Consider the following 57671-nt stretch of genomic DNA (forward strand, 5'->3'; position numbering starts at 1 on the left):
GTTAGAATAATGTATACATCTTGATTTTATATGAATTTTACGTAAAATTTACGATAATTTTATTATATATCAATAGATTAAAATCTAACATACATCACTCTACTGACTATTTATTCAGGATGTTATGAAAAACCTGCACAATCTATTTATTTGCCTCACGACACTATCTTCAAGTTACGCTTTAGCTTCAGATAATGGTAAACCTGCTGATTTAAGCTTTTCTGGGAACGTTTCACTTGCGAGCGAATATCGCTGGCGTGGTCAGACTCAAACAAAGAATGACCCTGCATTACAAGGCAACTTTCTTTTAAACCATGCTTCAGGAGTTTATTTTTCTATATTTGCATCGAATGTAGATTTTGGGGACGAAGCACATTTAGAATTGGATCCTCAAATTGGCTATACAGCACCAGTAACATTAGGATCAATACATCCCACAGCAGATATTGGCATGCTGCGCTACAATTATGTCGGCAACAGTGATTTAAATTATAATGAATATTATTTCAAAATGATTTTTAATGCCTTACTGCATCAAAGCGACAGCCTTATACCAAGCATAAGCTATACCAATAACTATGGTGGCAAAGTAACCAGTGAGAGCATGGGTAAAGATATCTCAAACTGGTATTTTAATGTATTGTATGCAACCCCTATCTCTCAATCTGATTTTGGTGCAAATGCAAGCCTAGGCTATTCAAAAGCAAGCGAGGAAATTTATGGTTCTGAAGCAGAGGACCATTTTTTTGATTGGAAAATAGGTGTAACTTATGCCTATAAACCAATGGGACTGCTTGCTGAATTAGCAGCGATGGGTAGCAATTTAACAACGGGTGGTTTAAGCGATACAAATAAAAAGGGCGTTAAAACAGCAGCAGTTTTCACACTCACTAAATCTTTTTAAAAATGAATGCCAATAGTATCAACAGTACTATTGGCATATTTATTTTACTTTAATCGTATAAATAAAACTTCTATCTCATTTTGATTAAAACCTCTTTCTTTAAAAATATTTCGGATTAGTTTTTTCATATTTTTGGAGGCTTGAGGATATTTCTGTATCAAAACTTCTGCATTCATTTCCTGCAAATTATATTTTAAATATAAATCTTCATTGAGCTGCTGATTTTCAGAATCATCAATAGAACTGAGTTTTGGATTCATATTACGTCTGCTAAACATCCCAATGCTGTTCTATTGAGGTAATCTGATGATAAATATGTTGATACTCCGCACGTTTTACCGTATACCACAACTCAATAAAATCTTTCCCGATGTATTTTTCTAAAATGGCATTGCCTTGAAAAAGTGCTAAAGCATCCAGCTGATTCGTGCTCAAAAAAACAGGCTCACCTTTGGATTGGCTAACATCCTTAGGTATTTCTAAAGGTTGCGTTAACCCATGCAATGCCCCTATACAGATCATGGCAACGGTTAAATACGGATTACAATCAGCACCTGCAACACGGTATTCTAAGCGCTGATTTTCATTGTCAGAACAAGGTATACGGATGGCCACGTTACGGTTATTGATACCCCAATTCGCTTCTAATGGGACATGGTTGCCCACTTTAAAGCGTCTAAATGAATTTACATTGGGTGCAAGAACTGCCATTGACGAGGGGAGCAATACAATCAAGCCACTAATCGCTTTCAATAACTGATGTGACAGCAAATTATTATTGTTTCTGCTAAAAATATTTTGATGATCTTGATTTAAAACACTCATATGAAAGTGCATGCCGCTGCCAGCTTTATGCATATCTGGCTTTGCTAAAAAACTGGCTTTCAGTCCATTTTTTACAGCAATTTGTTTGATTGTGCGTTTCAACATCATGATCTGGTCGCATAGCTTAAGGATGTTCTTACTATGCTGAATATTGATTTCATATTGCCCTGAAGAGGATTCGGATACTAAGCCTGTAATATGAATGTTCTGTAAAATGGCAATACGTTCAATTTCATCTAAAACTTCTTGATATCTATCTTGCACATTCACATCAAAACATTGATTTAGATATGTGGTATTCGAACTACAAGCACCATCACCATCCACCAAATAAAATTCTAATTCAGCGGCCATACAGGGATAAAAGTTTTGTTGGTGTAAGCTGTTTAAAACTTTTTTTAAAATATTGCGGGGTTCAACTGGGCAATCATTATTTTGATCATCTTTCATGCTCAGAAATAACTGTGCATTTGATTCTGGTTTTAAAGCACAGGGTTGTAGGCTGCCGAGTACTGGCTTACATAAACAATCAGGCTCCCCTATTGATCGACCTAAACCCGTTTCTTCAATTATTTCACCATTAAGACTCATCGCATAAATGGAGAGCGGGAAATAACTTTCTTGTACAACTTTTTTTAAACATGCGATATCTATACGTTTACCACGGACATGCCCATTAAGATCATGTAAATAAACATCAACATGATTGGTATTGGGATAGCGATCCAGATAACTTTTTACTTCTTCTAGAAATAGTAAATCTTCAGTATTGTCACACTTTAGATTAAGGGGTGTCGAATCTTGGATTAATTCAGCAGCGTCTACAATATTGTGTTTCTTCATGAGTAAAGCACTCATAATTTGATCCTATCAAACTTTGATAGCTATCAAAATAAAACAAGTTCCCCCTAAAGTAACGTAAACAAAACGTAAAATAAAACTGTTTAAAAAAGCACTCCTTAAATCTTTTTATCACGTATAAAAACAACAATATCAGCCCACAAAAAGAATGATAAATTCCTTTTAAATCAATAAGTATTTAAAAACCTCAATCCAACACCAGGTTCAGTAATAATATATTTTGGCTGAATGGCATTATCATTTAATTTCCCTCTTAATTTAGCGACTAAGATCCGCAAATAATGGGTATCTTCTTGATGCGTTGGGCCCCATAGATCTTTCAGAATTTGAGGCTGAGTAATCAATTGGCCTTTATTCTTCGCTAACAAACTCAGCAGCTGATATTCTTTGCGTGTTAAGGAAAGCAATTGCTGATTGAGAAAAACCTGACGTTTAGAAAAATCAATTTTTAATACACCATCATCAAAACTTGCAGCATCAGCAGTGCTATGCTGATATTGTCTGAGCAGTACACGTAGGCGTGCCATCAGCTCCTGAATACTAAATGGCTTGGTGACATAATCATTTGCGCCAGCATCTAAAAGCTTAACTTTTTCTTCTTCATTTGCACGCACTGACAACACGATGACCGGAACATTCGACCATGTCCGAAGCTCTAACAAAACCTCAAAACCGTCTAAATCAGGCAGTCCTAAGTCTAAAATGACCAAGTCTGCACCTTGTAAAGCCAAAAGTTCTAAGCCTTTTTGGCCATTTTCAGCCAAAAGCGTTTTATAGCCCTGTGCTCTGAGTGCAATGTCTAAGAATTTTCGAATCTGGTTTTCATCATCAATAATCAATATATTGGTCATAGAACTGGCTGATTCATTTTGTTCTGGCATTTCTCCCCCCTAGAAACCGCTGTCTATATTAAGCAATTTGCTGAATAGGAAGCTGTATGCGGATACATGTTCCTTGATTATTCTTGCCTGATGATGCCATGATTTCCCCCATATGCGCACCTACAATCGCTTTAACAATGGTGAGGCCTAAACCTGTGCCATATTGCCCGCGGTCACCGCGCTGCATTGTATAAAACATATCAAAAATACGTTCTCTCTCATCTTCCGGTATGCCCTGGCCTTGGTCGGTAATGGCAATTTCAATCACATTTTCATTTATTTGTGCCACATCAATGATTACTGCTTTATTTTCTGGCGAAAATTTCGCTGCATTTTCTAAAACATTAAAAATTGCCTGTTCAATCAATGCAGCATGTACAAATAAGCTCAAAGATTCTTGAGGCGCATGTAGCTCGACTAAAGCCTGCGGCATATAACGCTTTAGTCGGCGTATAGCTGAACCAATTAATTCATCTACGCCAATCCAGTCCCGCTTCAAGCTTAAACCTTCATGCCCTAAACGGGTCATATCCAATAAGTTTTGAATATAGCGGTCTAAACGTTCGCCCTCTAAATGAATAGCTTCCAGCAAACTGTCCTGATCTTTTTCATCCATCGAATGACGGTAACTACTCAAAGTGTCCGCTGCGCCAATCATAGAGGCTAAAGGTGATCGCAAATCATGCGACACTGAAGATAAAAGCGCTGAGCGCAATTTTTCTGTTTCAGAATTCACATTGGCTATTTCTAAGGCCTTGGTAAGTTGCGTACGGGAAATAGCTTGTGCAATATACTCCACCATAATTTCAGCCAATTGTTTTTGTTCAGTATTTAAAATAGTTTGAACATCCGGGAATTTTAATCCAATCACACCTAAACATTGCTTAGAAGCCAACAACGGTAGAAACCACCACTCATTTTCCGTCAGGGTTTGTGTAAAGCGGCCGGATGGCTGATGGTTTTTTAAAGTCCAATCAGCCGAAATCTTTTCTTTATCACTGATATTTTCTAATGCTGTTTTCGCTTGTGATGTTTCAGGGAAATAAATCCAAACTTCAGCATTTAAGTTTTTGCTCAGGCTATTTTCAGCAATATCTTGAACATGTTGTAAATCTACCGCTGTAGACAGTTTTTGTCCTAAATCTTGCATGATGCTGTTATAGCTGTTTGCCGTTTTGAGGGCGGTCACCTGTTCTTTCAAACGTGAAGCCAAACGGCTCGAAATTAAGGCGGCTCCCAAAAATGCAACTACCGTGACTACACCCTGATGTGCAGAGATCTGAAATGTAAATTGTGGTGAAATAAAGAAAAAGTTATAGGCCAAAAAGAATAATAGGGCAGAAAAAACCGCTACTAACATTCGTGTTTTTGATGCAACAAAAACTACTGCGGTAATAAAAATAACGGATAGATCATTTATACCAAGATACTTTTCACCCAAGTTTGCTATTCCAATGCTGATGACAGTGGTCGCAAGCACATACAGCATTTCCCTAATCGAAAAAAATGCCCTTTGATTGAAAACTGAATGATATTTTTTATCCGCAATAATCGGCACAATACTGAGTTCAAAATTTGGCTGATATTTCAGTAATTGATCGATCAAATTGGGCCTTAGACTTAACGAAAAATTTTTCTGAATAGATTGCGCTAGAACCAGGGTCGAAATACCGCGATCCATGACATAATCAAATAAAGTTTTTGCATGCTGCTGGCCATAAAGGATTTCGGTCATGCCGCCCAATTGACGCGTTAAATTCAAGGCTCGTTCTATTTCACGGCTTTGTGAGTTTTCTTGTTTATCGATGACTTGAGTATCTTGAGAAAAGGCTACGACAGTCCAATTTGCTAAACGATGTTCTGCAATTCGGCATCCTGTCCGCACTAAAGCTTCAGAATTTCCACAGCCATCTACCATAACTAGAATATGGTTTTTTAAGGGAATTGGTACAAGCCCGTGAATAGCAAAGTTTTCCCGTACATTGCTATCGACATGGCTAGCAACCGTTTGCATGGCTAATTCACGTAAAGCGGTTAAATTGGAACTGTTAAAAAACCGCTGCAATGCCTGTTCTGCTTGTTCAGGCACATAAACTTTGCCTTGATTTAAGCGTTCCAATAATTCATTGACTGGCAAATCAATTAGGCGAATATCACGGATACGTTCGAATAACCGATCTGGCACCGTTTCGGTGACGCGAACCCCTGTAATTTGATATACCACATCATTCAAACTTTCTAAATGCTGAATGTTCATGGTAGTAAAAACATCAATACCTGCATCTAATAATTCATTGATGTCCTGCCAACGCTTTTCATGGCGACTGCCTGGCATGTTGGTATGGGCGAATTCATCAACAAGAACGATACTTGGTTTTTTATCCAGTACAGCGTCCAAGTCCATTTCTTCAAGTTGATGCCCTTGGTATTCAATGATTTTACGCGGGATAATCGTGAGCCCTGCAACCAAATTTTCGGTTTCTGCACGACCATGCGTTTCTACATAGCCAATGACAATATTGTTGCCCTGCAAGGCCAAATCATGCGCACGAACCAGCATAGCAAAGGTCTTCCCCACACCGGGGGCTGCCCCTAAAAATATGGTTAAGCGCCCAGATTGATAGCGCTGCGTATGTTGTAGCAAAACATCTGCTTTATTGGTTCGTTGAGCTGTCATAAAAATAATCTTTATAGATTGTTTTAAAATATGTTTTTAAAAATTTATTTTCAATGAACTTCAAATCATTTTTCGCTATCGTGAAGCCACATAAATGTCGCTGTTGGATCGGGCTCAAGGAAGAGCCCACAATCCTATTTAGAATTTTTGTGACTCTTCATCCCTGAAAAGTAAGGAATTACGAGCTTAACGATTATACATACTCGCTTTTTCTAGACTATTTTGTTTCAAAATAATCCTTAAAAAAAACAAGCCATTCATCTTGGTCTAATTTCTCAAATATTCATTTGATTTATTTAGCCATCCGATCCAAAGCCAAATTCAGTTCAAGCACATTCACACGTTCAGCCCCCAAAATGCCTAAAGTGGGTTGAACCGTATGTTGCTGTACTAATTTCAACACATCTTGCTCAGAAATCTGTCGTGCTTGTGCAACACGTTTGACCTGAATCAACGCTGACTGCACACTTATTTCAGGGTCTATTCCACTGCCTGAAGCAGTCACCAAATCTGCTGGAATTTTTGATTTTTCAATCTGTTCCTGTGCTGCAATTTGATTTAAACGTTCATCGACTGCTTGGTGCAAAGCTGGATTGGTTCTCGCCATATTACTCCCTGCCATTGCCATCGGATCATAATTTGAAGCCGATGGGCGTGACTGAAAATACTGTGCCTGAACAAAAGGCTGTGCAACCAGACTTGATCCCACAACCCGATCCTTCTCCACAATCAAACTGCCATTGGCTTGATGCGGAAAGATCACTTGACCCAGTCCTGTTGCAACTGAACTATACATAAAACCGCATAGCCCCAAAGCAACAATACTTAAGCCAACAGAAGCACGTGTTAAACCCGTCAACGATGAATCAATTAATTGATTATTTTCAATATTCATTTTTTTTCATCCTCACAAATTTTTAAAGTGACAACAATGGACTGATCATCAGATCAATCACTTTGATTGCAACGAATGGCAACAACACCCCACCCACACCATAAATCAACATATTACGGCGTAACAATTGTGTAGATGTAGACGGTTTAAACTTCACACCACGTAAAGCAATTGGAATCAGTAATGGAATGATCATGGCATTAAAAATAAGTGCTGAAAGAATGGCGCTTTCAGAACTGCCCAATTGCATCACATTCAACACGCTCATTTGCGGAATAGCAGCAACGAACAATGCAGGTAAAATTGCAAAGTATTTCGACACATCGTTTGCCAAGGAGAAAGTGGTTAATGCACCTCGGGTAATGAGCTGTTGTTTCCCAATTTCAACAACCGCCAGTAATTTGGTGGGGTCTGAATCCAAATCCACCATATTGCCAGCTTCTTTGGCCGCTTGTGTACCTGAATTCATGGCGAGTCCAATATCAGCCTGTGCCAAAGCAGGTGCATCGTTGGTTCCATCCCCGACCATCGCCACCAAATGCCCTTTATTCTGCTCTTCACGAATACAATTCAGTTTATCTTCAGGTCTTGCTTCAGCAATATAGTCATCGACACCTGCTTCCGCTGCAATGGCTGCTGCAGTTAACGGGTTATCCCCTGTGACCATGACGGTTTTGATGCCCATTTCACGTAAGCGCGCAAATTTTTCTTTAATCCCTTGCTTAATCACATCAGAAAGCTCGATCACCCCTAAAAGGTTTTGATCTTTCGCGACCACCAACGGGGTTGCACCTTTAGATGCGACTTGCTCTACACGGGCTTTGAGTTCGCTATGGTTTTCAAGGGTCTGTGATGCAAATTTAAGAATCGCATCCAAAGCCCCTTTACGTATTTGATGACCATCTGACAAATTAATACCTGAAATACGACTTGATGCATTAAAGGCAATAAATTCCGCCTGCTCTGGGTCAACCACACGTTCCCCCAATTCTTTTGCCAAAGCCACCACAGACTTCCCTTCTGGTGTTGGGTCTGCAAGTGAGGTCAATACCGCTGCTTGACGAAGCTCTGATTCGGTCACACCTGCGAGCGGATAAAATGCAGTTGCCTGACGGTCACCATAAGTAATGGTTCCTGTTTTGTCGAGCAATAACACATCCACATCACCCGCCACTTCAACTGCTTTACCTGATTTGGCAATCACATTGGCTTTTAAGGCTCTGTTCATTCCCGCAATACCAATTGCAGGCAACAACCCGCCAATAGTCGTTGGAATTAAACACACCAACAACGCTACCAACAAAATTGGATTAATTTCTATATTCAGAAGATGTCCAATAAAGGGCAGACTCACCACCACGACAATAAAAGTCACGGTCATGACCGTGAGTAAAATACCCAATGCAATTTCGTTGGGGGTTTTTTGACGGTTCGAACCTTCAACCAAAGCAATCATGCGGTCAAGGAAACTATTTCCTACTTCGGCCATCACTTGTACAACAATACGGTCGGTTAAAACTTTGGTTCCGCCAATCACGCCCGACTTGTCTGTACCCGCTTCACGCAATACAGGTGCAGATTCACCCGTAACAGCCGCTTCGTTAATGGTGGCAAAACCATAAATAATTTCGCCATCGGCAGGAATGAGTTCACCCGCTCGAACTTCGATCAGGTCATGCATTTTTAATAAACTTGCTGCAATTTGCACACCGTCAGCATCATCTTTATTTTGAATACGGCGTGCAGTCAAATTCTGACGTGCTTGTCTTAAAGATGATGCTTGACCACGACCTTTGGCTTCTGCCACCGCTTCTGCATAATTGGCAAACAGTACAGTGACAAATAAAATAAAAGTGACCAATAAGCCAAACACCAAGCTGGCTTTACCTAACACGGTACTAACGAAAGTAATAATAGTGCCTAGCCAGACAATCGCCATCACAGGATTTTTAATCACATGTTGTGGAAGCAATTTAATAAATGCATTTTTCCATGCTTCAGCTTGAAACAAAGTTGCAGATGACTGTTTTTGAGATCTCTCATTTTGAGATGGTTTGCTTTGAATAGCTTGAACAGATTGGTTTGAATGATTCATTGTACTGCCCCTTAACCTTGTACCAATAACAAATGATCAGCAATCGGCCCTAAGACGAGCACTGGCATAAATTGTAATAAAGTCAACATCACCACAATGGCAATGAGCGTGAACGCAAAGGTTGGCGTTTCGACTTTTAAACTGCCGCTGCTTTCAGGCGCCTGACGTTTAGCCGCTAAACGTGCTGCAATCCACAATGGAATAATCAGTGTTGGGAAACGACCCAACAATAAAGCAAGGCTACAGGTCACATTCCACCATACGGTGTTATCTGCCAAACCTTCAAAGCCTGAACCGTTATTGGCAAATGCAGAAACATACTCATACAGCACTTGTGAGACAGCGTGGTATTGCGGATTACTATTTCCTGTCAGTTCAGGGAAAAATAAAGTCACAGCCGTTAAACTTAAAATCACAATCGGTTGGATTAATATCACCACCGCCAACAATTTAATTTCTCCCGCTTCAATTTTTCGACCAAACAATTCTGGGGTACGCCCTGTCATTAAACCGGCAATAAATACTGCCAAAAACAGATAGATAATAAATTGCTGTAAACCGCAACCAATACCGCCCCAAATGGCATTAATCAGCATATTGGCTAAAGCCACAAAACCTGTTAACGGTGCAGATGAATCATGCATCATGTTGACAGAGCCATTATTCACTTGTGTGGTAACGGCTGCCCAAAGTGAAGAAGATGCTTCACCAAAACGAACTTCTTTACCTTCCATTGCATAAAGCTGTGTTGCTGTAGATGAAAGACTTTCAGACCAAATTGCACTGCTTGCCGAAATGACCGACATCAGCAACATTGAACCAAAAACAAAGCCTGCAAATTTTGCGCGTTTGGTGAAAAAACCCAACATGAAAATGACAGAAACTGGAATCAGTAGAATCGCCAGCATCTCTAAAAAGTTGGATAATGGCGTTGGATTTTCGAGGGGCACACTACTGTTTGGTCCATACCAACCACCACCATTACTGCCGAGCTGTTTAATTGCCACCATGGGTGCAACTGGGCCTAATGGAGTTTTTTGAGTTTTTAATTCAGCCGTTTGGTCAATGACTTGAACTTCAGGACCACCCTGAAATGTAGACGGCACCCCTTGACTATTCAGCAATAGCGACCACACCATACACAGCGGAATTAGAAAACGAAACGTTGGACGAATCACATCTGCCCAATAGTTCCCGACATTAATTTTCTGAACTTTGCTACCGAAACTTGCATTCTGATCTACTTCTGACAATGTATTCGATTGCTTATAGAACAACGCACGGACTGTTGCGACAACCATCGCCAAGCCCATCATGGGGGTAATGATTTGCATACCAACAATACCCACCATCTGCGACAAATAAGACAGTTGAACCTGCCCTGAATAATGTTGCTGGTTGGTATTGGTCAGAAAGGAAATCATGGTGTGCAGCGCCAAATCCCATGACATATTCGGTGCATTATTCGGGTTCAATGGCAAGCTGGCTTGTGTCATAAATAAAACCCAAGTCACCAATCCAAGGACCAAACAACTCAGTACGAAACTCAATGAATAGGTCTTCACGTTCATACCAAGTTTAGGATTGGTTCCCAGCACTGCATAGATTGGTTTTTCAATCCAATTGAACACAGGGTCAATTTTCATCTCACGATTTTGCATAATAGCCGCGAGGTATTTCCCCAAGGGATAAGCCAAAATAGTGACTATTGCGAGCAGTAAAATAAACGCTAACATGGCATTTCACTCCCCTTTGAACAGTGGGAAATGGAACTGTTTTTCATATTAATATATCTATGATTTTTTAATTTTTGTACGAAGCATATTTTTGGATGCTGTACTGTAAGCGTCCGCTGAACTTGTCACTGAGGCAGGTTGGACATTTGATTTCTAGAGTTATTTGCATTTCTCTATTTTATCAAAATTCAACCTGCTTTTTTTTAGCATACTTTTTGATACACCACCCGTGCATAATCTGCGGATGAAATACATCGATTCAAACAAGCTTTCTGATCCTCAGTTCAAGCGATACACAGGCATCTCATGGTCAACTTTCTATTTGATGGTTGAGCAATTGCAGAAGCATGTCTCTGCCAAAGACAGACCGCCCAAGTTAAGCCTGGAGGATCAGGTTCTGCTCTGTCTGAGCTATTGGCGGGAATACCGAACCTTATTTCACGTTGCGACGAGTTACGGGGTTTCAGAGCCCACAGCCTCAAGAATTGTCCGTCATGTTGAAGACTGCCTGCTTCGGTCCAATCTGTTTAATTTACCCAAAGATTTACCCGAGGGCGAAGGCATCGACTGGAATGTTGTGATCGTGGATGCCACGGAAATTCCAATCCAAAGGCCTAAAAAAACAGAAGAAAAGCTATAGCGGCAAAAAAAAGACCCATACCTTTAAAGTACAAGCCATGATTCACTACAAAACTCAGCAAATTCTGAGTTTATGTGCCAGTCGCGGGGCAGTGCATGATTTCGAGTTGTTCAAACGCAATTTAAACCAGATTCCTTTTGGGGCTTTTATCCTGGCAGATAAAGGCTATCAGCGGATTTATGTGTTGTATCCGAATAGCCTGTTGCCATTAAAAGCCAAAAGACACTGTAAATTGGATCCTGAATTGAAAATCTATAATCAAGAAATCAATAAAAGATGAATCGGAATTGAGCATGTATTTGGCAACCTGAAAACCTTCAAAATCCTTGCTGAGCGTTATCGAAATAGATGTAAAAGGCTTAGTTTGAGATTCAATTTAATCGCTGGAATCTACAACTTGGAACTGAGCAAAAAATGATTTATGAAAGAGGTCTAATTACTCATGTAAAATAAATGGCATATTTAATATTAATAAATCTTCAAAAATCGCAAACCCACTCCCGGTTCAGTAATAATATATTTAGGCTGCACAGCATTATCATTTAACTTCACTCTTAATTTAGCCACCAGAATCCGTAAATAATGCGTATCTTCTTGGTGCGTTGGCCCCCACAGCTCTTTCAATATTTGCGGCTGAGTAATCAATTGGCCTTTATTTTTCGCCAATAAATTCAGCAGCTGATATTCTTTGCGTGTTAAGGAGAGCAATTGTTGATTTAAAAAAACCTGCCGTTTGGAAAAATCGATTTTTAATACGCCATCATCAAAAATTACAGTATCAACAGTACTATGCTGGTGCTGCCTAAGCAGTACACGAATGCGCGCCACCAGCTCCTGAACACTAAACGGCTTGGTGACATAATCATTTGCGCCAGCATCCAGAAGCTTCACTTTTTCTTCTTCATTTGCCCGCACAGACAGCACTATCACTGGAACGTGCGACCATGTGCGAAGCTCAGACAAAACCTCATAACCATCCAAATCTGGCAAACCCAAATCGAGGATCACTAAATCCGCGCCTTGCAAAGCTAGGAGTTCCAAACCCTTTTGGCCATTTTCAGCCAAAAGCGTTTTATAGCCTTGCGCTCTGAGTGCTATATCCAAGAATTTTCGAATCTGATTTTCATCATCAATAATCAAGACATTGGTCATGGAGCTGGCTGATTCATTCTGTTCTGGCATTTTCCCACCTAAAAGCTGCTAGATGCTTTAAGTAATTTGCTGAATAGGAAGCTGTATGCGGATACATGTTCCTTGATTGTTCTTGCCTGATGATGCCATGATTTTCCCCATATGCGCACCCACAATCGCTTTCACAATCGTCAAGCCCAAGCCTGTACCATATTGCCCGCGGTCGCCGCGCTGCATGGTATAAAACATGTCAAAAATGCGTTCCCGCTCACCTTCCGGGATACCCTGCCCCTTATCAGTTATGGCAATTTCGATCTCATTTTCATTCACCTGCTGCACCTCAATCATCACAGCTTTATTTTCTGGTGAAAATTTTGCGGCATTTTCCAGTACATTAAAAATGGCCTGTTCAATCAAGGCGGCATGTACAAATAAACTCAAAGATTCTTGAGGCGCATGCACTTCAACCAATGCATCTGGCATATAACGGTTTAAACGGCGCACTGCTGAACCGATCAGTTCATCAACTCCAATCCAGTCCCGCTTCAAGCTTAAGCCTTCATGGCCTAAACGGGTCATATCCAGTAGGTTTTGAATATAGCGGTCTAAACGCTCCCCCTCTAAATGAATCGCTTCCAGCAAGCTGTCCTGATCATTTTCATTCATGGAATGGCGGTAAGTGCTCAAAGTATCCGCTGCTCCAATCATCGACGCCAAAGGCGAGCGTAAATCGTGCGATACGGATGATAATAATGCCGAGCGCAATTTTTCCGTTTCAGAATTCACATTGGCTATTTCCAAAGCCTTGGTCAGCTGGGTGCGGAAAATCGCCTGCGCAAGATACTCTACCATGAGTTCAGCGAGCTGTTTTTGCTCCGTATTGATTACTGCTTGCACATCTTTAAGTTTCAACCCCACCACGCCTAAGCATTGCTTGGAAGCCAATAAGGGCAAAAACCACCACTCATTTTCCGTCAAGGTTTGGGTAAAGCGACCGGACGGTTGATGGTTTTTGAATGTCCAATCGGCTGAAATTTTTTCTTTATTACTCATGATAGTCGATGATGCTTGAGTTGCTGCAGTATCTGGGAAATACAGCCAGACATCTGCATTGAGATTTTTACTCAGGCTATGTTCAGCAATCTCCTTGATTTGTGCCAAATCTAATGCTGTGGACAGCTTCTGCCCTAAATCCTGCATAATGCTGTTATAACTGTTCGCCGTTTTGAGTGCAGTCACCTGCTCTTTCAAACGTGACGCTAATCGGCTCGAAATTAAAGCCGCGCCCAAAAATGCAATCACGGTGACAATCCCCTGATGTGCAGAAATCTGAAATGTAAATTGCGGGGAAATAAAGAAAAAATTATAAGCTAGAAAGAATAGGATGGCTGAAAAAGCTGCAGCCAGCATCCGTGTTTTTGATGCCACAAAAACCACAGCGGTGATAAAAATCACCGAAAGATCTTCAATCCCTAAATACTTTTCCCCTAAGCTTGCAATCACAATGCTGATGACCGTGGTGGCTAGTACGTACTGTATTTCTCTCAGCGACAAGAATGCCCTTTGAGTGAAAAAGGACAGATGCTTATTCTCTGCAATAATCGGCACTATACTGAGTTCAAAACTGGGCCGGTATTGCAGTAATTGATCAATCAAATTGAGCCTTAAATTCAGCGAAAACTTTTGCGGAGCCGCTTGCGCTAAAACTAAGGTTGAAATGCCGCGGTCCATCACATAATCAAATAAAGTTTTAGCATGTTGCTGGCCGTAAAGGACTTCTGTCATTCCGCCCATTTGACGCGTTAAGTTTAAAGCCCGTTCTATTTCACGGCTTTGCGAGTTTTCCTGTTTATTCATGATTTGCGTATCATGAGAAAAAGCAACAACCGTCCAGTTTGCCGCACGATGCTCGGCAATACGGCATCCAGTCCGAACTAAAGCTTCAGAATGCCCTTTGCCATCAATCATAATTAAGACATGATTTTTTAAGGGGATTTGAGCAAGCCCTTGAATGGCGAAATTTTCGCGTACATCATTATCAACATAATTGGCAACGGTTTGCATTGCCAGTTCACGCAGTGCCGTTAAGTTGGAGCTGTTGAAAAATCGCTGTAAGGCCTGTTCCGCCTGCTCAGGCACATAAACCTTCCCTTGGTTTAAGCGCTCCAACAGCTCATTCACAGGCAAATCAATTAAGCGGATATCTCTAATCCGTTCGAACACCCGGTCTGGCACGGTTTCAGTGACACGAATCCCAGTGATTTGATATACCACATCATTCAAACTTTCCAAATGCTGAATGTTCATGGTGGTAAAAACATCAATACCAGCATCTAATAATTCATTGATGTCTTGCCAGCGTTTTTCATGACGGCTGCCGGGCATATTAGTGTGGGCAAATTCATCCACCAAAACAATACTGGGCTTTTTATCCAAAACGGCATCTAGATTCATTTCCTCCAGATGCTGCCCTTGATATTCAATAGCCTTGCGCGGAATTATATCTAAACCAGAAATTAAATTTTCAGTTTCTCTACGGCCATGCGTTTCTACATAGCCAATGACGATATTAATACCCTGCAGCGCCAGTTCATGCGCACGAACCAGCATGGCAAAGGTCTTTCCCACGCCCGGAGCTGCGCCTAAAAAAATCGTCAGCCGCCCAGACTGATAACGCTGTGTATGTTGCAGCAAAACATCGGCTTTATTGGTTCGTTGATCAGTCATAGAAGTAATCTTTATTTATTGCTTTAAAAAGATGTTTTTAAATTCATTTAAATGCGTCTAAAGTCAGCTTGGCTATTGCTGGGCAATATGGATGCCACCGTTGGGCGGAGGTATAGAACATCCCCTCGCCCAACAATCGTATGTAACTTAATTCAAATTATTTAATAGCGTTCAATCACTATATTTTAATCTTCAAGCCATTCATATCACTTCCCGCCCCGATCCAAAGCCAAATTCAATTCAAGCACATTGATACGTGCCTGCCCTAAAATCCCAAAAATCGGCTGAACCGTATGCGACTGAATCAGTTTTTCGACATTCTGTTCAGGCATATGCCGTGCATGGGCAATCCGCTTCACTTGAATCATGGCTGATTGCACGCTAATTTCAGGGTCGATGCCACTGCCTGAAGCGGTGACCAGATCCGCAGGAATTTTAGATTTTTCAATCTGTTCCTTCGCTGCGATTCGATTCAGCCGTTCCTCTATGGCTTTCTGCAGTTCAGGATTGGTTCTCGCCATGTTGCTTCCGGCCATCGCCATAGGATCATAATTTGCGGCAGATGGACGCGGATGGAAATATTGAACTTGGGCAAAAGGCTGTGCCACTAAGCGTGAACCGATCACTTGATTATTTTCGACAATCAAGCTGCCGTTGGCTTGTTTTGGAAAGAGCATTTGTCCTAAGCTGGTTGCAGCAGCACTATATACAAAGCCGCATAAGCCTAGAGCAATGATGGTCATTCCAAACGAAGCGCGCAGTTTCTCACCCCATGATGAGTCTGCCAATTGATGATTTTGCATATTCACTTTGTCATCCTCAAAAAATTTATAGGGCCAAGATTGGACTGATCAGCAGATCAATCGCTTTAATGGCAATAAACGGTAGCAGCACCCCGCCCACACCATAAATCAGCATGTTGCGGCGCAATAATTGGGTAGATGTCGAAGGTTTGAATTTCACACCGCGCAGTGCAATTGGAATCAGCAGAGGAATAATGATCGCATTAAAGATCAGCGCAGACAGGATGGCACTTTCAGAACTGCCTAGTTGCATGACATTTAACACATGCATTTGCGGAATTGCCGCGACGAATAATGCCGGCAAAATTGCAAAATACTTTGATACATCATTCGCCAAGGAAAAGGTGGTTAATGCACCGCGAGTAATCAGCTGCTGTTTGCCTATTTCAACCACAGATAGCAATTTGGTTGGATCAGAATCTAAGTCCACCATATTGCCTGCTTCTTTGGCTGCTTGCGTTCCCGAGTTCATGGCTAAGCCAATATCTGCTTGGGCCAACGCCGGTGCATCATTAGTACCGTCACCGACCATCGCTACCAAATGTCCTTTGTTTTGCTCGGTTCGAATGCATGTGAGTTTATCTTCTGGTTTCGCTTCAGCGATATAATCATCCACACCAGCCTCTGCTGCGATGGCCGCTGCTGTGAGCGGATTATCTCCGGTCACCATCACAGTTTTAATGCCCATTTCACGTAAGCGCGCAAATTTTTCTTTAATGCCTTGCTTAATCACGTCTGATAGTTCAATGACACCCAACAAATTCTGGTCTTTAGCCACGACCAGCGGCGTTGCCCCTTTTGAAGCTATTTGTTCTACGCGCGCTTTCAGTTCGGCATGATTTTCAAGGTTTTGCGAAGCGAATTTAAGAATGGCATCCATAGCGCCTTTACGCACTTGATGACCATCCGCCAAGTTAAGGCCTGAAATGCGTGTGGACGCATTAAAAGCGATAAATTCAGCCTGTTCAGGCTCGGCCACTCTTTCACCTTGCTCTTTGGCCAAAGCAACCACCGATTTACCTTCTGGCGTTGGATCGGCCAAAGAAGTCAGTACCGCCGCTTGGCGAAGTTCAGACTCCGTCACTCCTGTTAAGGGATAAAAAGCAGTCGCCTGACGGTCACCGTAAGTAATAGTTCCGGTTTTATCGAGTAGTAAAACATCTATATCGCCTGCAACTTCAACCGCCTTGCCTGATTTGGCAATCACATTGGCTTTGAGCGCTCTGTTCATCCCTGCAATTCCAATAGCTGGCAATAAGCCGCCGATGGTGGTTGGAATCAAGCAGACCAATAGCGCCACCAATAAAATCGGGCTGATTTCAATATGCAGGAAATGTCCAATCAACGGCAGGCTGACCACGACGATGATAAAAGTCACAGTCATCACGGTCAGTAAAATACCTAAGGCAATTTCATTCGGTGTTTTTTGACGGTTTGAGCCTTCGACTAAAGCAATCATTCGGTCGAGAAAGCTATTTCCCGCCTCTGCGGTCACTTGCACGATGATCCGGTCGGTTAAGACTTTGGTTCCGCCAATCACCCCAGATTTATCTGTGCCCGCTTCACGGAGTACCGGCGCAGATTCACCTGTTACTGCAGCTTCATTGATCGTAGCAAAGCCCTGAATTATTTCACCATCTGCGGGAATCAATTCCCCTGCACGCACTTCAATCAAGTCATGCATGTTCAATTCAGCCGCTGAAATCTGCACCCCATCCATATCATCTTTAGAATGGATCCGGCGCGCCGTCAAATTCTGACGCGCTTGACGCAGGGATGACGCCTGTCCGCGGCCTTTGGCTTCAGCAACCGCTTCGGCATAATTGGCAAAGAGAACCGTCACAAATAAAATCAACGTCACCAATAAGCCAAAAACCAAACTAGATTGACCTAGAATTGTACTAACCAGTGTAATCAGCGTCCCAAGCCAAACGATGGCCATCACCGGATTTTTAATCACATGCTGCGGCAGCAGTTTAATAAAAGCATTTTTCCATGCTTCAGCTTGAAATAAGGTTGAAGCTATGGTGTTTTGCTGTGTTTGAACAGTGTGTTTTGAATGATTCATTGTACTCCCCCTTAACCTTGAACCAATAACAGATGATCAGCAATTGGCCCCAAGACCAGGGCTGGCATAAATTGCAATAAGGTCAACATCACCACAATGGCAATTAAAGTCAGTGCGAATGTTGGCGTTTCGACTTTTAAACTGCCGCTGCTTTCAGGTGCTTGGCGTTTAGCAGCTAAACGTGTAGCGATGATTAAAGGAATAATTAATGTCGGGAAACGGCCGAGCAATAAAGCAATACCGCATGTGACATTCCACCACACGGTATTGTCTGATAGCCCTTCAAAGCCTGAGCCATTGTTGGCAAATGCAGACACATATTCGTACAGCACTTGAGAAATGCCGTGGTATTGCGGATTACTGTTGCCCGTCAATTCAGGAAAAAATACAGTTATTGCGGTTAAACCAAGAATGACGATGGGTTGGATCAAAATCACAACAGCGAGCAGCTTGATTTCACCGGCTTCAATTTTGCGGCCAAACAATTCTGGGGTGCGGCCGGTCATTAAGCCTGCAATAAAGACTGCTAAAAACAGATAAATAATGAATTGCTGTAAACCACAGCCAATCCCGCCCCAAATGGCATTGATCAGCATATTGGACAATTGCACCATACCTGTGAGCGGTGCAGATGAATCATGCATCATATCCACTGAGCCGTTATTGACTTGGGTGGTGACCGCTGACCACAAAGCAGATGATGCCTCGCCAAAACGCACTTCTTTACCTTCCATGGCGGAAAGCAATGTCGAAGTCGATGAAAGGCTTTCTGACCAGATAGCGCTAGTCGCAGAAATGATCGACATCAGCAGCATTGAAGCAAAGACCAAGCCTGCGAATTTGGCGCGTTTGGTGAAAAAGCCCAGCATAAAAATCACCGAAACAGGGATCAGTAAAATCGCAAGCATTTCCAGAAAGTTTGACAATGGTGTCGGATTTTCCAAAGGTACACTGCTGTTCGGACCATACCAGCCACCACCATTACTGCCCAATTGCTTAATTGCTACCATGGGCGCAACAGGGCCTAAAGGTATTTTTTGCGTTGTTAATTCGCTGCTTTGGTCGATGACTTGAACTTCTGGGCCGCCTTGAAAAGTCGATGGTACGCCTTGGCTAGTGAGCAATAATGACCAAACCATGCATAAAGGAATCAGAAAGCGGAACGTCGGACGAATCACATCGGCCCAATAGTTGCCGACATTAATTTGTTGCACTTTATGCTTAAAGCTGGTCTGTTGATCGGTTTCAGAAAGTGCATTGGATTGTTTGTAGAACAGTGCTCGAACTGTAGCCACCACCATCGCCAGGCCCATCATCGGCGTGAAGATCTGCAAGCCGACAATGCCGACCATTTGCGATAAATAAGACAGTTGCGCCTGTCCTGAATAGTGCTGCTGGTTGGTATTGGTCAGAAACGAAATCATGGTATGCAGCGCCAAATCCCATGACATATTCGGTGCATGGTTTGGGTTCAACGGCAGGCTGGCTTGAACCATAAATAGAGTCCAAGTCACCAAACCGATCACTGCACAGCTCATGACAAAATTGAATGAATAGGTTTTGACATTCATCCCCCGTTTGGGATTGATTCCTAAAACCGCGTAAATGGGCTTTTCAATCCAATTGAATAGAGGATCAATTTTCATATCGCGGTTGTGCATAATTGCTGCGAGGTATTTACCCAAGGGATAAGCCAGAACAAAGACGATGGCTAAAAGCAAAGCAAACTCTAACATGGCATTTCACTCCTATGTTTCAGAGCTGAAATCTGCATGCAGATATTGAAATAACGTTTATTTTGATTATTTAGTACAACGCAATTTTTTTGATGCTGTACCTGCTGATGCGCGTGAATGACCGCACTCATGTTTTTCATCCTAAGCATTGGGATATTCCAAAATCCAGTATGAAAAATAAGACCGTAAAGTCTCTATTCATAACTTTGGATGCCGCGTAAAGAAAGCGTAAAAATTTAGCTCAATGCACTTATAAATGCAGAAAAATATCTTAAAAGTGATGGCTATTATTATTCTGTGACTCACTTTATTTATGGATATAATTTCAGTACTTAAAGCCTTATTTTTAGGTTTTATAGAAGGTTTAACGGAGTTTTTACCCATTTCCAGTACTGGTCATTTAATTTTATTTGGCCATTTAATTGATTTTCATTCAGGCTCAGGCTGTGTCTTTGAAGTTGTCATTCAACTGGGCACAATCTTAGCCGTTTGTTGGCTCTACCGTAAAAAAATTATTAATCTACTACATGGTTTTATATCAGGTGATTACCATGCGAGACGTTTTGCGATAAATGTCTTCATTTCATTTATTCCTGCAGTAGTGATCGGAGTTATAGCTGTTGATTTTATTAAACAAGTTTTATTCAGTCCTTCGGTTGTGGCATCTGCACTGATTATTGGTGCACTGTTAATTTTTGCTGTAGAAGCGGCTTTGTTGCATAAATATGTAAGCATCTGATTTAAATAAATTTAATTTTGGATCAAAAAATAATCAAAACTTTTAAAATCATATAGTTATGAAATCTTTGTGCAACAAAGCCGGCTACAAATCAAACCATTGAATTAGAGAAAATTAAAGCTTTTTTAGGCGAGATTAACGAAGCAGATCAACAAAGCATTAACCAAACTCTTGCACCCGAAGCACTTGGCGAAATTGAAACTCAATTGAGAAACGAATGCGCAAAACAAAAGCAATTTTTAACAATCAAAAATCAACCAAATACCAATTATGCTTTAGGGTTTGATCAGCATCATCAATATGGCAATACCGTACAAAATGACGATGAAGTTGTACCAGCTCAAACCTGAGCTGAGCTAACAGTTACTCATTTCTAGGAGCAAGCAGCAATAGCACACCTCATCCACTTGCTGCCTAAGAACGAGCCCCCCTCATCACCTCAATGATATTCATAATTGAACTTGGATAATCTCTTTCAATAAATCAGGACGACGCCTTAAGTGATTGACCAGCACTTCATCGCAATATGCTGTATTAAATGGGAGTTGCTTTTGCTGTGGAAAATACCGCTCTGGATGCTGTAGAAACTGTTCCCATTTTTTATTTTCATTCTGTAATTCCCTGATCTGGTTTAGATAGGTTCTATCCTGAATTTTAAATGACACACCAAAATCATCATCTTCACAGGTGTCTTTATTTTCGTTATTTTTTCTGGCTTCTGTTAAATCTAAAATTTTCTGTTTATTTGTCTCTAATCTGCTTTGAACCCATTGCAAATCAAACTCTCTAAACTTGATTTGCAGCGTGGGTAAAATCAGTTGTACTGCCTGCGAAGCATTTTTAAATCTGCCATTTTTTTGAGCATAACCAGTTAATTCTGAATAGAATATTTCAAGCTTTTTATGCAACAGCGGCGCATATCGTTTTCTTATATTCAAAATTCCATTGATTCTACGCTTCAAACTCGGGTTATAGGTGTAGACTCTACCGCCTTCATCAACAACCAACTCAATATATTTATTTAATATTTCAGAATATTTCTCATTAATCTGCTGCTGTCTATAATCACGAATCCCCTCTATTACCGTATTAATTTGACCAAGCAAATTCAGCAAGTCCTGTACCGAATACGTTTCACCAAAGAACTGCATTTGGCTATGCTCTACCATCAGTTCAACCAAAAATTCGCGTTCTGACGCTTCAAACTCAGTCTTTGGGTCAGGATCGCTTATTATTTTATGTTCTCTTAAAAAACGTCCAGCATGATCCAAAAAGCAATTCAGAATTTCATCCTGCAATTGCTCAAAATCAAGAAGTGTGCAATTTTTCATTTATGAATCTAAATAATAGTTTTCAATATGTTATACCACAACTCTAGTAAAATATTATTTCTAATTATTAGTATTACATAAAGACCTACATCAAAAAAATAAGATTAAGACATAGGGATGGTCAGCCTTACTTCAAAGGTGACCCATTCAAATTAAAAAAGTTTTATGTATGGAATACCCACTTCATGAATTGCTTTCAAATTAATACTACCGAACTACTTTTTATAAAGTATCGTTCTATGACCGTTGAACTAATGACAGTAGTTTCTGACTATTATCCCCACCTCAGCAAAGCCGAAGCACTGAGAAAAGCGAATAATCAACAATTCCCTTTCTCAGTATTCAAAATAGATAAAAGTAAACGTGCTCCATTTTTGGTACACATTAAGGATCTTGCTGCTGTCTTGGATAAGCAATATTCAGAGGCATCCAAAGATTTTGCTACGTTTCATCGATGAGGCGTAGCACCTCCTCCAACTGTAATATATTTCTTCTCGCTTTCACTGATACATAACGCTGTAAACTCCCCCAAGAATCGTGCAAACTTACTTTCTGAATTTCAGGAATAGTAAAACTCTGTTCAGCTAATCGAGTACAGCCTTCATGTCTCAAGTCATGAAATCGTAAATCTTCAATCCCCAAAATTTTACAAGCTTCTCTAAACTCTTTACCCAAAATTTTGGGATTCAAAGGCAATAACAAATTTTCATTATGTTCAAGCTTTAGCATCCGTTCTCGAACTTCTGAATGTTTCAGTCTTTTGATCAGCTCCTTACAAGGATCAAGTACATCAAATGACTTATGATTACCTTTAGAACCATTAGGATTCTTTAAATCATGCACTTTCCACGTTGAATGATGTGGGTCATAATCTCGAAGATACAATCGTGTTAATTCAGCTTCACGTCTGCATGAGAAAATTGCAAACCACATAATCAAATGCATTGGGTATTTAGAGCCATAACGATTTAGCTTCCATCGTTCTGCAAAATACTTCGTCAATGCAATCAATTCATCTCTCGAAGGCAGTCGGTCTCTTTTTTGACTGGAGGATATTTGACGTGTTTTTCTTAACTGAGCAGTAGCCTTATCGAAGCTATTTAAATCAATATCCATTTCCCACATAACAGCAGCATGAGAAAGAACACCTCTGATATGTAAAAGCTCATGTTGCAGTGTACTAGTCGCAATAGGTTCAAGATCGAGGTACGGAATTCCACCCTTCCTTAAAGCCACATGCTCGGCCAAATGTACTGATTTTATTTTTGTGATAATATTGCGCGCAATTGGTAGCTTCTTAATTAAGAGCAGAGAATAGCGTTTCGTCCTTCCGTACTCGCTCCCGACTTCATCCAAATATTTATCTATGGCATCTGATAAGGTCAGATCAATCAACTTTTCTTTGCCAAGCAAAATATCAGGATTTTCTTGAATTTCGACTTCTCGTTTCTTAATCCAGTTTTCAGCTAATTTCTTTGAGTGAAATGTTTTACTTTCAGAAAAAGCAGGAAAGCCCTTTCGAGTGATTCGAATCGCAGCACGATAGTTAACTTTACCATCTGCACCTTTCCTTGCTGTAATTGAACCCATAATTTACACCAAAAGCTATTTTTTCTATTATGGTGTAAAATTTGGTGTAAATGCAAATGGATTCACCCACCTAAACACAGGTTCAAACAAATTCTCGCAGGTTGCAGAATATAGATTAAAGGTATGATTTTTAATGACTATTAACAAAAACATTGAAAACACTCAATCTCCACGAATTAGTGTTGCGCCGATGATGGATTGGACGACCAAAGATTATCGTTTCTTTGCCCGCTTATTTAACCCGAATGTCATCCTTTATACCGAAATGGTGACCACTGGCGCGATTCTGTTTGGCGGTGCAAATCGTCATCTCGACTATAACAATGAAGAACACCCGATTGTGCTACAACTCGGTGGCTCAAATCCTAAAGACTTAGCCACTTGTACCAAAATGGCACAAGACTGGGGTTATGATGAAGTCAATTTAAATGTCGGCTGTCCAAGCGACCGTGTACAAAATAATAAAATCGGGGCCTGTCTCATGGCAGAACCTGACCTTGTCGCTGAATGTATTGCTGAAATGCAAAATGCCGTGGAGATTCCAGTCACGGTAAAGCATCGTATCGGGATTGATGACATGCATTCTTATGAAGAAATGCTACATTTTGTCGATACAGTCACGAAAACGGGCTGCGATAATTTTATCGTACACGCACGTATTGCCTTGCTTCAGGGGCTTTCTCCGAAAGAAAACCGTGACATTCCCCCACTACGTTATGAAGATGTCTATCGTTTAAAGCAAGAACGTCCAAATCTATTGATTGAAATTAATGGCGGGATCAAAACCTTTGCTGAAACACAAGAACATCTCAAACATGTTGATGGTGTGATGATTGGTCGTGAGGCCTACCATAATCCCTACCTTTTGGCAGAGCTGGGACAGCTGTGGAATTTGGATCTACCTGATCGCTTTGAAATTATTGACCAAATGCTGCCGTATATTGCAAAGCGTATGGCTGAGGGTGCGCCATTGTCGATTATCACGCGCCATATTTTGGGTTTATTCCAAAACCTTCCGGGTGCTCGAAAATGGCGTCAGGCTTTAAGTGGTGGTAATGCCAAGACTTTTGCCGATGTTGAAAATGCAATTCTTAACATTAAAGACGCAATGCAACGCACCGAAGATTATTTAAAAGAACACACTCTAGCTCAGTAATTTAGAACGTTGATCTAAACGAAAAAAGCGAAGCATCTGCTTCGCTTTTTTATGTTTCACCGTTATAGCCGAGTACAAGCTTTCACTAAAGCACGCTTGTGTATATTGGTGACACATTTTATTGTTTCAGTCTTAAAATCATAATGATAGGAAATATACTTTCCTGCAATAAGCTCGCTGACAAAGGGTTCTTTTCTAAAGTAAGCCGTAGTTATACAACCATGTAAATCAGGGGTGGCATTTACTTTAATCTGTTCAACAAATTGACTTTGCTGATGAATTTGATCCTGTAATTTTAAAATACGATTCATATTTTGAAATTCTACGGATTGAGCAATCTGTTGTATATTTTTAAAATGACAAGCCTGCGTGACATCATCATGATGCTGATGCATTGACCAAACCAATAATGACTGTATATCACTCATCATTTCTTTGGCTTCATTGACCTGATTTAAAACATAAAAATGACGAACGGTTGAGTAAATAGCATATACAACACCACAACTCAAAATGATCCCTAAAGCCACTATTGTAACATCAAGTTTGGAATGCCCTGAAAGATGAGTCATGGAGCTGCTTTATCCCTTTATATTTTAAAAGTGCTTCAGGCGAACTCTTCTTTTATATAAGAGCTTAACCGGTAAATTTACTCAGAGCACGCCAGTATTTGTCTTTAAACAAACTGACCTCTATTTCAAAGTTGCCTTTATATTTTTCAATCACTTGATCAATGACCTTGGATGGTTTTCTAAACTCTTTACACGCAAAATATATAGTTCTTAAGTGATTACCCGTTTCACGACCTATATTTAAATAGCCATCCACATCCTTAAGCTCTTGTAATAATGCATCTTCTATCAAATCCAGTAGTTCATAATCTGTAGACGCGGACATGCCATTTGAATGCTGACCATAATAAGAGATTTCAATCAACATCATCCATGGATGTGAGGCTTTTTGATCCCATGTTAAAAGTGTACGATTTAAAGTCGCCAGCAACGGTAGACCTTCATTGGTTTCACCTTCCAAACTGACAAATTCATCGGCATCCGTATTTGAACGGGTAATTTTGTCTAATCTTGAAATTTCACTACTTTTTAAAATTAAAATGTTTTTGAGCAAGTGAATCGGTAGCAATTCTTTTTCGGCATCTTGCTTAGACTGGACAGAAACATTGTCCAATTTGGTAACCGCATCGTACTCGCCCAAATAGTTGTCGAGGAAAATATACACAGCCTGTAAAAACGCATCGTTTTCAGCTGCATTATATTCATCATGTACCACGACCAGATCAATCTCATCGGGATATTCGGCTTGCTGGTTAAAATAAAAAGATAAAGTCTCCTGACTAAACTCATAATCATGCATATTAATCCCGACTTGATGAATATCGCTTTCAGGTTTAAGCGCAGTGAACTTCCACCCTGCAATCTCAGGTGCAGCTGCAATCAGCTCTTCCACAAAGACAATATTTGGAATGATGCCATCAGGGGTAAGAATTAATTCAGCTGTTTGTGGGGTTAACATGCCCGTCAGAAAAAAGATGCCGCAATGGACTTTTTCCAATTCAGGCGTCAATCGATCAAAGAAATCTCGCTCGATTTCAGTTTTACTGCCTTGATTCACAATGTGGTGAAAATGCTGTTGATGCTGCTGAAACCATTGCCAAAATGCAGTATATGCATTTTCATTCGCAGGCGTTTTTTTGTTTTGAGAACCCCATAATTTTTTTAAAAAGCTCATTTTTCTTTTCTCTTTTTTTCTATTGGTTTCAATATTTTTTGTGGTCTAAGGACTGTATCCATATATCGATGTATACAGTCCAATTAAACCTAAAACAGTATTATTGTTTCGCTTTCATTCCATCTAATTTTTTCAGCACTTCCGCCACTGCCACCATCGCAAAGCTTGAAGTCACCACCACCGCAGAACCATAGCCACCACAACGTAGGCCCGCACTTGGACACACATCTGCACTGGAAAATGGATTATCAATCGAATACACACAGCTAATGCCGAACTTTTCTTTTGGTTTTTTACAAATTCCCATGCCACGTAACTGGGTTCGAAGCTTCGCCAACATGGGATCTTGTTCGGTTTTAGACAAATCAGCAACTCGGATTTTTAGTGGGTCGAGCTTACCACCCGCTCCCCCCGAAACAATCAATGGGATCTTATTAAAACGGCAGTGCAACATCAGTGCTAATTTAGCTTTGACGTCATCAATACAATCTAAAATTAAGTCTGGTCGATGTTCTAAAATTTCTTTGACATTTTCTGGGGTTAAATAGTCATCGATCAAATTGATTTTGATCCGTGGATTGATGGATCGACAACGTTCGGCCATCACTTCAATTTTTTCATGACCCAAGGTTGAGCTCATGGCTGGCAATTGACGGTTAACATTCGAAGCCGCAATTGAGTCCATATCAACCAGTGTTAATTCTCCAACGCCTGTACGCGCTAAAGCCTCTACTGCCCACGAACCTACACCACCAATTCCGATCACCATGACATGACTTTTTTCATAATATGAAAAGGCCTCGTCTCCATAAATTTTGGCTACACCAGCAAAACGGCGGTCATATTCATCATGTTGCAGATCAGTCATGCGTACATCTATATCGGTAAAATCATGTTCATTTTACCTGAATACGACCTTGGATTGAATGTATCGCTACAAACAATAAAGCCCTGCTACTGACAGGGCTTTATTTCATTGAGATTAGGCTGCAATTAAATTACGCAGTACATAATGCAAAATACCGCCAGCTTTAAAGTATTCCACCTCATTCAAGGTATCAATACGGCACAACACTGTAAATTGGTCTTGGCTGCCATCTTCTCGAAGCACCTGAATATCCAAAGTTTGATGCGGCTGAATATCATCCGATAATCCATGAATCGAAAGTACTTCACGACCTGTCAAGTTTAAGGATTGGCGCGTTTGTCCATCGACAAATTGCAATGGCAATACTCCCATACCAACCAAATTCGAACGGTGAATTCGTTCAAAACTTTCGGCAATCACCGCTTTAACCCCCAATAAGTTCGTGCCTTTGGCAGCCCAGTCACGTGATGAGCCTGTGCCATACTCTTTCCCAGCAATAATGATTAACGGCGTATGTTGCTGCTGATAAAACATAGAGGCATCATAAATCGGCAAGGTTTCTCCTGTTGGAATATAGATCGTGTTTCCACCTTCTTCTCCACCGAGCATTTCATTTTTAATGCGGATATTGGCAAAAGTGCCTCGCATCATCACTTCATGGTTCCCACGTCGAGACCCGTAAGAGTTAAAGTCTTTGGGTTCAACCCCTTGCTGTTGCAAATAGCGTCCTGCGGGGCTGTCTTTCTTGATATTACCCGCTGGGGAAATATGATCGGTGGTGACCGAGTCTCCAAGCACAGCCAAAATACGTGCCTGTTCAATATTGGTAATCGGTTTCGGTGGCTTACCTATCTCTTCAAAAAATGGCGGGTGGCGAATATAGGTTGAATTCTCTTGCCAAGCATAGGTCTGACTTTGAGGAATCTGAATCTCCTGCCATGCTGCATCACCATCAAATACTGCGGCATATTCTTTATGGAACATCGCGGTATTTACGCTCTGTAGCGCATGATCAATTTCAGCCTGACTCGGCCAAATATCCTTCAAGTAGACTGCTTGCCCATCTTTGCCGAGGCCGATCGGTTGCGTGGTCAGGTCTGTACGGATATTGCCCGTCAAACCATAAGCCACCACCAAAGGTGGCGAAGCCAACCAGTTGGTTTTCACCAGAGGATGCACACGCCCTTCAAAGTTACGGTTGCCTGAAAGCACTGAAGCGACATTGAGATCATGGCACTGAATGGCTTCTTCAATCGGTTCAGGCAGTGGTCCAGAGTTACCGATACACGTGGTACAACCATAGCCAACAAGGTTATAACCCAACTCATCCAAATACGATGTTAAACCTGCCGCAGCCAAATAATCGGTCACCACTTTAGAACCGGGCGCAAGCGAACTTTTCACCCACGGTTTACGCTGTAGACCTTTTTCAATGGCTTTTTTGGCAAGAAGTCCTGCAGCCAACATTACACTTGGGTTTGAGGTATTGGTACATGAGGTAATGGCTGAAATCACCACATCACCATGATTCAATGGATAGGACTTTCCATCAATAGTGCAAGATGGCTCCTCATGCGGCAGATTGGCTTTTTTAGCTTCAACAGCTGTGCCACCGCCTTCATTTTCTAAACGCTCTTTGGCTTCTTTGGCTGGCTTGAGATTTAGTTCCATCAAATCATGAAAAGTTTTAGGTACATCTGACAGCAAGACACGATCTTGCGGACGTTTAGGGCCTGCCAAACTGGCCTGCACTGTACTCATGTCCAAGCTCAAAGTATCGGTAAAAACGGGTTCATCACCTGCATTTCGCCACAGGCCTTGCGCTTTACTATAGGCTTCAACCAAATCAATCCGTTGTTGCTCACGACCTGTCAACGCTAAATAAGCCAAGGTCACGTCATCAATGGGGAAGAAACCACAAGTTGCACCATATTCAGGGGCCATATTGGCAATAGTCGCGCGGTCAGCCAAAGGCAAGTCGGCTAAACCATCGCCATAGAATTCAACAAATTTACCAACCACGCCTTTTTGGCGTAGCATTTGTGTGATGGTTAAAACCAAATCTGTTGCGGTAATGCCTTCATTGAGTTTCCCTGTGAGTTTGAAACCAATGACTTCAGGAATTAACATGGATACAGGCTGCCCGAGCATCGCCGCTTCAGCTTCAATCCCGCCAACACCCCAACCAAGCACGCCTAAGCCATTGATCATGGTGGTATGCGAATCTGTTCCCACCAAGGTATCAGGGAACGCAAAAGTTTGTCCCTCATCCTCCCCCAGCCATACAGCTTGAGCCAGATACTCTAAATTGACTTGGTGGCAAATTCCTGTACCGGGCGGGACAACGCTAAAGTTATTAAAGGCCGATTGTCCCCAGCGTAGGAATTGATAACGCTCACCATTGCGTTGCATTTCAATTTCGACATTTTCAGTAAAGGCATCTTTATCCGCAAAATGATCAACCATCACGGAATGATCAATCACCAAATCGACAGGGGACAAGGGATTAATCAAATTCGGATCGCCACCCGCTTGTGCCATTGCAGCACGCATCGCAGCCAAGTCAACCACGGCAGGAACCCCTGTGAAATCTTGCATCAGCACACGTGCAGGCCGATATTGAATTTCCTGATCAGAGCTTCTGGTTTTTTGCCAATCGACTAGGGCTTGAATATGCTCTACTTTTACACTTTTTTGATCTTCAAAACGGAGTAAATTTTCGAGTAAGACCTTTAAAGACTTGGGTAATTGATCAATATTACCCAATGTTTGGGCGGCTTGAGGGAGGTTAAAAATTTGATAGGATTTTTCACCCACCGTGAGTGTTTGTAATGCATTGAAACTATTGATTTTGCTATATCTGGCCATTCGGTTGCCCTCCCAGTATTGGCGAATTTATTTATTATGATGTTCTTTCTTTAATGTAAGCCTGTTTAGAAAAGAATGTGTTCCCTTTTGGTTATCTTATTTTTATCGAGATTATTGTCTTATTCTTCTAAAATTTTAAATTCAACGCAGCCAATGAGTTCTGCCAGAGTTGAGTTGCTAGCGCCCACTCAGTCTGATCCAATGTCTGTGCGAGACTCTCCAAAACATAAGGTAAATTCACCGGTGTATTGCGGGTACGGTGCTCAGTCGATGTTTGACAACACAACGGCGTCATATCTGGACAGTCCGTTTCAATCACCAAATGTTCACTACCAAGTACTTGCACCACTTGATGCAATTTTTTGGCATTTGGATTGGTGATTTGCCCTGTCACCCCAATTTTAAAACCGAGTTTGACCAAGGCCTTGGCTTCTTCCACCCCACCACTAAAGGCATGAGCGATACCACCGAATTTAAATTTTTGGGCTTTTAAAATGGCAATACTTTCTGCATGTGCTTTGCGAATATGCAATAACACAGGTTTTTGATATTGCTTAGCAAGTTCCAGTTGTTCAGAAAAATAAGATTGCTGCTTGGCGAAAAGTGCAGGCTGTTTATGCTCTTTTAAAAAGGTGTCTAAACCAATTTCACCCACAGCTACGCAGTCCTGCTGCTGCAGGACCTGCTCTAAACGTTGTAAGTGTTCGGTCTGATGCTGTTCGATATAAAACGGATGTAAACCAGGGGCAAGATAAGAGCACGGAACATTCTTCCAGCTTTTTAATTGCTGATGGGTCTGAATCAGCGTATCAAATCGTGATTCAAGAAAACCAATAAGGACCAGTGCCTCTACCCCAACACGTTTTGCTTGCTCAGCCAAATGTTGCCGATCAGTATCAAAATCGGCAACATCAAAATGAGTATGGGTGTCGAACAGAGGCAAGCTCATGCTTGATTAACTCTTGGCTTCTGAAGCAGCCTGTACGCTCTGTTTGGCTTTTGGTAAGTACTCAGGCTTTAAAATTTTCTGGAGTTGATCATAACCTATAGTTAAGCGTGGTAAACCCACCACATAAGGACCAATTTCATACTCGCCATATTGTAAAATCAGACCTTCAGTGCCCAAGTAATAATTGTTACTCAAGCTAAACTTCCACGCTTGCTCATATTCATCGACATTGGTCGCTAACTTAGAGTCCACAACCCAAGCACGAAAGGCTTCATGCGCTACTCTATTTAACGCCGCCTTCTGATTCGGCAACAATAGATCATCCAAACTCACCAGCTTTTGCTGCTTCAAGTCAAAATTATAATAATGCTGTGACGATGAACCATGTGCACCGCCTAAGTAGCTGCTGGTGTTCAATACCACCGTGGCCAAAGGATCTTTGGCATTTAGAATTTTAGGCTTAATCATCAAACTAATTTGATGGTTAGAACTTAAGGCTTTCAACTCTTGGTCTAAACCCAGAAAAGCAGCCAAATAAGGTTGAACTTGTTTCTCTAGTTTCAGTTTAGGGGTGAGGACTTGGCCCACTACTGCAGGTTCAGAACTTGCCGCCACCGCACTTGATGCCGTGGTATCAGAACTGCTATGCATCGGCGAAATATCAATAATCTGCGATAAATCTTTCACAATTTGTTGATCAATAAAATCATCAATAAATGCTTGATTACTTTGCAAACGATCAATGTTTAATTCTGGGCAAGCATTGCCATCACATTCAGGTAATTCGAATTGTAATTTTTCTGTGTCACCGACCAGCTTTAAGGCTGTTTCTACCTCTGAAGCCGCTGTGGTTTGCGTTGCAGGAGTTTGAGGCTCTTTATCTTTTGGTTGACAGGCTGTCAAACTGATGGCAGCTGCAAGTACGCTGATTGTAAATATTGTTTTGCTTTTTAACATATATAACCTATTACCTTGTGAAGCCGGCTCTTGCTTTGGCCAATGCACTAAAACAGCTGGGTATAGACATCGGCTTTTAATACCTGTTGAGTTTGTGCTTTCGTCAAATAAATATCAAGCTGGGTCCCATCTTTTACAATCTCATGAGTCCGATAATGTAAACCGATGCCCTCTTGGTCAAAAAACCAATCTGCTTGCCCCCAGTACAACTTCGCTGGTGCAGATTTTCGCACTTCGGGTTCTTGTTTCTTCAACCATTCTTGATACGCTTTTTGCACCAATACATTCATCGCCAGCTGCTGTTTCGGGTGAATTAAATCTAATAATGCCACCGCTTTTTGGTTTTTACGATCCGCAACAAAGAAATAATAACGTTCCTTAACATTTACATTTTCTTGATTGGTATCAACCCCAATTTGCATGAGCACAAACTGATTGCGCTGATACGGTATACGCGTATACATCGCCAAGCTATAAGCCTTGTTGCCCTTGAATTCAGCTTGCCATACATCCGATTTTTTCACATAGGCATTAATGGCTTGCTGTAAGTTCATGTCTTGTTTTAAGCCAATCTGATCTTGAATCACTCGAGCCTGACTTTTGGCAATCCATTGGTTTAACCACGGATCTGCCGTTGTTAAGCTTTGCAGATCCAACTCAATACAATTCTTGGTTTCACAAAATGGCTGTGCAATATCAGCCGCTTGTTGCTGAATATTTAAATACGGTAACACTTCAGCCTGCTCTGTTTTAAATACCGAGCCTTTGGCATCTGCATCTGTTTCAGATTGTTTAGAGGAGTCACATGCCGTCAATAAGACAGTCAAACTCACCAATATTGTATAAATAGCCTGTTTCTGCAACATGCGTCTTCCATGAAATTCATGATTAAAATTAAAGTATCTTGCATAATAAAACAGCTTCACGAAGAAGCTGTTTTATTTTTTAACATCCCGATTAGTGTTCGCGGGTATTGCGGAACACGATGTCTGGATAGCGCTCTTGCATCAGTTGTAAGTTCACACGACTCGGTGCCAAGTAGGTCAAGTGACCACCGCCATCTACCGATAGTTGATCATGTGCTTTTTTCTTAAATTCATTGAATTTTTTGTCATCATCACATGACACCCAACGCACTGTATTAATACTCACAGGCTCGTAGACGCAGTCGACTTTGTATTCTTCTTTCAAACGGTATGCCACCACTTCAAACTGAAGCACACCCACTGCACCCACAATCAAATCATTGCTATTTTGCGGCATGAAGACCTGTGTTGCACCTTCTTCTGAAAGTTCTTTTAAGCCTTTTTGTAACTGTTTCGATTTCAATGGATCTTTCAAACGTACACGGCGGAACATTTCAGGGGCGAAGTGCGGGATGCCCGTGAATTGCAATTTTTCACCTGAGGTAAAAGTATCGCCAATTTGAATCGTACCGTGGTTATGTAAACCAATAATGTCACCCGGCCATGCTTCTTCTAGATGCTGACGATCACCAGCCAAGAAAGTCAAAGCATCACTAATACGCACATCTTTATCTAGACGCACATGCTTCATTTTCAAACCTTTTTCATATTTGCCTGAACAAATACGCATAAAGGCAATACGGTCACGGTGTTTCGGGTCCATATTGGCTTGAATTTTAAAGACAAAGCCAGTAAAACCCTCTTCAGTTGCTTCAACCAAACGATTTTCTGTTGGGTGCGCTTTAGGTTCAGGCGCATAGTTGCTAAATGCATCTAACACATGGTCTACACCAAAGTTACCTAATGCTGTACCAAACAATACAGGCGTTTGACGACCCGCAAGGAACTCTGTACGGTCTAAAGGCTCATTAGCCATTTGCACCAACTCTAGAGACTCTTCAAATGCCGCCCAAGCCAGCTCACCGACTTTTTCACGTAAGTCTGGATAGTCATAACCATCACGGACTTCGATTTCGGTAATGGTTGAACCAAAACCTGCTTTATACACATAAAACTTTTCTTCGATCAGGTTAAACACCCCAGCGAAGTCACGACCTGTACCAAGCGGCCAAGTGATCGGCACACATTTGATTTTGAGAACGTTTTCAATTTCATCCAACAGCTCTAAAGGCTCACGGATTTCACGGTCCATTTTGTTCACAAATGAAATGATCGGTGTGTCACGCATACGACACACTTCCATCAGTTTCACAGTACGATCTTCGACACCTTTTGCACCATCGATCACCATCAAAGCTGAATCGACCGCCGTTAAGGTACGATACGTATCTTCAGAGAAGTCTTCGTGTCCCGGCGTATCCAGCAGGTTGATCATCTTGTCTTTAAATGGAAACTGCATTACAGAGGTGGTGATCGAAATACCACGTTCTTTTTCCATTTCCATCCAGTCCGAAGTGGCAGCACGGTCCGATTTACGGCTTTTCACCATACCTGCAATCTGAATGGCCTGTCCCCACAACAGTAATTTTTCTGTCATGGTGGTCTTACCAGCATCGGGGTGGGAAATAATCGCAAAGGTACGACGCTGCGCAACTTGCGCGGCTAATTCATTTTTAAACATAAATTAAATCTGCAATTGATCATAGCCCTCATGATCGATACGACCATAAAGTCCTATAAAAGAAATTCTAAATTGGGCTAATTGTATCCGAATACCGCTTGAGCTTCTATTGTCTTTTATCAAGCGAAGCGAGAAAGCACCTCACGCCAAAGCGTTTCAATGAGTGGCTTAATTGAAATAAGTTGACGATGTGTACTCAAACTCTTCTAAGCGCTTAACATCCATAGGCATGCCCAACAAATAACCTTGTAATTGCTGACAGCCTAACCGCGACAAGATTTCCATTTGCAGGGGACTTTCTACACCTTCTGCTGTCACGACCAAACCCAAGCGAATCGCCAGATGAACAATACTTTCTAAGATCATTTCATCTTTTGAACCAACGGTCAGCTCATGAATAAAACCACGATCAATCTTCAACTCATCTACAGGTAGGTTTTTTAAATATAAAAAGCTGGAATGTCCTGTCCCAAAGTCATCAATCGCCAAACGAATCCCCATTTCACGTAACCGCTGTAAGGTACGAATGCTGCCTTCGATATGGTGCATGGCCGTACTTTCAGTGATTTCAATGATTAGATGATTTGGGTTGACCTTGTATTTATCAAAAAGATGCTCAAGATTATTAAATAAATGCTTATGCTCAAACTGCACCGCCGATAAATTCACAGCAATTGGATACAGTTCAATTTTCTCTCGTTCCCAGATTTGCAGTTGTTTACATGCTTGCTCCAAAGCCCAATACCCCATTTGGATGATCAGCCCCGTTTTTTCCGCACCTTTAATAAACATATTGGGGGTCAGCAAACCTAAAGTCGGATGCTTCCAGCGAATCAATGCCTCGACTCCACAAATCCGTTGATCTTGGATGGTAAATTTAGGCTGGTAATACAAAACAAACTGTTGTTCTTCTACGGCTTTATATAAGTCATTGATCAGCTTAGTTTGGCTTTTCGCTTCTTGTTGGTCAAAACTGTAATTAAAAATAGAATAGGTATTTCGTCCCTGATATTTTGAGGTCAGCATCGCTGCATCGGCATTAATCAGCAAATCCTGCAAATTACTACCATGTTCGGGATACATCGCAATACCAATACTCGCAGACACATTAATTTCTTTACCCGCAATCAAAAAGCTATCTTGAATCAACTCCAGCACGTGCTCCGCCATTTGGCACGCTTGCTCAGCAGTCGCCTGCTCCAGCACCATTAGAAACTCGTCCCCACCAATTCTGAGAATTTTTCCATTTTTACTTAAGTGGCGATGAATCCGAGTGGTCAGTTGAACCAATAATTGATCCCCAACATGGTGCCCAAAGACATCATTCACAGCTTTAAAGCGATCTAAATCGATATATAGAAAAGCAATGCTTTCATTGCGGAAGCGGTGATCTGTAAACAGAAAATGGGCGTATTCTGCCAAATACAATCGATTGGGGAGCTTGGTTAAATTGTCCTGTACCGCCTGATTTGCCAACTCTTTATTGGCCAGAGAGAGTTGAATATTACGCTCTTCTAAACGCTGCTCCAACACCGCAACAACAAATGTCGCCACCAAAATCAAACAGGTAATAAAGATAACAACAAATAAAACAATGCTTTGACCTGCTTCAAGGGGCATCACCAGCTTGTCACTATGGGTTGGATAGAACGAGACTGCTAGCATACCGGTATAATGCATACTCACGATGGTCAAGGCCATCATCCCTGCAACATACCATTGGTACAACAGTTTCTTACTGACTGCACTTTTATATTTAAAGATCAGCCAAAAGGTTAAACCCGAGCCACTAATCGCAATCAAGATAGAGAAAACTGTCAGCAAGGGATCATAAGCACTCTGATAGCCCTCAATAATCAGCCCCATCATGCCAGTATAATGCATACCCGAAATACCAAGCCCCATCAATACCGACCCCAAAACCAATCTTAAAAAAGGTAAGGTCTGACGCGTGGTCAACCAAATTGAAAAAACAGATGCAATAAAAGCAATAAAAAAAGAAAGAATTGTCAGTGCAGGGTCAAAATAACTATGCGTCGGCAAATCACAAGCCAACATACCCACAAAATGCATGGCCCAAATGGCACAGCCTAAGAAAAAACTACTGAGTAAAATGAGCACTGTTTGAAATTTTTTACGCCAAGTACGAAATAATAAGCGTTCGGTCGACACTGCAAAAAAACACGCCAACAATGCCACAACAATTGAACCTAATACCAAACTAAAATCGTAATGCACATGCATCATATAAAATGTCCGTATTAATTTCTCTTTTTCTTCATTTATATCCTTTTTATCAAAGGCGAAAAGCATTACTACCCGATTAAGAATCTTATACAAACAGGTTCAGGTCAAGAAAAAATCACAGAGATATCATTAGAATTTATAGATTTATTTTACCTAGCAGATTGCTTTAGCAGCATGCCAATCCCACATTTGTGTTTTGAATCACAATTTAAATAAAAAGCCAGTCGAAACTGGCTTTTTAATACATTGCATCAGAGATTAAACTATTTTGCAGTACCTTTTTGCAACTTGGCATAATCTAATAAGACATTTGCAGATTCAGTCACAAATGCTTCCTCTTCAGGCAATGCAGGACGTTGATTCGCTTTCATTTTAGCGCGTGCTTCAACCAAAGCTTCCATAGAAGCTTGATAGCTTTCCCAGTTTGCATAAGGCTTTTGTCCTGCAATCTGACGGCGCTTGTTTTCCGAATCTAAAGTCTGTTTTTCTAGTGCCAACAATTCAGCTTTACGTTGATCAATATCTAAAACCACACGTTTTTGATCTTCAGTCTTTTTCGAGATGTCTTTACGCTGTTCAAGATAGTTAAACTGCGGGTCGACTTTAACGCGTGCTTGCGACAGTTCACCTAAACGTTTTACATACGGTGCAATGCTGCCTTCACGTTTAAACGGTGCGGTTGGAATGGTGTCCCATTCAAGCGCATTTTTCGCTTTACGCTCACCAAACTCTTCATTGTAAATATCTACCAATTTCACATCTGGAATCACGCCTTTGTTTTGCGTACTGCCACCCGTTACACGGTAAAACTTACGTTGCGTTAGTGTCGCTTGACCATGCGCCAAGTTATCGAGCTGAACTTGTGCTGTTCCTTTACCTGTGGTGGTGCTACCAATCACAATGCCACGTTCATAGTCTTGAATCGCAGCAGAATAAATTTCGCTTGCAGACGCAGATGCTAAATTCACCATCACTGCCAATGGGCCTGCGTAGGTTTGCGCACCATTGTCATCGTCTTCGAAAACGCTGACATTGCCGTTACCATCTCGAATTTGCACCACAGGACCTGACTTAATCACCTGCCCAAGCATACGAGCTACTTCTTCAAGTGACCCCCCTGGGTTGTTACGTAAGTCGATAATAATCCCTGAGACATTCTTGGCCGCTAAAGTTTTCAGCGCATTGTTGGTATCTTCAGATACAGAACGATATTCTGTGCCCGCACGACGTGCACGATAGTTCAAATAGAAAGACGGTATTTCAATCACACCAAAAGTGTACTGCTGACCATCACGAGTCAGATTCACGGTACGTGAACGTACCCCAGCATCTTCTTCTTGAATGACGTCACGGGTAATGGTCACATTACGCGCTTGGCTCATCGACGCACCCGAGCCGAGTAAACGTATGGTGACTTTGGTACCACGTTTACCACGGATTAAGCCCACAATTTCATTGCTCGGCCAACCGATCACATCCACCATTTTTTCGCCATCTTGTGCCACACCAATGATGCGATCACCCGACTTCACCTGTCCAGACTTGCTCGCAGGGCCACCTTCTACAATGGTTTCTATTTTAGTGTAGTCTTCATTGCCCCGTTCAGGTCGAATCGACACCCCAATCCCTTCAAGCTGCAAAGTCGTCTGGCGGTTCAACTCCATTGCATCGACAGGTGGGAAATAGTTACTGTGCGGATCATAGGTAAGCGTCATTGCATTGAGTGTTTTGTCTAACACATCATCACTTTTCACCCGTGAAATACGTTCTAACTGGCGCATATAACGCTTGGTTAAGGTTTGTACTGGGGTTAAATCTTCCGAGCTAGTGAGATCTTGTCCATTGGCCAATTCTGGGTTGGCTTTAAGCGCTTTTTGCTTCGCCAACTCTTCTTCTTTGCTGATGGTCAAATTAATCAGCTGCGAAACCAACATTTTGTTCCAATGCTGACGCTGCGCTGCTTCATTGGCAAAATACGGTGCCTTTTCACGATCCGTTTCGATATAAACGTTGGCTTGTTTTAAATTCTGCGGCTTTTTCAGCTCATCCAGCATATACGTATAAAACTGGGTCAAACGATCACGATACTGTGCATGAATCGCATACGGTCCACTTAAGTCACCTGCTTTTAAAGCCGCACCTAAGTTTGAGCCATATTTACGCTTATAACTCTCTACTTCAGAGGCAAGAAACAGCGAATGGTCTGGATCTAAACTGTCCAGATAGAAATCGAGAATACGCGCCGATGTTTTCGCATCTAAACGTTGATTGAGATAATGTTGACGGTCAACCAAGGTCGCCAGTTGACGAGACACCAAAGCCTGCTCCTGCGACGGAACAATAGCTTGTTTGGTTACAGCGGTAGTTTCAGTCGCTGCAATAGCTTCATTAATGGCATGGGTGAAAAAGAATCCACCCGTTGCAATTGCAACCGCACAAGCAATGGTTTGAAGTTTCATAAATAATTCTTAGTTCCTTGGTTTTTGACCAAAATTACAATGTCATTTTTCGACATGAATTGAGAATATTCAAAATCTTAAACAACTTAATCTGTTTATGTCGTGTAGTTTTATCATAATCTGTGCTGACAAAATGTAGCAAATCATTGCAAAATTCGGGTATTGTTTTCGACGACCTGTTTCGCTCTTATTTCAGAGCCAAAACAGTCACTGACCAAAAAATCAAATACGGACACCCAATATGATTGGCGCATTGATGCTCGACATCGCAGGCACAGAACTTACTCAAGAAGATATTGCACTATTACAAGCACCGCAAGTCGGTGGCATGATTTTATTTGGACGAAATATTGAGTCTCCTGCACAAGTTCGCGCCCTCACCGACCACATGCGCCGAATTCGTCCTGATATTTTGATTGCTGTCGATCAAGAAGGCGGACGCGTTCAACGCTTAAAACAGGGCTTTAGCCTACTTCCAGCAATGGGTAAGTTTGGCGAGCTATTCTTAAGCGAACCTGAAAAAGCCTTAAGCCTGGCAGAACAATCTGGCTGGTTGATGGCGACAGAAGTGCTTGCCGTCGGTATCGACTTTAGCTTTGCCCCTGTACTCGACTTAAATGACATCAGTGATGTGATTGGGGACCGTGGCTTTGCCAAAAATATTCAAGACATCGTACCGCTGGCCAGTGCATTCCTAAAAGGGATGAAAGCCGCAGGCATGGCATCAACAGGCAAACATTTCCCCGGTCATGGTTCAGTCAAAGCAGACTCACATGTCGCAGCAGCCATCGACTCACGCACGTATGATGAAATTTATGCCAAAGATATGCAGACTTTTATTAAACTGATGCCACAGTTGGATGCACTCATGCCTGCCCATGTGATTTATAACCAAGTCGATCCAAACCCAGCAGGTTTTTCACCGTATTGGATTCAAACCGTTCTACGTCAGCAACTGGGCTTTGATGGTGTCTTATTCTCAGATGATTTAAGCATGCAAGCCGCATGTGTTGCAGGCGGTCCAGATGCACGCATTCAAGCCGCACTCCATGCAGGCTGTGACATGGGGTTGGTGTGTAATGACCGAGCAGCCGCATGTGTGGCTTTGGAAGGGATTAGCCAACTGGCGCTGCCAAACCAAGCTCGCTTAGAACGCATGCGTGGTCAGATTCCAAACGTCAACGTCCAATCGACGCTGCATTTAGGTGAAGATTGGGCCAAAGTACGCGACCAAGTGGAACTGTTTAGATTAAGTTAAGCACTTCATCTTTGACCATTTCAACCTCGATATTTCGGACAAAGGGACATCACAAGATGTCCTTTTTTCATTATGATAAACTCAAAATAAATCAACAGGCTTGCTCTGCATTGCCCAAACAACAACACTAAAACAACAAAATATCGGGTACGGATACCATGACAGATGCTTTATCGGCTCATCGCCACATCTCTTTTACTGCGCACTATACAGGCTATATTTGGTATAGCATGGGCATCTCACATCCCGTATTTGCCACCCGCAAAGGGAAGTTACTGGCCAAACTGGTGCATCCACTCGAAAGCTGGGCTGAGAAACATGTCGGTGGCAGTATGCGCACGACCTTAAAACAGCGTCATCAAATGATTGATGACCACCTCAGCGCGCTGATCCAACAGTACCCAAACTTACAAGTTTTAGAAATTGCCAGTGGCTTGTCGCCACGCGGCTGGAGCTTTCGCCAACAGTATCCTGAGATTGACTATCGTGAACTCGACTTACCGGACATGGCACAAATCAAAACTCAGGCCTTAAAACAGATCGATCAGACCAGTCCTGCGGTTCTCTCTGCCGACTTATTTAGCACGGATTTTGCCCGTGCCTTTGAGGTGTTTGACCCAAACCGCCCCTTGGTGGTGGTGAGTGAAGGTTTGATCAACTACTTTAGCAAAGACATGCTCGCTCAACTGCTACAAGGCATTGTCCAATACGGACAGCAGTTTGATCAGTTATATTATCTGACGGACCTCTACCCTGAACCTGTAAAAAATAAGCTGGCTAACTTTATCTGGAGCAGTAGCAAGCTTTTAAAATGGATGTCCCGTAGCGCCTTTGGCTTTCACTTTGTCAGTCCGCCTGAATCGGCTCAGTTTTTCAAACAAGCGGGCTTTCATACTGTTACTGTTCACCAACCCACTTTAGCTTTCAATAGTACTCAGTCCGACACTTCAAACTTAGATCAGCAGGACCACTTAGGCGACTTGGTCTGGTTGGTACATAGCCAATGGCAAAAGCCCAATCAACCCGAGCAATAGCCTGAAACCCAACCCATAAAAAAACAGCGATGAAACGCTGTTTTTTATTTTTGACTTTCACTTAACTCACAGCTTCGAGCAACGTCTGTTCTTGTTTCTGACGCCCCACAAAGCGAAGCAGTCGCTCTGCAAGTTCAAAACTGCCATGTTTAAACAAGGCACGAAGGTACGGTCCATCTTCCGCAAAAATTAAACATTCAATCTGAAATGCACCTTCTTCATCGCTCAAGTGCAAAGCTAAATCACGCGGATATTTAACCGCTATAGCAGCTAAGTCTGACTCAAAGCGTAAAAGCACCCCAAAGTAGTTCAAGTCCACCACTTCTGTCGCAATCACCAAATCCGAATGTCGATAGCTTAAGAAAGTTTCGGGCTGTTGAATCTGAACTCGCTCTTCACCACGGCTCTCCATTTCCAACATTTGTGCTCGACTAAAGGGGATAATTCCGTCTAAGTGTTGAATGGACTCATCCTTCAGAAACGTCGCAAACAAGTGCATGGTTTCTTTACGGCGTTGTAGTTGTGGCACATGGTCTGCATTGGCAATTTGCGCATATTCCATATCAGGACATTGCAAAGCAAAGTTGGCATTTTCATGTGGCAAGGTAAAACTGTCATATTGGCCACAGGCCACCAAGACTTTGCACTGTGGAATCGGCACATCGGTGAGACGAAGCAAACGATTGCAGTTGATTTCATAGCGCTCTTGTTCTGTTGCCGTAAACTCCGCCATCTGCCTGAAGAACAAACGCTTGGCTGTGGGTGACATTTTGGTTTTATCCATTTTAGCATGATTGACCAAATACAAAATCACGGCCTGACCAAATTCATCCATGCGTTGTTCACGCATTAAATGTAACGATTCCTCCAGCAACATCCGCCAGCTTTTACGGGTCTTTTGCATCACACCCATTAAAATCATACGGTCAATCAGCTCTGGTCGTTGATCGGCCAAACAAGACGCCACCACTGAGCCCAGTGACATGCCCATCACTGAAACTTTGTCTAATCCTTCAATATCCAACCAAACGCCGAGCATTTTCGCGAGATCACCCAGTTCTAACGTGCCCGCAGACAAGCCTGTATCGATATTACGAATTTGTTGATTGGCACCCATTGAAGGCAGATCAATCAGGACAATCGGACCGGCATCGAGCAGTTGTTCAACACAGTATTTGTAGGAATTAAAGTTTTGAAATGCCCCACCAATAATCACGATAGGCGTGCGATGGAATGACTCTGGCCGAGCAATCGCCATGTATTCGACTTTCCAGCCCTCAATCCATGTGGTTCGTGCAGGTTCTTTAAAGCTGTTACGATGGTAAACATCAAAAAAACCTAAGCGTAAATTCGCGTCATACAGCTCGGCATCCATTTGAATCATAGAATTCATGTTCCTTCCCTCTACTCTTGCCTATACTTTTTGTTTTGCAAGAAATGCACGATCACGCCTGTCAACGATAACAGGGTGTTCAGTGTTGTAATAATTATGCAAGGACTTCATGTCCTAAAATTCATTCTATACAGAGCACTGTTTTACACGCAACAGATTGTGCAACCGCTTGTCATGTTTTAGATAAAAAACAATTTCAAAATATGTATAAGTCCGCCTCTACACTGGATTTTTCATGTAGAGACTATGCGGTCGAGTGTTAGGCTGTTACTATCTTCTGTGAAATTTCTAAGTGATCAAACCGCTATGCAAGAGTCGATTGAACAATATATGCAAACGGTAGGACAGCAAGCACGTCAAGCTTCTCGTATTTTGGCGCGTGCCTCTACCGAAACTAAAAACAATGCGTTGTCAGCTATTTATACTGCGTTAGTCAACAGTGAGCCCACTATTTTAGCGGCGAACCAAGCAGATATGAACAAAGCGAACAGCAACAACTTAGACAGTGCTTTACTTGATCGCTTAGAACTGTCTCCCGCACGCTTTAAAGGCATGTTGCAAGGCTTAAAAGATGTGATTGGCCTCAAAGATCCTGTTGGTGAAATCACCGATATGGCCTATCGTCCGTCAGGAATCCAGCTTGGTAAGATGCGCGTTCCTTTAGGCGTGGTTGGCATGATTTATGAATCTCGCCCAAATGTGACCTTAGAAGCCGCATCTTTAGCACTAAAGTCTGGTAATGCCATTATTTTACGTGGTGGTTCTGAAGCGCTCGAATCCAATAAAGCCATTGCTGAAGCCATCCAACGCGGTTTAAAACTGGCGGGTTTACCTGAACATGCGGTTCAAGTGATTAACACCGCAGACCGCGCAGCCGTGGGTCAACTGATTACACTCACCGAATTTGTCGATGTGATTGTTCCACGTGGAGGCAAAGGCCTGATTGAACGTATCAGCAATGAAGCCCGTGTCCCTGTAATTAAACACTTGGATGGGAACTGTCACGTTTATGTTGAAGCACAGGCTGACCTACAAAAAGCCCTACCGATTGCGCTCAATGCAAAAACTCACCGTTACGGCGTGTGTAATGCAATGGAAACTTTGCTGGTCGATGAAAAAGTCGCAGATGAGTTTTTACCACGTGTCGCTGAGCTCTACACTGAAAAACAAGTAGAATTGCGTGGCTGTGCTCAAACTCAGCGCATTTTAGGTACGGCAGTCAAAACGGCGACCGAAGAAGATTGGTACACGGAATATCTTGGTCCAATTTTGGCAGTGAAGGTGGTGTCTGGTATGGAAGAAGCGATTGAGCATATCAATAAATACGGCTCACACCATACCGATTCGATCATTACAGAAAACTACTCTCTAGCTCGTGAGTTCTTGGCCGCTGTTGATTCGAGTTCTGTCATGATCAATGCCTCGACCCGTTTTGCCGATGGTTTTGAATATGGCTTAGGTGCAGAAATTGGCATCTCAACTGATAAAATCCATGCTCGTGGCCCAGTCGGTTTAGAAGGCCTGACTTCACAAAAATGGATTGTGTTTGGTGATGGTCAAATTCGCCAATAACTCATCCAGCACATTTAAAATATCTATGTTCAGCTCTTTCCAAAGGGCTGAACATTTTTTATATCTGAACACTGCAAGCACTCTCAAAACAAAAGCATTATCATCATAAGATGCACGCGTATTTTACTGATCCCCTATCAGCTGTTGTTTTGACTTGATATCCCTCTTTTTTACATTAAGGCATTTGCCAACTCAATCAGTGCCATTTCAATGCAAATGATTAAAATCTAGAGGAAATCATGCTTTTTTTGACGGTCACATTGATTGTGCATGTGATTATGTATGGGTCTAAAATGAAATATTAAAAATAAACAGGAAAGCCACAATATATTCAGCTCTTTTCAGCAGATAGCGTGTTATTTTTAAAGGGTTGAAGCTGATGAATAATTCAGCATCATTTCATGAATAAATGAAAATCATGAACCGATAAATTTTAATTATTATTCATCAGATGGTCGATAGTGCTTAAGTCTAATCACCTAAAGTCTATCTTGGACTAAAAATATACACATGATACAACATAAAAAATGATCAAGATTGCATAAGAACGTACTGCATGAAGATCAGTTCTAGGACGGATAATTCAATTAGAATCAGGTATTAAAACGTGTCTACATCAGTATTAGTAATTAACTGCGGATCTTCATCAATCAAATATGCGCTCGTTTCTGAACGTCGTGAAGATCGTATTTTCGGTTTAGCTGAGAACTTAGGTTCTGCTGACGCTCGTATCAAAGGCATTACAGCGGGTGGTCAACCCCTTGAATTGTCTATTCCACATGCCGATCATGAAAAAGCATTGGAAACCATCTTAGAACGCCTTTCACATTATAACCCTCAAGCCATTGGTCACCGCGTAGTACACGGCGGTACATTGACCAAAGCTGAGCTTTTAACAGAAGAAATTGTAGAACGCATTCGTGCAGCAACACCACTTGCACCATTACACAACCCTGCGCACTTGGTTGGGATTGACGCCACGATGCGTTTATTCCCAGAGCTACCTCAAGTGGCTGTATTTGATACAGCATTCCACCAGACTATGCCTGCACATGCTTACCGCTATGCTGTGCCAAAATTTTTATACACTGAGCATAATGTCCGTCGCTATGGCTTCCACGGCACGAGCCATGCTTATGTGTCTGAACGCGGTTCAGAACTGGCTGGTAGCTTCAAACAAGGAGGCTGGTTAACTGCACACTTGGGTAATGGTAGCTCTACTTGTGCAATTTGGAATGGACAAAGTGTCGATACCTCAATGGGCTTAACTCCACTTGAAGGTGTCGTGATGGGCACACGCAGTGGTGATGTCGATCCAAGCTTACATAGTTTCCTTGCCAACAACCTAGGCTGGGACATTTATAAAATTGATAAAATGTTGAATAGCCAATCGGGCTTACTCGGCCTATCTGATCTATCAAATGACATGCGTACTTTGATTGAAGCCTCAGAACAAGGTAATGAAGATGCAACTTTAGCTATTGAAGTGTTCTGCTATCGCCTAGCAAAATCATTGGCCGCACTGAGCTGTGGTCTACCACGTCTTGATGGCTTATTCTTCACGGGTGGCATTGGTGAGAACTCGGCATATATTCGTGAAAAAACAGTCGCTTTCCTACCGCACTTTGGTTTTAACTTGAGTAAAGAAGCCAATGACAGTTTAAAACGCGGTACCGAAGGTCGTATTGATACAGGTACAGGTCCACAAATTTGGGTTGTGCCGACCGATGAAGAAGGCCGTATTGCCAAAGAAACTGCATCCGTGGCCGATGAGGTGATTCAAACTGCTGCAAAAAAGTCTGAAGACAATGTAGCGATCGCTTAAGTGGTCGTTACATTCCCTCAAGTCTGTTTTAAATTCTTGTATGACGAATAAATATATGAAAACGATTTTACTTGTGCCCACTGGGGAAGGCGTCGGCTTAACATCCGCTTGTCTGGGTTTGGTTTATGCGCTGGAATGCCAAGGTGTTAAGGCTGGATTTTTAAAACCTTTTTCTCAAGAACTGAGCACGGGTGCAGACCGTACCACAGCGCTCTATCACCATGTTTCAAAAAACGAAACCGTTGAACCGATTAGTTATCACACCATTTTGCAACAACTCAGTGCAGGTGAAAATGATGAGTTGCTTGAAGATGCGGTTCGTTTGCACCGTGCTATTGCGCGTAAGCATGACCTGATTATTGTTGAAGGCTTAGTTCCGAATAGCCGAGATTCTTTTGCTTCTGAACTAAATGCACAACTTGCGCAAGCACTCGATGCCAAAGTCATTATTGTCAGTAATGCAGACATTAACAAGCCAAGCGCGACGGCTGAAAAAGTCGATAGTCAACTACGCTACTTTGGGGGTACGAGTTCAGAGCGAACTGCGGGTGTGTTATTGATGCGCACCAAAGGCTTGCCCGATGACTCAGCACACATTCCAGTGACGTTTGACCCAAGTCTGCGTTTAATCAGCGATACCAATAAATTTATAATTGAGCTCCAAAAGACCCATGCAAAGCTCGGATTAGACAAACTCCCTGTAATCGGCTTGGTTCCGTTTAGCAACACGCTCAGCGTACCGCGTATATCAGACTTGGCTTCGCACATTCAAGCGGAATGGATCAATCAAGGCGATGCGACCCAACGTCGTGTGTTGCATAGCAGTTTGATTGCATCGAACATTGAGCATGAACTACATAAGTTTGTCGCAGGTGAGCTGATCATTAGTGCATCAGATCGTATCGATGTGCTTTTGGCATCCAGCTTAGCCAGCAGTAACGGTATTCCATTGGCAGGTTTGGTATTAACTGAACACCATACGCCAAACGAGCAAGTGCTTGCATTCTGCCAAACAGCGATTAAGCAAGGCTTACCAATTTTACATACAGCGCTCAGCACGTTCGACACGGCGCAGAGCTTAGCCAATCTCAGCAATGAAATCCCAGTCGATGATACGGAACGTGCTGAACAAGTCACTCGTTTTGTGTCGAGCCATATCAATGAAGAATGGCTAACAGCAATGTTAAATGGCTCGTACCAACCTCGCCTCTCGCCTTCGGCTTTCCGTCATGAATTGGTCCAAAAGTCGATTGCTGCGAAGAAACGCATTGTCCTCCCTGAAGGCGATGAGCCACGTACAGTTCAAGCTGCGGCCATTTGCCAATCTCGTGGCATTGCACACTGTATCTTATTGGCGAAACCTGAAGCTGTAGTAGAAGTGGCAAAAGCACGTGGCATCGAGCTTCCACATGACTTAGAAATTATCGATCCAGATTTAATTCGTGAAAACTATGTCGAAAAAATGGTGGAACTGCGTAAAGGCAAACTGAACGAGCTACAAGCGCGTGAACAGCTACAAGACACTGTCGTTCTGGGCACCATGATGTTGGCACTCGATCAAGTCGACGGTTTAGTTTCAGGTGCAATACACACCACAGCCAATACTGTACGCCCAGCATTCCAACTGATTAAAACAGCGCCTGAGTATTCACTGGTCTCTTCCGTGTTCTTTATGCTGTTACCCAATGAAGTCTATGTTTATGGCGACTGTGCGATTAACCCAGACCCAAATGCCGAAGAGCTCGCTGAAATTGCGATTCAATCGGCTGATTCGGCAAAGGCCTTCGGTTTAGACCCACGTATTGCCATGATTTCATACTCAACGGGTACCTCTGGTGCCGGAGCTGAGGTTGAAAAAGTCGCTGAAGCAACACGTATAGCAAAAGAACGTCGTCCTGATCTGTTGATTGATGGGCCGCTTCAGTACGATGCAGCATCGGTTGAAAGCGTCGGACGCTCGAAAGCACCTGATTCTAAAGTTGCAGGTCGTGCCAATGTGTTTATTTTCCCTGACTTAAACACAGGCAACACCACCTATAAAGCCGTACAACGCTCTGCCAATGTGGTAAGTGTAGGCCCAATGTTGCAAGGTTTGAACAAACCTGTAAATGACTTGTCTCGGGGCGCTTTGGTCGATGACATCGTCTTTACGATTGCACTCACTGCAATTCAAGCGGAACAGCAAGCAACAGCGTAAAGCAACTTGAGCTGATCAAAACCATCCAACTGAGCAGTTGGATGGTTTTTTATTTTATAGCGCTCAACAATATGACCAAAGCTTAACTTCTATATATTTACGAACATAGCCCAAACACAGATAAAACAGTAAGACTTTACTTTTCAGAAACTTAAGAAATATACTCAAGCCATATAATTAAATTCTAAATCATTGGTCTCATAATGAATAAAAAATGGCTTCCAATTCTAATAGTGACAACATTTTCACTGACAGCATGTAATGAATCTAAACAGCATCAAACACCGTCAGACTCAACCACAGCATATAAAAACTTAAGTATAGCCAATCTAGCTGACATTAAAGCGGATCTTGATACCCTAGATCAGATTTCGAATAAAAACTCTCAAGCCATTTTGAACGCACAAGATGCGCTTAAAGCGGCTCGTCAAAATAAAGAAGTCGATACCATCCCCGCCCTGCTAGAACAACTGAAAACCCATTCTCTTGCGTTTAATACTGCACTAGATGCAACAAACTTCAAAAGCCAAGAAGGCGCTGCGTTACGTGAGAAATTTAAGCAAGTCCATTTACTTGGTGTGGAACTGGCACAAGAAAATACTAAAAGTCCGCCACAGATGCAGCGTATAACAGCACTTGAAGCAGAAATCAGCGTCATACAACAAAGCTCTATCAGTGAAATGAGAGCCTTACAACACATGATTTACCCTCAACTGAATTCAGAGGCATTAAACAACACGCGACAACAGGTAAAATCAGACCCTGAGCTCAATGTTACGGCTCATACCCCACCCCATAGCACCTCACATCTGAGTCAAGATAATGCTGCAGACATCAAACATGACCTTATTGCGCTCTGGGCACAATCAAGTGCAGCCACCAAACAAGAAGCAGAAAACTCAAGGTGGGAGATAAAACATGCGATGGAAAAAAAAGATCTTCGTGCTCTGAAAACTGCAATTGAAAAATCAAACAAACGCATTCAAAGTCTGAATCAAAATTACGACGCTGTGTCTCTCAAAAGCTCGGAAGTTGCCGCAGCCCGTGAGAAGCTCATAAAAAACAATAATCTTCAAATTGAAATGGGTAATATTATCTTATCCAGCTCGCCAGATAGACAAAAGTTTGAGGAGTTGCAAAAGAAACGATCCAATTCTCAAAAAATGGTTGAGATTGAGATGGAAGCACTTTGGATTAAAGCCAATACAGCATCATGATGAGGGCGTCGTATCAGCTCGATTCCATTATTTTACAAAACCAACCGCAGCTCTCTTAAACAGGCAGATTTTCTTCTATCAACATATATACCATATCAATCTCTGGGCATGGATAACCCATTGAAGTTAAAGCCGCTGTCACTTGCCCTCTGTGATGCGTTCCATGATTAAACACATGCAATAATGTAGCAGCATAGGGCAGACTCATTTCTTGTCCAGCTGATGTTTTGTACTGTAAATCATGTCCAAATTTTTCCACATCAACATGTTTTAATAAATCTATCCAGTTGTAAGCCCTGCTCTCTAACTCAAACATGAGTTTATCTTTATCCCTTTCTACGATGGTATTTAACTTCAATGTAGAAGATGGTTTCGATGAAAACCGAGGAAACCATAGATAATGCTCACCAACAAGCAAGTGATTCAACGTTCCAGAAATACTTTTGAAGAAAAGTCCGCATTGAGCATTGAAATCTTCATCAGAGACATTTTTTAAAACGCGGTTTAATTTTTGAGTAGACCACACGTTGTAACGAGCGAATAATTCAAACATTTTTAAATCCATTTATAAAGCCCTGCATGAAGTCCTCTAAAATGAGCATAATACAAAGGATGAAAAACACCTAAATCTTTCATTTCTAAGGTAGAATCACTTTAGATTTTCTTGCGCACACCTAACTTCGCTTCAACATTTGACTGAATTTCAACTTGGGCGGCTTGATAAAGAAAATTGCATTACCACATAAAATCAAAATCACCCCAATGATCGCATTCATATGCCATTGATACCCTTCCCAAATGGTCGAAATCACCAAAGCCACCAAAGGAAATAACAAAGTACTATAAGCTGCCTTACCCGCACCAATCCGTCCAACCAAATAGAAGTAGGCGGTAAAGCCAATCACTGAACCAAAAACAGCCAAATACAATAAAGCACTCACCGCACTGAATTCCATAGTAGGGAAAAACTCGTCTTGTTTAAATCCAGCAATCAATGCCATCAAGATTGAACCATATAGCATGCCATAAGCATTGGTGGTAAAAATATCCAGACCTTGTTTTTGATGACGCGCACTGATCATATTGCCCAGTGAAAACCCATAGGTTCCTAACACACAAAGGCCAATCCCCATCAGCGTATGATTATTTAAGGTACTCCCTATCACATCATGCCAAAACAAGGCGATGATCCCCAATCCACCCAACAAAGCCGCAGGATAAAAACGGGTAGACACCTGTTGTCCAAAGAACAGTTTAGCGTTGAGGGTATTAAAAATGACCGCCATCGAAAAAATAACAGCCTCCAAACCGCTGCTGATATATTGAACCGCATAATAGAAACAAACAAAGTTAAAACCAAAAATACAGCACGCTTGCAACACACAAAACAGATGGTCTTTTACAGCCAGCTTTTGCAGTTTTCGGCACAACACAACAAAAGCAAACAACACCAGAGCCGAAATAAAGAAGCGCCAAAATACTGCTACATTGGGCGATATTCCACTTTGTTGTTGCAAACTAATCGCAATCCATGTCGTTCCCCAGATCACCACCACCAAAGCATATAACAGCGCATTCATACTCTTTCAACCAAACTCAAACCACTCGCGCTATTGTGCTTGGTTAGGTCTCTCATTTCTTGCACCTTCTTGTGGTCATTATCATGAACTTGTGATTTTTTACTGATTTTCTGCTATAGATGACAAAATGAAATCAAAGTCCTACACTGAATCTTCCATTCGGCACTGCGTATAGATGATGAAATATCAGATTCTAGATCAATTACAACAACATAAAGCTCAACTCCTCGACTCGGTCGAATTGGGTTCGGGCATGCAGTTGGCCATGTGGCAAAACAACCAAGACCGTGTCAGTGTTTGTAGTAACCACCATACGCTTAGTATGTACATTCAAGGGGGATATCACAGTTATCAAAAGACAGCTCAAGGTTGGCATAATGGCGGTGGGCCAGATCATATGTGCTTGATGCCACAGGATTTTGAATCCACTTGGGATCTGCGCGACCCTCTGACTTTTGTGCATTTGTACTATACTGAACAACATTTACAACGCGTCGCCGAACAGGTGTGGGATCGTGAGCCAAGCCAAATTATTTTAAATCCACAAAGTTTCGTGGCCGACCCACAGATTGCTATGATCTATCGACATTTTTTACTCAATGGGGCTTGGCAGAACAGAGAAAATCACTTGCAGATGAGTACTGCCACAACGCTTCTGCTCAACCATCTAATTAAAAATTATAGCCATACCGAATGGCAAGTCCCTGAAGTCAAAGGTGGGCTGTCCCCGTATACCCTGAAGCAGTTATTAGAATGGATTGATCAGCATATTCAGCAAAGCTTGACCTTATCAGATTTGGCCGAGCAAACTCAGCTCAGTGAATATCATTTTGCCCATATGTTTAAGCAATCCATGCACATGCCACCGCACCAATATGTGATGCAACGTCGACTTGAACTGGCACACCAAGCTCTACAGCACACATCTGCCAATATGACGGACATTTCGGAACAGTATGGATTTAGCTCCAGCAGCCATTTCAGTCATCGCTTTAAAAAGTACTTTGGCTACTCTCCATCTCAAATGCGGAAAAACTAGAATCCATCGATAGGATAAAGCGAAGATTTGAAGATTTGAAGATTTGAAGATTTGAAGATTTGAAGATTTGAAGATTTGAAGATTTGAAGATTTGAAGATTTGAAGATTTGAAGATTTGAAGATTTGAAGATTTGAAGATTTGAAGAGAGCTTAAAACAAAAAAAAAGAAGATAAAGCTTAAGCCTGATCTTCTTTTTGACCATACATCCAAGTCGCTGCGATATATACACAAAAGCCCGCAGCCATCACTAAACCTGTCAACATGTTCGATGTCCTATTGTTTGATGAATGCATTATGCGAAAGTTTTATGACAACTTTATGACAGTGTTGTCATATTTCAAAGATTATTATTTTTTCATTATATTCAACATCTTAAATAATAAATAATATTCACAAACCGAATTTAAAAGTGAAATATTTCATTGAATTCAGGCTTTTTGTCATATTTACCACCATTTATAACCCCATTTTCTCATCAATTTCGTTCAACTATTAAACTTTCGCCCAAAGCCTTCGCAAAACATCCACAACCTCGGCATTTTGTCTTATAATTTAGCCCGCTAGCTATCAGCCCGCTCAAGAGATATTTGTATGACCACTATTATCAAGCAAGATGATTTGATCACATCGGTCAAAGATGCGCTTCAGTTCATTTCTTACTATCACCCACAAGACTTCATCCAAGCGATGAGCCGTGCGTATGATCGTGAAGAGAACAAAGCCGCGAAGGATGCGATCGCACAAATCTTAATTAACTCGCGTATGTGCGCAGAGGGTCACCGCCCAATCTGTCAAGATACAGGTATCGTCAACGTATTCGTTGAAGTGGGCATGGATGTTAAATTTGATTTAACTATGAGCTTAGACGATGCAATCAACGAAGGTGTACGTCAGGGTTACTTAGAAAACTCAAACGTACTGCGTGCTTCTGTATTGGCTGACCCTGCTTTTGGTCGTAAAAACACCAAAGACAACACCCCTGCTGTGATCTACCACAAACTTGTTCCAGGCAACAAAGTGGATATTACCGTTGCGGCAAAAGGTGGTGGTTCAGAAAACAAATCTAAACTGGCTATGTTAAACCCATCAGACTCAATCGTGGATTGGGTGCTTAAAACTGTTCCAACCATGGGTGCAGGCTGGTGTCCACCAGGTATGTTGGGTATTGGTATTGGTGGTACTGCTGAAAAAGCCATGATGCTTGCAAAAGAATCGCTCATGGAAGAAATCAACATGGACGAATTACTTCGTCGTGGCCCTGAAAATAAAATCGAAGAACTTCGTATGGAAATCTTCGAAAAAGTAAACGCACTAGGTATTGGCGCGCAAGGCCTAGGTGGGTTAACCACAGTTCTAGATATTAAAATTAAAGATTACCCATGTCACGCTGCGGGCAAACCAGTGGGTATGATTCCAAACTGCGCAGCGACTCGTCACGCGCACTTCCAACTTGATGGTACAGGTGTTGCACACATTCAAGCACCTAAACTTGAAGACTATCCATCAGTCACTTGGGATTCATCAACCTCTAAGCGCGTTGACCTCGACACCATTACCCAAGAAGAAATGAACGCTTGGCAACCAGGCGACACCTTACTTCTGAATGGTACAATTTATACAGGTCGTGATGCTGCACACAAACGCATGGTCGACATGCTGAACAATGGTGAAGAGCTTCCTGTCGACTTAAAAGGTAAATTCATTTACTACGTTGGCCCTGTAGATCCAGTCGGTGATGAAGTGGTTGGTCCTGCTGGCCCAACAACAGCAACACGTATGGACAAATTCACACGTCAAGTGCTTGAAGCAACTGGTATGTTCGGCATGATCGGTAAAGCGGACCGTGGTCCTGCAGCGGTTGAAGCAATCAAAGACAATAAAGCGACTTACTTGATGGCAGTGGGCGGCGCAGCTTACCTTGTGTCTAAAGCAATTCGTGAAGCTGAAGTGGTTGCTTTTGCTGACTTAGGTATGGAAGCGATTTACAAATTTGTAGTGAAAGACATGCCTGTATCGGTAGCAGTTGATGTGAATGGTACGTCTATTCACGCAACAGCACCAAAAATCTGGCAAGCCAAAATTGGTAAAATTCCAGTAGTCGATGCTGCAGCGGGCTAAAACTTAAGTTTTACTTTTTTGGATACCCTTAACATGCTAAGGTCATGTTAAGGGTATTTTTTTGCCTACTTTTATAGACTTAATCAAAAGATATAGACCAACAATGAAAAAATTAAATCACATCCTTTGCGGTATTACCTTATGTGTCCTCAGCACAGCTTCTTTTGCCAAACCCGCGACCGAAGCATCGGTAGAAAAAGCACTCAAACTAGGCGATATTAAAGGTACATTAGCGCAATCTCAGCAAGAAATGCGCCCCGTTTATGACCAACAAGCCGAAGAAATTATTAAGAATATTTTTAAAACATCAACACTCAATGCTGAACAACAAAAAGCAGCCAAGCAAATCGCCGAAATCACGGCATCGTTTAGCAGTAAATTGATTTCAGATCCTAAATTTATGCAAATGCTTAAAAATGTCTATATGCAGACCTTTACCGAAGAGGAAGTGTTGGCCAACATTCAGTTTCTTGAAACACCTCTAGGCCAGTCTATCAATAAAAAAAGCAGCAAAATGATGAGTGAAATCATGCGCAATAGCATCGCCATGTCTGCTGAAATGATGCAAGATCCAGCTATTCAGCTGGAAATGAATCGTCAAATTGAAAAGACCCTGGCACCATTATTTGAACAAGCCAAAAAAGTACAGTAGCTCACTTACCAGGTTAAAGGATTCCACAGCTTAAAAGGCTTCATCAGCTGAACATCTTCACTTGGGTCATATTTGGCAGGTTTAAGTTTTTGCGCTTTCTTTCGTAGCTCACCCGTGTGTTGATCTTCCGCGACAAAGTTGTAGCTGTTCGACTTTAACTGGGTAAATGCAATTTCTTGAATCGCAATTTTTTCAGGGATAACCGCCAAAGGCCCCGAAACATCACGACGTGTGGATAAGTTCTCTTCATCGTACTTGATGAAATAAGACTGCCCTGCTTCTACGCTAAAATCGATATATTTCGGCTTTTGAAAATGGTTAATACCCAAAGGCCGACTACTCGATAAACGATAAGTCCCTGCGGGTAATTCGACCCAATAGTAATGATTGTTCAGCAGGCTTGGAATGCGCTCTTTATTGATAAATAAACTCGATGCCACAATTTCTTGTCGATTCCATTTTGAGTCTGGACGATACAGATAAACCATCGCGGCTTGTTCATGCTGGGGTTGGACACGCTGAAAACGCTGTCCTAATTTTTGGTTGACCCATCCACCTACGCTAAACACCCCAATGCGATACTGCTCGACCATACCTGGATCGTGTTCAAAATCAATCTCATGACTGAGGGTTGATGTTAATTCAGGTTGTTCAACTGTCACTTTTCCATGACAACCCAATAAAATTAAACTGCTTAAAAGCGTAATCGTCATTGCACGCATGACTATTCCTCACGACGTATTTTTATTTTGATACTGAATTTTTAGTTTTAATCTAGGCATCCCAGCCTATTGATGCAGAGTAGCATTCCCTCTTTTTTTTGAATATAAAAAAACGTGTGAAAACACTCGATTTTCACACGTTTCGGATGAATAACAACTTAAGCGGACTTTGAATTAATCACTTTTAAATCAACTTTAGCTGCATCTTTCTGTTCGATTCTTGGTAAACGCTCTGGCTTAAATAATGGTGCAGCCGTACCGTTAATCACGTCTTCATTCACCACAACCGTACCAACATCGGTACGACTTGGTAAATCATACATGGTTTCAAGCAGCGTATTTTCCAAAATAGAACGTAAGCCACGTGCACCCGTATTGCGGTCTAAGGCTTTTTTCGCCACAGCACGTAGTGCTGAGTCTTCAAAAACCAGATCAACATTTTCCATATCAAACAAATGTTGATATTGACGGGTCAATGCATTTTTCGGTTCAGTCAGAATTTGCATCAAAGCTTCTTCATCTAACTCTTCCAAAGTCGCAATTACAGGTAAACGACCAATAAACTCTGGAATCAGACCAAATTTCACCAAATCTGTCGCTTCAACTTGACGGAACAAATCAGACAATTTCTTGCCTTCATCTTTCTTCTTCACTTCAGCCGTGAAGCCGATTCCACCTTTTTCTTGGCGCTGTTGTACGATTTTCTCAAGACCCGAGAATGCCCCACCACAGATAAACAAGATATTTGAAGTATCAATTTGAATGAATTCTTGCTGCGGATGCTTACGACCACCTTGAGGTGGAATAGAGGCAACCGTACCTTCGATCATTTTCAGTAACGCTTGTTGTACACCTTCACCCGACACATCACGCGTGATCGATGGGTTTTCAGACTTACGGGTAATCTTGTCGATTTCGTCGATATAGATAATACCTTTTTGCGCTTTTTCTACATCGTAGTCTGCTTTTTGTAGAAGCTTTTGTACAATGTTTTCAACATCTTCACCGACATAGCCTGCTTCGGTAAGTGTCGTGGCATCAGCCATAGCAAAAGGAACATCAAGAAGACGGGCCATGGTTTGCGCAAGCAAGGTTTTACCCGAACCCGTTGGTCCTACTAATAAGATATTACTTTTCGCAATTTCAACAGCATCATCGTGTTTATGTCCACCATGTGTCGCTTTAAGGCGTTTATAGTGGTTATAGACAGCAACTGACAAGGTTTTCTTTGCCACATCTTGACCAATGACATATTGATCTAGTGCCGCACGAATCTCGTGAGGTTTAGGCAAGGGTTTTGCAGCCCAGTCACCCGACTCAACTTGTTGACTGGTTTGCACCAAGTCTAAGCATACGTCCACACATTCATTACAGATGTACGCGTCCTCGCCTGCTATCAGTTTCCCAACTTCAGACTGCGTTTTACCGCAAAATGAACAATGCTTTTGTCCTTGAGGATGTTCGGACATATTCACTCCAATTCTAAACTTTTAAAACTTATGGACGTTTAGATAACACTTCGTCCACGAGACCATATTCTTTTGCAGCTTGCGCTGTCATAAAGTTATCACGGTCAGTATCACGTGCCACAGTTTCATAGTCTTGACCACTGTGCTCTGCCATTAAA

Annotated in this window: 44 protein-coding genes and 2 pseudogenes (1 of these 46 only partly in view); 16 read left to right on the forward strand and 30 right to left on the reverse strand. The window is 41.9% G+C overall.

Annotation, left to right across the window (positions count from 1 at the left end):
- Positions 1 to 124: 124 nt before the first annotated feature.
- Complete coding sequence (locus ACY3FQ_RS13485; protein WP_241392142.1) at positions 125 to 904, forward strand: TorF family putative porin; 780 nt, start codon at positions 125 to 127, stop codon at positions 902 to 904.
- 44 nt (positions 905 to 948) lie between these two features.
- Here ACY3FQ_RS13485 and ACY3FQ_RS13490 read toward each other — a convergent pair whose 3' ends face one another.
- The 7 genes from ACY3FQ_RS13490 to kdpA (ACY3FQ_RS13520) form a co-directional block, all read right to left on the reverse strand.
- Positions 949 to 1164, reverse strand: coding sequence for a hypothetical protein (locus ACY3FQ_RS13490; protein ID WP_241392141.1), 216 nt, complete (start codon positions 1162 to 1164; stop codon positions 949 to 951).
- Positions 1165 to 1174: 10 nt separating this feature from the next.
- A complete protein-coding gene (locus tag ACY3FQ_RS13495; protein ID WP_241392140.1) occupies positions 1175 to 2587 on the reverse strand; it encodes a glutamine synthetase family protein in 1413 nt (470 codons plus the stop codon).
- 170 nt (positions 2588 to 2757) lie between these two features.
- A complete protein-coding gene (locus ACY3FQ_RS13500; protein ID WP_489774176.1) occupies positions 2758 to 3471 on the reverse strand; it encodes a response regulator in 714 nt (237 codons plus the stop codon).
- A 28-nt stretch (positions 3472 to 3499) separates the two neighbouring features.
- Positions 3500 to 6148 carry an ATP-binding protein gene (locus tag ACY3FQ_RS13505; RefSeq protein WP_489774177.1) on the reverse strand — a complete coding sequence of 883 codons (2649 nt, stop codon included), beginning with the start codon at positions 6146 to 6148 and terminating at the stop codon, positions 3500 to 3502.
- A 292-nt stretch (positions 6149 to 6440) separates the two neighbouring features.
- Entirely contained in the window at positions 6441 to 7043 is a 603-nt protein-coding gene (gene kdpC, locus ACY3FQ_RS13510) for a potassium-transporting ATPase subunit KdpC (protein WP_489774179.1), read from the reverse strand.
- A gap of 22 nt (positions 7044 to 7065) precedes the next feature.
- On the reverse strand, positions 7066 to 9138 hold the full coding sequence (gene kdpB, locus ACY3FQ_RS13515; protein WP_489774180.1) for a potassium-transporting ATPase subunit KdpB: 2073 nt from the start codon (positions 9136 to 9138) through the stop codon (positions 7066 to 7068).
- Between the two features lie 11 nt (positions 9139 to 9149).
- On the reverse strand, positions 9150 to 10874 hold the full coding sequence (gene kdpA, locus ACY3FQ_RS13520) for a potassium-transporting ATPase subunit KdpA (RefSeq protein ID WP_489774181.1): 1725 nt from the start codon (positions 10872 to 10874) through the stop codon (positions 9150 to 9152).
- Between the two features lie 163 nt (positions 10875 to 11037).
- On the opposite strand from kdpA (ACY3FQ_RS13520), the gene ACY3FQ_RS13525 reads away from it, so the two are divergent.
- Positions 11038 to 11514, forward strand: coding sequence for a transposase family protein (locus ACY3FQ_RS13525; protein ID WP_489774183.1), 477 nt, complete (start codon positions 11038 to 11040; stop codon positions 11512 to 11514).
- Entirely contained in the window at positions 11462 to 11794 is a 333-nt protein-coding gene (locus tag ACY3FQ_RS13530; protein ID WP_004692353.1) for a transposase, read from the forward strand. Before ACY3FQ_RS13525 ends, ACY3FQ_RS13530 begins: the two co-directional genes overlap by 53 nt.
- A gap of 188 nt (positions 11795 to 11982) precedes the next feature.
- Here ACY3FQ_RS13530 and ACY3FQ_RS13535 read toward each other — a convergent pair whose 3' ends face one another.
- From ACY3FQ_RS13535 to kdpA (ACY3FQ_RS13555), 5 genes are all read right to left on the reverse strand, one after another.
- Complete coding sequence (locus ACY3FQ_RS13535) at positions 11983 to 12696, reverse strand: response regulator (protein WP_004692355.1); 714 nt, start codon at positions 12694 to 12696, stop codon at positions 11983 to 11985.
- Positions 12697 to 12723: 27 nt separating this feature from the next.
- The gene (locus tag ACY3FQ_RS13540; RefSeq protein WP_005400786.1) at positions 12724 to 15372 is read right to left on the reverse strand and encodes a sensor histidine kinase; all 2649 of its coding nucleotides are present in this window, start codon (positions 15370 to 15372) and stop codon (positions 12724 to 12726) included.
- A gap of 206 nt (positions 15373 to 15578) precedes the next feature.
- On the reverse strand, positions 15579 to 16181 hold the full coding sequence (kdpC, locus tag ACY3FQ_RS13545) for a potassium-transporting ATPase subunit KdpC (protein ID WP_004679624.1): 603 nt from the start codon (positions 16179 to 16181) through the stop codon (positions 15579 to 15581).
- A gap of 19 nt (positions 16182 to 16200) precedes the next feature.
- Positions 16201 to 18243: a potassium-transporting ATPase subunit KdpB gene (gene kdpB, locus ACY3FQ_RS13550; RefSeq protein ID WP_004281624.1), complete on the reverse strand. Its 2043-nt coding sequence runs from the start codon at positions 18241 to 18243 to the stop codon at positions 16201 to 16203.
- A gap of 11 nt (positions 18244 to 18254) precedes the next feature.
- Positions 18255 to 19979 (reverse strand): potassium-transporting ATPase subunit KdpA, encoded by a 1725-nt coding sequence (gene kdpA / locus ACY3FQ_RS13555; RefSeq protein WP_039890241.1) that lies wholly within the window; start codon positions 19977 to 19979, stop codon positions 18255 to 18257.
- 313 nt (positions 19980 to 20292) lie between these two features.
- Between kdpA (ACY3FQ_RS13555) and ACY3FQ_RS13560 the strand changes: the two are divergent.
- Both ACY3FQ_RS13560 and ACY3FQ_RS13565 read left to right on the forward strand, forming a co-directional pair.
- Positions 20293 to 20688 (forward strand): annotated as a pseudogene (locus tag ACY3FQ_RS13560) (undecaprenyl-diphosphate phosphatase); the annotation flags it as partial.
- Between the two features lie 113 nt (positions 20689 to 20801).
- A pseudogene (locus ACY3FQ_RS13565) lies at positions 20802 to 21068 on the forward strand (hypothetical protein); the annotation flags it as partial.
- Between the two features lie 99 nt (positions 21069 to 21167).
- Here the strand turns inward: ACY3FQ_RS13565 and ACY3FQ_RS13570 are convergent.
- On the reverse strand, positions 21168 to 22049 hold the full coding sequence (locus ACY3FQ_RS13570) for a hypothetical protein (protein WP_004777874.1): 882 nt from the start codon (positions 22047 to 22049) through the stop codon (positions 21168 to 21170).
- A gap of 185 nt (positions 22050 to 22234) precedes the next feature.
- On the opposite strand from ACY3FQ_RS13570, the gene ACY3FQ_RS13575 reads away from it, so the two are divergent.
- Positions 22235 to 22507 carry a pyocin activator PrtN family protein gene (locus ACY3FQ_RS13575; protein WP_004644614.1) on the forward strand — a complete coding sequence of 91 codons (273 nt, stop codon included), beginning with the start codon at positions 22235 to 22237 and terminating at the stop codon, positions 22505 to 22507.
- Here the strand turns inward: ACY3FQ_RS13575 and ACY3FQ_RS13580 are convergent.
- On the reverse strand, positions 22491 to 23639 hold the full coding sequence (locus tag ACY3FQ_RS13580; RefSeq protein ID WP_489774186.1) for a tyrosine-type recombinase/integrase: 1149 nt from the start codon (positions 23637 to 23639) through the stop codon (positions 22491 to 22493). The genes ACY3FQ_RS13575 and ACY3FQ_RS13580 overlap by 17 nt on opposite strands.
- A gap of 133 nt (positions 23640 to 23772) precedes the next feature.
- On the opposite strand from ACY3FQ_RS13580, the gene dusA reads away from it, so the two are divergent.
- A complete protein-coding gene (gene dusA / locus ACY3FQ_RS13585) occupies positions 23773 to 24795 on the forward strand; it encodes a tRNA dihydrouridine(20/20a) synthase DusA (protein ID WP_424904590.1) in 1023 nt (340 codons plus the stop codon).
- A 62-nt stretch (positions 24796 to 24857) separates the two neighbouring features.
- On the opposite strand, the gene ACY3FQ_RS13590 is transcribed toward dusA, so the two are convergent.
- The 10 genes from ACY3FQ_RS13590 to ACY3FQ_RS13635 all read right to left on the reverse strand — a co-directional run bounded on the left by ACY3FQ_RS13590 (position 24858) and on the right by ACY3FQ_RS13635 (position 39436).
- Positions 24858 to 25367, reverse strand: coding sequence for a hypothetical protein (locus tag ACY3FQ_RS13590; protein ID WP_005400791.1), 510 nt, complete (start codon positions 25365 to 25367; stop codon positions 24858 to 24860).
- Between the two features lie 64 nt (positions 25368 to 25431).
- The gene (locus ACY3FQ_RS13595) at positions 25432 to 26541 is read right to left on the reverse strand and encodes a DUF695 domain-containing protein (protein ID WP_005400792.1); all 1110 of its coding nucleotides are present in this window, start codon (positions 26539 to 26541) and stop codon (positions 25432 to 25434) included.
- A 100-nt stretch (positions 26542 to 26641) separates the two neighbouring features.
- Positions 26642 to 27409 (reverse strand): tRNA threonylcarbamoyladenosine dehydratase, encoded by a 768-nt coding sequence (locus ACY3FQ_RS13600; RefSeq protein WP_005400793.1) that lies wholly within the window; start codon positions 27407 to 27409, stop codon positions 26642 to 26644.
- A 114-nt stretch (positions 27410 to 27523) separates the two neighbouring features.
- The gene (gene acnA, locus ACY3FQ_RS13605) at positions 27524 to 30277 is read right to left on the reverse strand and encodes an aconitate hydratase AcnA (RefSeq protein WP_489774189.1); all 2754 of its coding nucleotides are present in this window, start codon (positions 30275 to 30277) and stop codon (positions 27524 to 27526) included.
- A gap of 127 nt (positions 30278 to 30404) precedes the next feature.
- Positions 30405 to 31220 (reverse strand): TatD family hydrolase, encoded by an 816-nt coding sequence (locus ACY3FQ_RS13610; RefSeq protein ID WP_489774430.1) that lies wholly within the window; start codon positions 31218 to 31220, stop codon positions 30405 to 30407.
- A 12-nt stretch (positions 31221 to 31232) separates the two neighbouring features.
- Positions 31233 to 32183 carry an RsiV family protein gene (locus tag ACY3FQ_RS13615; RefSeq protein WP_489774190.1) on the reverse strand — a complete coding sequence of 317 codons (951 nt, stop codon included), beginning with the start codon at positions 32181 to 32183 and terminating at the stop codon, positions 31233 to 31235.
- 47 nt (positions 32184 to 32230) lie between these two features.
- The gene (locus tag ACY3FQ_RS13620; protein WP_489774191.1) at positions 32231 to 33049 is read right to left on the reverse strand and encodes a hypothetical protein; all 819 of its coding nucleotides are present in this window, start codon (positions 33047 to 33049) and stop codon (positions 32231 to 32233) included.
- Positions 33050 to 33140: 91 nt separating this feature from the next.
- Positions 33141 to 34730 carry a peptide chain release factor 3 gene (locus ACY3FQ_RS13625; protein ID WP_004692398.1) on the reverse strand — a complete coding sequence of 530 codons (1590 nt, stop codon included), beginning with the start codon at positions 34728 to 34730 and terminating at the stop codon, positions 33141 to 33143.
- A 168-nt stretch (positions 34731 to 34898) separates the two neighbouring features.
- Positions 34899 to 36977 (reverse strand): bifunctional diguanylate cyclase/phosphodiesterase, encoded by a 2079-nt coding sequence (locus tag ACY3FQ_RS13630; protein WP_201953615.1) that lies wholly within the window; start codon positions 36975 to 36977, stop codon positions 34899 to 34901.
- 263 nt (positions 36978 to 37240) lie between these two features.
- The gene (locus tag ACY3FQ_RS13635; protein WP_201953613.1) at positions 37241 to 39436 is read right to left on the reverse strand and encodes a carboxy terminal-processing peptidase; all 2196 of its coding nucleotides are present in this window, start codon (positions 39434 to 39436) and stop codon (positions 37241 to 37243) included.
- 241 nt (positions 39437 to 39677) lie between these two features.
- On the opposite strand from ACY3FQ_RS13635, the gene nagZ reads away from it, so the two are divergent.
- Entirely contained in the window at positions 39678 to 40694 is a 1017-nt protein-coding gene (nagZ, locus tag ACY3FQ_RS13640; protein ID WP_201953610.1) for a beta-N-acetylhexosaminidase, read from the forward strand.
- A 158-nt stretch (positions 40695 to 40852) separates the two neighbouring features.
- On the forward strand, positions 40853 to 41728 hold the full coding sequence (locus tag ACY3FQ_RS13645; RefSeq protein ID WP_201953608.1) for a class I SAM-dependent methyltransferase: 876 nt from the start codon (positions 40853 to 40855) through the stop codon (positions 41726 to 41728).
- A 61-nt stretch (positions 41729 to 41789) separates the two neighbouring features.
- On the opposite strand, the gene ACY3FQ_RS13650 is transcribed toward ACY3FQ_RS13645, so the two are convergent.
- Positions 41790 to 43121: an alpha/beta fold hydrolase gene (locus ACY3FQ_RS13650; RefSeq protein ID WP_489774194.1), complete on the reverse strand. Its 1332-nt coding sequence runs from the start codon at positions 43119 to 43121 to the stop codon at positions 41790 to 41792.
- A gap of 306 nt (positions 43122 to 43427) precedes the next feature.
- Between ACY3FQ_RS13650 and ACY3FQ_RS13655 the strand changes: the two genes are divergently transcribed.
- The 4 genes from ACY3FQ_RS13655 to ACY3FQ_RS13670 all read left to right on the forward strand — a co-directional run bounded on the left by ACY3FQ_RS13655 (position 43428) and on the right by ACY3FQ_RS13670 (position 49932).
- Positions 43428 to 44693 carry a glutamate-5-semialdehyde dehydrogenase gene (locus tag ACY3FQ_RS13655; protein WP_489774431.1) on the forward strand — a complete coding sequence of 422 codons (1266 nt, stop codon included), beginning with the start codon at positions 43428 to 43430 and terminating at the stop codon, positions 44691 to 44693.
- Positions 44694 to 45300: 607 nt separating this feature from the next.
- Positions 45301 to 46518: an acetate/propionate family kinase gene (locus ACY3FQ_RS13660; RefSeq protein ID WP_004979078.1), complete on the forward strand. Its 1218-nt coding sequence runs from the start codon at positions 45301 to 45303 to the stop codon at positions 46516 to 46518.
- Between the two features lie 55 nt (positions 46519 to 46573).
- Entirely contained in the window at positions 46574 to 48715 is a 2142-nt protein-coding gene (gene pta, locus ACY3FQ_RS13665; protein ID WP_489774196.1) for a phosphate acetyltransferase, read from the forward strand.
- A 203-nt stretch (positions 48716 to 48918) separates the two neighbouring features.
- A complete protein-coding gene (locus ACY3FQ_RS13670) occupies positions 48919 to 49932 on the forward strand; it encodes a hypothetical protein (RefSeq protein WP_087011403.1) in 1014 nt (337 codons plus the stop codon).
- Between the two features lie 55 nt (positions 49933 to 49987).
- On the opposite strand, the gene ACY3FQ_RS13675 is transcribed toward ACY3FQ_RS13670, so the two are convergent.
- Positions 49988 to 50497 carry a DinB family protein gene (locus ACY3FQ_RS13675; protein ID WP_087011402.1) on the reverse strand — a complete coding sequence of 170 codons (510 nt, stop codon included), beginning with the start codon at positions 50495 to 50497 and terminating at the stop codon, positions 49988 to 49990.
- 109 nt (positions 50498 to 50606) lie between these two features.
- Positions 50607 to 51512 (reverse strand): DMT family transporter, encoded by a 906-nt coding sequence (locus ACY3FQ_RS13680; RefSeq protein WP_087011400.1) that lies wholly within the window; start codon positions 51510 to 51512, stop codon positions 50607 to 50609.
- A 178-nt stretch (positions 51513 to 51690) separates the two neighbouring features.
- On the opposite strand from ACY3FQ_RS13680, the gene ACY3FQ_RS13685 reads away from it, so the two are divergent.
- The 3 genes from ACY3FQ_RS13685 to ACY3FQ_RS13695 all read left to right on the forward strand — a co-directional run bounded on the left by ACY3FQ_RS13685 (position 51691) and on the right by ACY3FQ_RS13695 (position 55322).
- Entirely contained in the window at positions 51691 to 52551 is an 861-nt protein-coding gene (locus ACY3FQ_RS13685) for a helix-turn-helix transcriptional regulator (RefSeq protein WP_114836448.1), read from the forward strand.
- Positions 52552 to 53143: 592 nt separating this feature from the next.
- The gene (locus tag ACY3FQ_RS13690; protein WP_004692421.1) at positions 53144 to 54670 is read left to right on the forward strand and encodes a fumarate hydratase; all 1527 of its coding nucleotides are present in this window, start codon (positions 53144 to 53146) and stop codon (positions 54668 to 54670) included.
- Between the two features lie 103 nt (positions 54671 to 54773).
- Positions 54774 to 55322 (forward strand): DUF2059 domain-containing protein, encoded by a 549-nt coding sequence (locus ACY3FQ_RS13695; protein WP_126038208.1) that lies wholly within the window; start codon positions 54774 to 54776, stop codon positions 55320 to 55322.
- Positions 55323 to 55327: 5 nt separating this feature from the next.
- On the opposite strand, the gene ACY3FQ_RS13700 is transcribed toward ACY3FQ_RS13695, so the two are convergent.
- The 3 genes from ACY3FQ_RS13700 to clpP all read right to left on the reverse strand — a co-directional run.
- Entirely contained in the window at positions 55328 to 56044 is a 717-nt protein-coding gene (locus ACY3FQ_RS13700) for a DUF2846 domain-containing protein (RefSeq protein ID WP_078425199.1), read from the reverse strand.
- Between the two features lie 158 nt (positions 56045 to 56202).
- The gene (clpX, locus tag ACY3FQ_RS13705; protein WP_010325894.1) at positions 56203 to 57513 is read right to left on the reverse strand and encodes an ATP-dependent protease ATP-binding subunit ClpX; all 1311 of its coding nucleotides are present in this window, start codon (positions 57511 to 57513) and stop codon (positions 56203 to 56205) included.
- 28 nt (positions 57514 to 57541) lie between these two features.
- Positions 57542 to 57671: the 3' portion of an ATP-dependent Clp endopeptidase proteolytic subunit ClpP gene (gene clpP / locus ACY3FQ_RS13710; RefSeq protein ID WP_004692427.1), read on the reverse strand. 476 nt of this gene lie beyond the right edge of the window; the window shows 130 of its 606 coding nt (coding positions 477-606); its start codon lies off the right edge, out of view; its stop codon occupies positions 57542 to 57544.

Source organism: Acinetobacter sp. AB03 (genome assembly GCF_058107045.1).

Excerpts from the sequence above, each read along its gene's own strand:
- ACY3FQ_RS13680 (WP_087011400.1), bottom strand. The coding sequence starts at position 51,512 with ATGAATGCGCTGTTATATGCTTTGGTGGTGGTGATCTGGGGAACGACA.
- ACY3FQ_RS13570 (WP_004777874.1), bottom strand. The coding sequence starts at position 22,049 with ATGAAAAATTGCACACTTCTTGATTTTGAGCAATTGCAGGATGAAATT.
- ACY3FQ_RS13485 (WP_241392142.1), top strand. The coding sequence starts at position 125 with ATGAAAAACCTGCACAATCTATTTATTTGCCTCACGACACTATCTTCA.
- kdpB (WP_004281624.1), bottom strand. The coding sequence starts at position 18,243 with ATGAATCATTCAAAACACACTGTTCAAACACAGCAAAACACCATAGCT.
- ACY3FQ_RS13635 (WP_201953613.1), bottom strand. The coding sequence starts at position 39,436 with ATGAAACTTCAAACCATTGCTTGTGCGGTTGCAATTGCAACGGGTGGA.
- acnA (WP_489774189.1), bottom strand. The coding sequence starts at position 30,277 with ATGGCCAGATATAGCAAAATCAATAGTTTCAATGCATTACAAACACTC.
- ACY3FQ_RS13655 (WP_489774431.1), top strand. The coding sequence starts at position 43,428 with ATGCAAGAGTCGATTGAACAATATATGCAAACGGTAGGACAGCAAGCA.
- ACY3FQ_RS13690 (WP_004692421.1), top strand. The coding sequence starts at position 53,144 with ATGACCACTATTATCAAGCAAGATGATTTGATCACATCGGTCAAAGAT.
- ACY3FQ_RS13620 (WP_489774191.1), bottom strand. The coding sequence starts at position 33,049 with ATGTTGCAGAAACAGGCTATTTATACAATATTGGTGAGTTTGACTGTC.
- ACY3FQ_RS13650 (WP_489774194.1), bottom strand. The coding sequence starts at position 43,121 with ATGAATTCTATGATTCAAATGGATGCCGAGCTGTATGACGCGAATTTA.
- ACY3FQ_RS13590 (WP_005400791.1), bottom strand. The coding sequence starts at position 25,367 with ATGACTCATCTTTCAGGGCATTCCAAACTTGATGTTACAATAGTGGCT.
- ACY3FQ_RS13695 (WP_126038208.1), top strand. The coding sequence starts at position 54,774 with ATGAAAAAATTAAATCACATCCTTTGCGGTATTACCTTATGTGTCCTC.
- ACY3FQ_RS13615 (WP_489774190.1), bottom strand. The coding sequence starts at position 32,183 with ATGTTAAAAAGCAAAACAATATTTACAATCAGCGTACTTGCAGCTGCC.
- ACY3FQ_RS13700 (WP_078425199.1), bottom strand. The coding sequence starts at position 56,044 with ATGCGTGCAATGACGATTACGCTTTTAAGCAGTTTAATTTTATTGGGT.
- pta (WP_489774196.1), top strand. The coding sequence starts at position 46,574 with ATGAAAACGATTTTACTTGTGCCCACTGGGGAAGGCGTCGGCTTAACA.
- clpX (WP_010325894.1), bottom strand. The coding sequence starts at position 57,513 with ATGTCCGAACATCCTCAAGGACAAAAGCATTGTTCATTTTGCGGTAAA.
- ACY3FQ_RS13685 (WP_114836448.1), top strand. The coding sequence starts at position 51,691 with ATGAAATATCAGATTCTAGATCAATTACAACAACATAAAGCTCAACTC.
- ACY3FQ_RS13530 (WP_004692353.1), top strand. The coding sequence starts at position 11,462 with ATGCCACGGAAATTCCAATCCAAAGGCCTAAAAAAACAGAAGAAAAGC.
- kdpC (WP_489774179.1), bottom strand. The coding sequence starts at position 7,043 with ATGAATATTGAAAATAATCAATTAATTGATTCATCGTTGACGGGTTTA.
- kdpB (WP_489774180.1), bottom strand. The coding sequence starts at position 9,138 with ATGAATCATTCAAACCAATCTGTTCAAGCTATTCAAAGCAAACCATCT.
- ACY3FQ_RS13625 (WP_004692398.1), bottom strand. The coding sequence starts at position 34,730 with ATGTTTAAAAATGAATTAGCCGCGCAAGTTGCGCAGCGTCGTACCTTT.
- ACY3FQ_RS13595 (WP_005400792.1), bottom strand. The coding sequence starts at position 26,541 with ATGAGCTTTTTAAAAAAATTATGGGGTTCTCAAAACAAAAAAACGCCT.
- ACY3FQ_RS13580 (WP_489774186.1), bottom strand. The coding sequence starts at position 23,639 with ATGGGTTCAATTACAGCAAGGAAAGGTGCAGATGGTAAAGTTAACTAT.
- dusA (WP_424904590.1), top strand. The coding sequence starts at position 23,773 with ATGACTATTAACAAAAACATTGAAAACACTCAATCTCCACGAATTAGT.
- ACY3FQ_RS13500 (WP_489774176.1), bottom strand. The coding sequence starts at position 3,471 with ATGCCAGAACAAAATGAATCAGCCAGTTCTATGACCAATATATTGATT.
- kdpA (WP_039890241.1), bottom strand. The coding sequence starts at position 19,979 with ATGTTAGAGTTTGCTTTGCTTTTAGCCATCGTCTTTGTTCTGGCTTAT.
- ACY3FQ_RS13490 (WP_241392141.1), bottom strand. The coding sequence starts at position 1,164 with ATGAATCCAAAACTCAGTTCTATTGATGATTCTGAAAATCAGCAGCTC.
- ACY3FQ_RS13675 (WP_087011402.1), bottom strand. The coding sequence starts at position 50,497 with ATGGATTTAAAAATGTTTGAATTATTCGCTCGTTACAACGTGTGGTCT.
- ACY3FQ_RS13535 (WP_004692355.1), bottom strand. The coding sequence starts at position 12,696 with ATGCCAGAACAGAATGAATCAGCCAGCTCCATGACCAATGTCTTGATT.
- ACY3FQ_RS13645 (WP_201953608.1), top strand. The coding sequence starts at position 40,853 with ATGACAGATGCTTTATCGGCTCATCGCCACATCTCTTTTACTGCGCAC.
- ACY3FQ_RS13670 (WP_087011403.1), top strand. The coding sequence starts at position 48,919 with ATGAATAAAAAATGGCTTCCAATTCTAATAGTGACAACATTTTCACTG.
- ACY3FQ_RS13630 (WP_201953615.1), bottom strand. The coding sequence starts at position 36,977 with ATGATGCATGTGCATTACGATTTTAGTTTGGTATTAGGTTCAATTGTT.
- kdpA (WP_489774181.1), bottom strand. The coding sequence starts at position 10,874 with ATGTTAGCGTTTATTTTACTGCTCGCAATAGTCACTATTTTGGCTTAT.
- ACY3FQ_RS13575 (WP_004644614.1), top strand. The coding sequence starts at position 22,235 with ATGAATTGCTTTCAAATTAATACTACCGAACTACTTTTTATAAAGTAT.
- ACY3FQ_RS13540 (WP_005400786.1), bottom strand. The coding sequence starts at position 15,372 with ATGACTGATCAACGAACCAATAAAGCCGATGTTTTGCTGCAACATACA.
- ACY3FQ_RS13600 (WP_005400793.1), bottom strand. The coding sequence starts at position 27,409 with ATGACTGATCTGCAACATGATGAATATGACCGCCGTTTTGCTGGTGTA.
- nagZ (WP_201953610.1), top strand. The coding sequence starts at position 39,678 with ATGATTGGCGCATTGATGCTCGACATCGCAGGCACAGAACTTACTCAA.
- ACY3FQ_RS13495 (WP_241392140.1), bottom strand. The coding sequence starts at position 2,587 with ATGAGTGCTTTACTCATGAAGAAACACAATATTGTAGACGCTGCTGAA.
- ACY3FQ_RS13505 (WP_489774177.1), bottom strand. The coding sequence starts at position 6,148 with ATGACAGCTCAACGAACCAATAAAGCAGATGTTTTGCTACAACATACG.